Below are 54865 nucleotides of genomic sequence, written 5' to 3' on the forward strand. Positions count from 1 at the left end.
GGTTCCGTGCGGAAACCGCGGCCGCTGCCTACCTGGACTTTTTCGGACTTCAGCGCCTTCAAACGGGGCAGGCCGCATGAGGATGTCCTGGCGAGGCTGGAAAGAGTGGCGTCGGGTAGTCGGACTATTGCGGGCGCTGGAGCACTGTCTTGTGCCCGGCGAGTGGTGGCTGCAGGGATCGCTGGCGTGGCTGCCTGCAGGGGCGGAGGGGGAACCGGATGCCTGTCAGCAGCATCTGCGGGATACCCTGCTGCCCGGGCAGGATGGCCCGGTTCGTCCGCTGGCCCATGTCACGATCCGCGCGGACGGGGGGGAGCAGAGTTTCGACACCCTGATCGCTCGGGGCGACTGGACCCTGCTGGTGGAGCGCTCGCGCAACCGGGTCTTGCGGGTCACGCGGGATGTCGAACGCGTGCAGCGCCTGCTGGAAAACGCGCGCTGGCTGTCCTCGGCGTATCGGTGCCCGCAGCTGGAACCGGCGCTGGGTTTGCCGGCGGGGTTCGCCGGCGTAAGCGAATCCTTTGTGGAGGGCACGCCGATTCGCGAGGCTCCCGAGACGGTTTGGGAATCGGCCTATCGCGACCTGCTGCGGATGTGCGGCGTGCATGCCCGCCGATGGGAGGGCCGGCTTGATCCGGATCCGGTCCGGCAGGAGCTCGATCGCTGGACCTTGCCGCACTGGCTTTCCCGGGCAGTTGAAGGTCACCGGTCTCGCTGGGAACCCCTGTTGCAGGGATGCCCGCTGCTCGCGAGTCATGCGGATTGCCACAACGGCAACGTGTTCGTACTGCCCGATGGTTCGGTAACGCTGATCGATCTGGAACGGGTGCAGTCGGTGCCTTTCTTTTTTGATGCCCTGTCCCTGTTGCGTGGTTCGGCTGCGGTCAATCAGTCTCTGCGGCGTGACTTTCTGGCGGGGCGTTTTGATACCGCACTGGCCGAGGTCTGGGCCGCCGCGGGGCAGACCTGGGACCCCGAGGGGCGTGAAGGTGCCTTGCTGGCGATGGCGCTGGCCCATGCGTTCCGACCGCAGTTCGCCGGCGCGTCCTCGCGCAAGCGTCGGGAGAAATTCATCGGGGCCTGCGAAAAGCTGCGCGCCGACTGCGGCTGGGAGTGATCCGTGCTGAGAATCGAATTCATGGGCCCGCCGGGCGTGGGCAAGACGACGGTGGTGCGCCGTCTGCAGGAGGATCGAGCTCCCGGCCTGCCCGCGCTGCACGCGCCCCAGTGGCTGCCGCTGTGGGCCGAACACCAGCGCAAGCGACCGAACGCCGTGACCCGGAATCTGGAATCGATCCTGTATGCCCGCAAGGGCCTGCGGCGCTGGATGCGTCCCAGGCTGGAAAAGGAGATGATCCGTCATGCCCTGCGCGCCTTGCGAGACGCACCCGGGCCCTGGCCGGAATTTCTGCGTGGTGCGCTCGGGACCCCGGACCCGGAAATCCCGGAGGCCCTCGCTCTGGAACGCCTCCGGAGTTTTGCGTTCAGCGCGGCTCAGGCGTGGGTGGCGGACAGCCTGCATGGTCAGGAAGCGGTGGTTTTCGACGAGGGCCTGGCACAGCGGGGAATCAGCCTGGGGCAGGGCATGGATGTGGCTCGAACACGTGAATACTATCGGCGGATGCCGGCGCCGGCAGCTGTCGTGCGTGTCCGGGCCTCGAGCGCGGAGATTCAGGCCCGGCTTCGGACCCGGAACCCCGATGTGACGCGTTTCAACGCCATGGTGGAACGGGCGTTCGAGATCGGAGAGCTGGCCGGCGAGGCGCTGGGGACGCGTGGCATACCGGTGGTCGATATCGACGCCTCCGGTGATGTCGAGTCCGCGGTGCAGGAAACTGCTCGGGCGCTGAAGGGCTTGTCCGTGATGTCAGGCCGGTGAGGAACGATCCGGATCGAAGCTGTAACCAAAGGCATCGAAATCCTCGCGATACAGACGGCGGATACGGTCGATGGACCTTCCGTCATAATATTCCGCGAGCCTTTGAGTCGAATCGGTGCGATGCGGATCCCAGTTGGCGATCTCGGGGTTGTCCCGGACGTCGAAAAGACGGTGCAGCAGTTCCGGAAGGTCTTCATCGATCCGTTCCAGGTGCCCGACATGGTCGAGACGCCGGCGGTCTCGCGGCAGGAGCGCCACCTGCGGGGCCCAGTGCGGGCCGCGATAGAGATCGCCCTGCTCCAGGCGTGCAAGGAAACCCGCAAAACCGGGCGGCTCCTCGTCCGGAGCTGACGAATATTGCCCGGCGCCGAGGTGTTTTCTGGCTGGCGGGCGGCCGCGGACGACCTTGTCGAGGTAGGCTGACAGGGTGCGGTGAAACGGGTTGCGAACAAACGTGAACAGGAAGTAGTGGCGCCAGGCCTCGCGGCTGACGCGGATGCCGACCTCCCTTGGATGGCGGTAGCCGCCGATCTTGTCACCCCGCCCCCGGATCGCGTCGCGCTGATCCTGCGAAATCCCCGGGTCGTGGTTCAGCAGGGTGTTGCCGACAGTCGAATGACCGGCCTTGGGGATGCGATAGAAGACGAACCGGCTTGATGTCGATATCAGGATGCGCGGATTGACGCGGTGGCGCGCAACCCGGCCGTCGAGACCGGACAGCAGGGGGTTGAACCTTTCGTCGAGAGCGCGGCGCAGGTGCATGGCGGGCAAAATATAGCACAGCAGGCCCGGCCTCCACGTGGCCTGGTTTCCTTAACGGGGGCGACAGCATTGAACTCGCAATTGGTGATTTTTGCACCCTTCAAGGCCTGGGGCGGGATCGAGCGCAAGATGCTGATCCTGAGTCGGGAGTTCCTGCAACTGGGCATCCGGCCCCGGCTTGTGCTGACCCGCGGCGGACAGGTGCCCTACCCGGAGGAACTCCCGGCGGCCGTGGAGGTAGTGGATCTTCAGAGCAGGGGTAAATTCGACAGCCTGTTCAAGCTGCGGCGTCTGCTGCGGCAGGATCCGCCCGGGGCCGTGCTGACCGCCAAGGACCATTCGGCCAAGGTGGCCGTACTGGGGCGCATGCTGGGGTGGGTGCCGTCGCCGGTGTTCGTGAAGGTGACCAATACTCCGAGCCAGACGTTGCGCCGCTCATTCAAGCGCCATTCGGCGCGCTGGCTGTACCGGCATGCCGACCGGGTCATCGCGATCTCCGAAGGCGTCCGGGATGACCTGGTCGAGCATTTTGACGTGGATCCCGAACGGATCGAGGTGATCTACAACCCGACCGTAACCCCGGATATCCCCGAGCGCGTGAAGGCGCCGGTGGATCATCCCTGGTTTGCTGGTGACGGACCGCCGGTTATTGTCGGGGCCGGTCGTCTGACACCGCAGAAGGACTTTGCCACGCTGCTGGAGGCCTTCGCCCGGGTGCACGAACGGCGTCCGGTGCGACTGGTCATCCTGGGCGAGGGGCCTCTGCGTGAAGCCCTGCTGGAGCAGGCACGGCGGCTGGGGGTGGCGGAGGCCGTTGACCTTCCCGGCTATGTCCCGGACCCGCTACCCTATTTCGCCCGGGCCGGGGTCTTCTGCCTTTCTTCGCGTTACGAAGGGCTGGGTAACGTGCTCATCGAGGCCCTGGCGGCCGGGGCGCCGGCGGTGGCCACCGACTGTCCGTCCGGCCCGGCCGAGATCCTCCAGCATGGGCGGATCGGCCCGCTCGTGCCGGTGGGCGACGCGGATGCCCTGGCCACAGCCCTGCAGGCGACGCTGGAAAACCCGCCCGGCGAGGAGCGGATCCGCGAAGGCCTGGACCGCTTCCGCAGCGACTGCGTCGCCCTTCGGTATGCGCAGGTCATGGGGCTGGTGCCGCGAGAAGGAGAAACTCCGTGATTGTCAGCCATCGCCATCGATTCATTTTTATCCATTGCCGCAAGGTAGCGGGAAGCTCCATGAAGGTGGCCCTCGCGCCCCATCTGGGCGGACGCGACCTGATGCTCGGGAGCCTGCACGAGGCCCTGCGGGATGTGGACCCCCGCCAGGGGTGGATTCTTCGCCAGCTGATGACGCCCGGCGGGCTGCGGGAGCTGGTCGACGCGCGGCGCAAGAATCGTGACTGGCGTTCCGCGCTGAACAAGGTGGTCAAAAAGCGCGCGAAACGCCGGCTCGGACTCTCGTCATCGTCGCACCCCACGGCGGCCGAGGTTCGGTCGGCCTTCCCGAGAGAATGGGATCGGTATTTCAAGTTCTGTTTTGTGCGCAATCCCTACGAACGTGCGGTTTCCGATTACCTTTATCGCACCCGTAACGAGTCGAACCCTCCTGCCTTCAGGGAACATCTTGCGGAACTCCATCGGGAGGCCGAGGCAGGCAAGACCAAGCATGACAACTGGCCGATGTACACCATTGATGACCATGTGGCGGTAGATTTTGTCGGCCGTTTTGAGAACCTCGATTCCGACTTTCGCGAGGCGATGGCCCGGGTTGGGCTCAAGGACGTTGCCCTGGCGTCCGAAAAGCGTCGCGATTATCCGCGGCCATGGCAGGACTATTACGGTGCGGACGAGAAGGCGCTGGTGGAGCGGCTTTACCGCCGCGAGATCGAATATTTTGGTTATGGATTCGACGATTCGTCGGCAGGCGGGACATAACCGAGCCGGGCGAGCCGGTCGGATACGCTGGCAGCAAAGGTGCGCAGCTCTTCATCATGCTGCCAGGCGTGGGCCCGGTCGGGACGAAAAGCCGCGGCCGCTGCGGCCACCCGTTCGGCATCGGGGGGGCAGCCGCAGAACTCCAGGGCCTGCGGCAGCAGTCGCGCCGGATCCGTCAGCAGGTCCTCGTAGGCGATCTCCATGGCATTGGGGCCCAGGGCCCGGACATGCTCCCGGGCTCGCTGCAGGTAGCTTTCCCACAGGGAGAAGCCGCCTTCCAGCGTACGGCACCGTGCCTGTGGAGCGAAGCCGCGACGTGCCGGGGCGCCGGGATGGTTGCGATACCAGCTCCGCAGGGATCGATAGCGGTGCGCGCGCTTGTCGAAGACCCCGCGGCGGCGGGCGCGCAGGCTTGCTGCCACATCCACGCCGTGCCGCGTGATGTGCAGCACGCGGGCTTGTGGAAAGAGCTCCAGCCACAGCGGCAGGGTGTAGGTGTTGCGCGGGTCCTTCCAGCCCCAGGGCCGGTTCTGTCCGGGCATGCCGCCGCCGCGCAGCCCGCGGCGGAACCCGAGGAAGCGCAGACTGGCGGGGCCGCGCACGACCCCTTCCATATAGTCCAGCAGCCACGGCCTGAGTGTGTCGTCTTCCAGCAGCCAGTCGAATGACTCCGGGCGGTCCCAGGTCGCGGAGGCTTCGCGGAAGAGCCAGGCGTTGATCGCGTTGGTGAAGGCCGCCTCTTCGTTGCGGCTGGCGCCGAGCCCCATGAAGAATCCGGCCTGCTGCAGTACCCGTGTCAGCAGGCTGGTGCCCGAGCGGTGCATGCCGATGATGATGACCGGGGGCGTCGCGTGAGTGGTCATGATGCCGTGCTGAAATAGCGGTAGCCCGCGTACCAGGGGTCCAGGCGTTCGTTGATGATGGTCTCGACGTATTCGAGACTCTCGCCGTCGAGGTATTCGCGGTAGCCGCCGACCTCGCCCTTGCGGGTCTTGTAGCTTTCGGCGTCGTCGGCGTCGCGGGCGGCCAGCGAACTGCTCCCCATCGCGTTGCGGGATTCCAGCTGGCGCATGTTGTCGAAGCGGCCGAAGTCTACCGCGGCCCGGAGGGTTTCCGTGGATACGTCCTGCATGCCGATGAATTCGAGCACCCGCCGGAGCTGGCCAGCGGTGTCGGCGTGCAGGTCTTCATAGCGCAGCAGCAGGAAATCGCCCGGCACGTCACGGTTGCGCGCCCAGATGTTGTAGAAATCGACCAATGTCTCGATCCCGCCGCGCCGCTCCCTGACATAGTCTTCCATTCGGCCCTGGTAGTTCGCGTTGCGGCGGGTCTTCTGGAAATAGGACGAAACAAGGACATCCCGGGGGTCGCGGACCATGAAGACGACCTTGCGCCCCGCATAGTCACTCTTGTCCTGCTCCAGCTCCTCCGGCAGCAGAAACTCCGGACCGCCGTCGTGGTGCTGCAGGATGTAGGGGATGTCGCGCCAGGGGCGGGCATAGCCCCGCAGGCGCAGCGGCTTGCGCAGACGGATGCCGTAATGCAGTTCGAGGGCCTTGCTGAGGAGCACGACCAGCCAGGTCCTCCCGCATTTGGGGTACGAGATCAGGTGGACGTCCGCACGCCGGCGCCGCCAGCGGCGCCGGATGCGCTGGACACCGCGGCGCAGCGGGCCGCGATTGCGGGAAATGGCAGCCATGTTCAGCCGTCCTCGAAGCGGTATCCGAAGGTGTCGATCTCGCGCCGGCAGACGCGGTCGATGATCGCCCGGTCGGTATCGGTCAGGATCTCGCGGTAGTCCTGCCGCCCCTGGCGAAAGCCGCCCTTGGCCCGCTGCTCGGGCAGCCGGATGTCGGCGTCCAGGCCCAGTTTCTGCTGCAGTTCCGACAGTTCGTCGTTCAGGTTTTCGTAGCGCAGGACCCGGTCCACGGCGATCTCGTCATCGATGGTGTAGTGATCCCAGTTGCTGAGCCAGTGCGGCTTGTGTTCCTCCAGCCAGGCGAGGTATTCGCTCAGGCTCGGGAAGTTATCGCGCCCCTTCTCTTCCCAGCGGTGTTTCTGCCACCAGTAGCGCGACAGGGCCCGGTCCCAGGGGTTGCGCTCGATGGTGAAGCGGAGACAGGTCCGCCAGGTCTCGGGCCCGACGAGTGCGCGGATCTCCCGGGCGGTTGAGTGCTCGCCGTATTCGGCACGCTGTCTGCGCAGCAGCAACCGTCGCCATTCCTTCCAGCCACGGTGTTCCAGCAGCCGTTTATGGTGGTTGGAGGGCCCCCGGCCGCCCTCGGCCCGGCGGAGCTCTTCCTCGCCGCGATTGGCGCTCAACGGGGTGATGATGTCCTCGGGCCCGCAGGCGCGCGAAAGCCCGACTTCCAGGCTGGAGCCGGCGGTCTTGCGCGTCTTGATGAAGATGAAGCGATTGCGGTGCGAGATGATCACGATGACGGGCCTTGTCGGGCGACTGGCTGGGTGGATTAGATCACAGGCGCGGGAACGCGACCAATCAGTGGTCGGAGGATGCCGGCGGGTGAGCGAGTTCGAGTGCGGCCAGATACGCGCGGGCGGAGCGCGCCGCATCGAACGGGGTGATGGCCTGTCGCAGGGTGTCCGCCGAGGGGGGGCTGTCCAGGAGCTGCTGCAGTGCATCGGCGAGGGCCGCGTCGTCGCCCATGGGCACGACCGGGCCGTAGTTGCCGTGGCCAAGGATGTCGGCGGGGCCGGTGGGGCAGTCCGTGGTAACGGCCGGGGTGCCGCAGGCGAGGGCCTCCACCAGTACTGCGCCGGAGCCTTCGCGTCGCGAAGTCAGGGCAAAGGCATCGGCGCGGGCCATCCAGGCGTAGGGGTTGCCCTGAAAGCCGGGCAGGCACAGGTCGTCCATGATGCCGAGTTCGCGTGCCAGCCCCTCGAGGGCCGGGCGTTCGCGGCCTTCGCCGAGGATGACCAGACGGGCCGGGCGTTGTCGGCGAAGGCGCGCGAAGGCGCGCAGCAGGGTGGCGAAATCCTTGCGCGGCTCCAGGGAGCCGACGCCCAGAATGACGGGGACGGCCGGGTCGCGGTTTTCCGCCAGCCACGGGTGATCGGGCTCCTCGGTGGCCTGCTGCAGGAGGGCCGGGGTCACGATCGGGTTGGGGATGACGTGCAGACGCGATTGAGCCACGTCGGCGAGTCGCCGCAGGTCCTCACCGACACCGGCCGACGGAGCGATCACGACATCCGCGCGCGGATACCAGCGTTGCATGGAGCGCTGCAGGCGCCGGGCCCTGTGCCCGGGCAGGGCCTCCAGCGTGGCGGCGACTGACATGCCCATGCGGATTGCGACCGGCATGCGCGGTCGGGCCAGTGCGCGCGCGAGCAGCGCCGCGCGATTGAGCCGGTGGCTGGCGGTGTACAGGGCGCGGGGGCGGTGGCGCAGGAGATAAGCGATCAGCGCGGGCAGGACTGTGTTGCGGTGGGCGGCCCGCAGCGGGACATGGCGGACGTTGTCCGGCAGCTCGTCGATATACGGTCCGTGACCGCGGATCGTCACCAGGTCGAATGGCTGGTCCACTTCTGCGAATTCCCGGACCAGGTTGGCCACCACGCGATCCACTCCGCTGTGTCCGGAGGTCGCGAAGAACAGGGCGACAGGGTCTTTGGCGCGATTACGCATCGAAAGATGTCGCCTGCCTCAGGGCATCCAGGCGCTCGGTGACCTCGGCCACCGTGATGCGCTCCATCACGTCGGGTTCACGCACGCGCCGGCCCCAGCGCAGGTCTTCGGGCGGCTTGCCGAACGCGGCCCGGCAGGCCTCGGGGTACTGGTTGACCACCCATTGCCGGCTGCAATAGGGGCCGGTGCGGTCGGGGTTCGAGCCGGCGTACAGGCCGATCACCGGGGTGCCGGTTGCGTTGGCCATGTGGGCGGGGCCGGAGTCGGGCGAGACCAGCACCTGCGCGCGTTCGAGCACGGCCAGCAGCTGCTTGAGGTCGGTCCGGCCGACCAGGTTGGTGACGGGGTGGCGGCATTGCGCGGCGATGGCCTCGCCGTATTCGCCCTCGAGCTGCGTGGGGCCGCCGGTCAGCACGATGCCCATGGCGTGGCGTTCGGCGGCGTGGTCGGCCACCGCCGCGTAGCGTTCGGGTGCCCAGTTGCGGAAATTGCGAAAGCGGGCGCTGGAGCACGGGTTGATGGCGAGCCAGGGTCGGTTGGCGGGCAGGTGCTGTTCGGCCCAGGCCCGGGCCTCCCGCGGCACCGGGATGTCCCAGCGCAGGATGCGTTCGCGCACGCCCAGTGCCTCGGCGAAGCCGAAGAAGCCGTCGAGCACGTGTTCGCGCGGGCGGTGGGCGATGCGGTGGCGGGTGAACAGCCACTGGAAGTCGCGCGCGCGCCGGCGGTCGAAGCCCAGGCGCAGGCGTGCGGGGACCTGCAGGCCCAGCAGGCTGGCGCGCAGCGAGACCTGCATCTGCAGCAGCACGTCGAAGCGGCGGCCGCGCAGGGCGCGGCGCAGGTCGCCGTAGGCGCGGCGGCCGCGGTTCTTGTCCACGACCACGAATTCGACCCCGGGCAGTCCTTCCAGCAGCCGGTGTTCCAGCCGCCCGATGATCCAGGTGATGCGGGTCTGCGGCCAGGCGGCCTGCAGGCTGCGCACCACCGGGACGACGTGGGTGCAGTCACCCAGGGCCGACAGTCGCAGCAGGCACAGCTCGTCCGGCGGGGCCTCGATCAGCGGGCGGTCGGCCGAGTACTCAGGAGGCATCGTCCGGGCCCTGTTCGCGGGCGGCCTTCTTGCGCTTTTTCTTCAGCGCCTTCTTTTTCTTGTTCTTCTGCCAGGGCATGCGCCCGATATGCTTGGTCCGCAGGCCCGGGTACGGGTCGGGTGCATCCTCGGGCTGGGTCTTGAACCGTCGATGGGCCCAGAAGTACTGCTGCGGTGCGTGCCGGACGGCGTCTTCCAGCACCGCGTTCATGCGTGCGGCGTCGCGGGCGCGATCCTCGCTCGGGTAGTCCTCCAGCGGTGGCCCCACCACGAACTCGTAGCCGTCACCGGCGTCGTTCACGTAATAGAACATCGGCAGTACGCGCGCCCGACCCATGCGCGCCAGGCGCGACAGGCCGGTGGTGGTGGAGGCCTGCATGCCGAAGAACGGGGCGAACACCTGCTCGGTGCGCCGCATGTTCTGGTCGCCGGCGTACCAGATGGTCCCGCCCTTTTTCAGCTTGCGCAGGATCCCGCGGATGTCGTCCTTGGAGATCACGCGTTCCAGCTTGCGCTCGCGGCCGGAGCGCAGGGCGCGTTCCAGCACCGGCTTCTTGTCCATGGGCTTGTAGATCGCGGCCATGGGCACCTGTGCGCCGAACAGCCGACCGGCCATCTCGATGCAGGAGAAATGCCCGGACAGCAGGATCACCGGGTCACCGGCGTCGTGCGCCGCCTCCAGGTGCTCCATCCCGTGGAAGCGGCACGGCACGCGGTCCACCGCCGGTCCGCCGAACCAGCCCAGTGCCACCTCGGCCACCCCGCGACCGGTGTAGCCGAAGTTGGCGCGCACCCAGCGTTCGCGTTCTTGCGGGGCGAGGTCCGGGAAACACAGCTCGAGGTTGCGGCGCACCACGTAGCGCCGGTCCCGCGCCAGGTAGTAGAGCAGGTGGCCCAGCCCGGTGCCCAGACGGATCGCCAGGCGCCAGGGCAGGCGGGCGAGCAGCCACAGCAGGGCGACGGCCAGGGCCTGTCCCCAGTTGGCCGGATGCCAGGCTTGTTCGCGGCGTTGCGATGTCATCGTTGGTCGAAGTCGGGTGTCGGGTAGATAATGTTGCGCATTGTACATTCGGGACCGCCGGGACGGGGCGTCGCCGGTGGCCGTCTCCGGGGTCGCCCCCCGAAAGTGAGGAACGCGTGCAGGAAGGGATCGCAGCAGAGTTGCAGGCCGCCAGCCGGCTTTTCGGACAACTGGCCGAGGATGCGGAATTCCTCGGGGAGGTGGAGGCCGTCGCGCGGCGCTGGCTGGCCAGCCTGGATGCCGGCGGCCAGATCCTGCTTGCGGGTAACGGCGGCAGTGCGGCGGATGCCCAGCACATCGCGGCCGAGATCGTGTGCCGTTACCGCGTGGTGCGGCCGGGCGCGGCGGCGGTTGCGCTGACCACCGACACCTCGGTGCTGACGGCCATCGCCAACGACTTCGGTTACGAGCAAGTATTCGCGCGCCAGGTCGAGGCGCTGGGGCGCCCCGGCGACGTACTGGTCGGCTTCACCACCTCGGGCGAGTCCCCCAATGTGCTGCGCGCGCTGGAAACCGCCGGGCGCCAGGGCCTGACCACGGTCGCGCTGACCGGTGCGCGGGGGCTGCCCGCCGGTCCCACGGTGGACCATCTGCTGGCGGTGCCGGACGCCGCGACCGCACGGGTGCAGGAGGTGCACGGGCTGATCGGGCATCTGTTGTGCGCCGTGGTGGAAGATGCCCTGGTCGCCCGCGCGCAGGGCGACGCGGCGCCGTGAGCCGGCCGGCGCTGTTCCTCGACCGTGATGGCGTGATCAACGTGGATCACGCCTATGTGTACCGGCCCGAGGACTTCGATTTCATGCCCGGGATCTTCGAGCTGGTGGCCCGGGCCGGTGCCGCCGGCTACCCCGTGGTGGTGGTCACCAACCAGTCCGGCATCGGTCGCGGGTACTACGGCGAGGACGACTTCGAGCGGCTGACGCAGTGGATGCGGGCGCGGTTTGCCGAACGTGGCGGACGTCTGGATGCGGTCTATCACTGCCCGCACCATCCGCGCGATGCGCTGGAGCCCTGGCGGCGCGACTGCCCGGACCGCAAGCCGGCCCCGGGCATGCTGTTGCGGGCGCGGGACGCGCTGGACGTGGATCTGGCGCATTCGGTACTGGTCGGTGACCGCCCCTCCGATCTGGAGGCCGCGCGCCGTGCCGGGGTGGGCACGCGGCTGCTGTTCGCTCCGGAGACCCCGGATGCGGAACAGGCGGCTGCGCTGCAGGCGGATCCGCAGGCACGCCGGATCCGTTCCCTGCAGGAGGCGGCGGCGCTTCTGGAGACGGAACGCTCCTGATGCGGCGCGCCGGTTACGCGGTCCTGTCACGCCTGCTGGCGCCGGTCATGGGCGCGGTCCTGTGGCGGCGTGCCGCGCGCAACCACGTCCCGGCGGCGCGCCGCCTGGAATGGTTGGGCCGGGGTGCCGCGCCGCCGTCGGGGGCATGGTGGGTGCATGCCGCCTCGGTGGGCGAGGTGGAGGCCGCCCTGCCGCTGATACGGGGCCTGCGCGAGCGATTCCCCCGGGTGTCCGTGCTGGTGACCACCACCACGCCCGAAGGCGCGGCGCGGATCACGGCGGCGGGCATCGACGACGTCCACCACCGTTTTCTGCCGCTGGACCTCCCCGGTGCCGTGCGGCGCTTCGTGGTCGCGGCCCGACCGCGTGCCGGGGTGATCGTGGAGACCGAGCTGTGGCCGCATCTGTTCGCGGCCTGCGAGCGCGCCGGGGTGCCCCTGGTGCTGGCCAGCGGCCGGCTCTCGGATCGTGCGTTTCGGCGCTATCAGCGCCAGCAGCCGCTGATCGGCGAGGTGCTGGGCGTGCCGCGGCGGATCCTCGCGCAGGACTCCACGGCCGCCGGGCGGTTCCGGGCACTGGGTGCGCCGCCCGGGCGGGTGGAGGTCGGCGGCAACCTGAAGTTCGATCGCGATCCGCCTGCGGGCGCCGAGGGGGGCGCGGCACTGCGCGCCGCCCTGTGGTCCGCGGAGGTGCCGGTGTGGGCGGCGGTCAGTACCCGCGAGGGTGAGGACGAGGCCGTGCTGGCGGCCCATGTCGCCTTGCGCAGGCGCCATCCGGATGCGCGGCTGATCTGGGTGCCGCGTCACCCGCAGCGTTTCGATACGGTGGCGCGGGCGGCTGCGGACGCGGGCCTGTCGGTGGCGCGACGCTCGCTGCAGGCGGACGCACCCGGCCGCGCGGAGGGCGAGGCCGACGTGCTGCTGGGGGATACCCTCGGCGAGATGGGGCTCTATCTCGCCGCGGCCGACGTGGCCTTCGTCGGTGGCAGTCTGGTGCCACTGGGCGGACAGAACCTGCTGGAGCCGGCGGCCCTGGGGCGACCGGTGCTCACCGGTCCGGACGTGTCGAATTTCGCCGCCGTCGCTCGCGCCCTGGATGCCGTGGATGCCCGCATCGAGGTCGCCGATGGCGACGCGCTGGGCGCGGCTCTGGCCGAACTGTTCGACGACCTGGAACGAGGGCGGCGCATGGCCGTAGCCGGCCAGGATGTGGTGGCCTCCGGGCGCGGTGCCGTGGCGCGGGTCCTGGGTGTGCTGGAGGAGACGGTGGCGACTGTCTGATTCCGCGCGGGCGCCGCCTGGCTTCCTGGCACAGAACCAGCCGATCGGTTATGGCCGGATCGAGGGCGTCGACCGGCCATGCTCGCACGCGAACCGGCAGGGTTCGGGTCACTCCCCGGACTCGCCGCCAGCCCGGTCAGCGCCGGAAGATCACTCTTCGGGGCCGGCCTGTTCCTCCTCGCCGAACTGGCCCTTCTGCAGCGCGGCGTAATGCCCGCCGGCCTCCATCAGCTCGTTGTGCGTGCCGGATTCCACCACCCGGCCGTCGTCCAGCACCAGGATGCGGTCGGCGTCTTCCACCGTGGACAGGCGGTGCGCGATCACCAGGGTCGTGCGCCCGCGCATCAGCTGTTCCAGGGCGTCCTGGATCTTCTGCTCGGACTCCGAGTCCAGCGCCGAGGTGGCCTCGTCGAGGATCAGGATGGGTGCGTCCTTGAGCAGGGCGCGGGCGATTGCCAGCCGTTGCCGCTGCCCGCCGGAGAGCATCACGCCGTTCTCGCCCACCACGGTGTCGAAGCCGTCGGGCAGGTCGTCGATGAACTCCAGGGCGTTGGCCGCGCGCGCAGCCTCGTGCAGCTCCTCGGCGGAGGGTTCGCGCGCCAGGCCGTAGCCGATGTTGTTGGCCACGGTGTCATTGAACAGCACCACCTGCTGGCTGACCAGCGCCATCTGCCCGCGCAGGTCGCGCAGTGGATATTCCCGCACCGGATGGCCGTCCAGGCGCACCTCCCCATGTTCGGGCTCGTAGAAGCGCGGGACCAGGCTTGCCAGGGTGCTCTTGCCGCTGCCGGAACGTCCGACCAGGGCCACGGTCTGCCCGGGCCGGATCTCCAGCGAGATGTCGCGCAGCACCCAGTCCTCGGTCTGGGGATAGCGGAACCAGACATGGTCGACCTCGATATGTCCCTCGGCCCGTTCCAGGCGGCGTTCGCCGTGATCCGGCTCCGGGGCGGTATCCAGTACCTCGAACACGCTCTCGCCCGCGGCCAGCGCCTTCTGGATCTCCGAGTTGACCTTGACCACCCGCTTGAGCGGCGGAAGCAGCAGGAGCATGGCCGCGATGAACGAAATCATGCCCCCGGGGGTGATGGTTTCCATCACCATGTCCATGGTGGCGAGATAAACGATGATCGCGAGCGCGATGACCGCACCGAACTGTGACAGGGGCTGGCTGGCGGCCTCCACCGTCTTGTAACGCATGAACTGGCGGTGGTGTCGGTCATTGATCTTGCGAAAGCGGTCGGATTCATAGTCCTCGGCGCCAAAGATCTTGACTTCCGAATGTCCGCGGATGCTGTCCTCCGCAACCTGGGCATAGTCCCCCACCGAACGCTGCATGCGCCGGCTGAACTTGCGAAAACGCTTGTTGGCCCCGCTGATGACCAGGGCCACCGCCGGCGCCAGCCCGAACACGATCAGCATCAGCCAGCCACTGAGCCAGGTCATGTACATCAGCAGGAACAGGATGGTGAAACTGTCCTTGACCAGGATCAGGATCGCCTTGGAGGCCGCGGCACTGATCTGATTGACGTTATAGGTCAGCTTGGCCAGCAGGGTGCCGGAGGAATGGCGGTCAAAGAACCCTGCGGGCAGTCGCAGATACTGATCGAATACCGCCTGCCGGATGTCCTTGACCACTTTGCGCCCGACCCAGGCCACGGTGTACTGCGCGGCAAAGGTGGTGAACGCATAGAAGAAAAAGATCCCGACCAGCCCCAGCGGGACCCAGATGCGGGCATCGGGGTCCTGTTCGATGAACGTGCCATCCACCAGCGGCTGGATGATCCAGGCGAAGGCGGCCTGTCCGGCGGCGGCCAGGATCATCGAGATGATCGCCACGATCCCCATGCGCCAGTAGGGCTTGATGAACTCGAAGATGCGGAGGAACAGGCGCCAGGATTCGCCGGCGCTGGGGTGGGTGGCGTCGAGGGCTTTTCTCTTCATGCGATTGCGGGGTCCTGGTCGGAACGCCGGCTGCGGGATTGGCTGCGAAACCGGGCAGGCATGATAACAGACTGCCGCGGCACGGCTGCGGAGTCCGTGGGCTCGTTATTCGGCCGGGCGCAGCCAGCCCCCGCAATGCCGGCACTGGTAGCGATACCCCTTTTTCTGGATCAGGGCATGTCGTTGCGGACTGAGCGCGTGGTGGGTGCAGTCGCAGATATAAGCATAGGTTCGTTGCCGGCGTGCGGGTGTGAGCGGGGTGGCATGCCGCACCCGCGGTGCCACCCCCAGGTGATGCATGATGGCCTGCCATTCCGCGCCGTGCGGACGGACCCGGCGTCCGCGATAAAGGACATGCACCGCGGCGTGGGCGACTTCGTGTGCAATGGTTTCCGGGAAATGTGTATTCCAGTCACGGACAAAAGCCTCGGGATTGAAACGGATGGCTGGATGGCCGCGGTGGACCCGGAACTGACCGGCGGCGCGGCCGCGCAGATCAAAAAGAACCGCCGGGGTGGAAGACGCCGGGTGGCCGGTGGCCTCGATATAAAAGGAACGCGTGCGTCGGCAAATGCGGTCGCGGGTTTCAGGGTCGAGATTCATGCGATGTTTTGGTTTCGCGCCGGGTTTCGTGGCATATTTGTCAAAAGATGGATCGAACGCAACATTTTGTGCCTGTGGCCCGCTCCGGTATGTAAGTCCTCCGGAGCGGGCAGATAACGAAACGAACAATGGAGAAAAGCATGACCGTGGATGACAAGAAGGCCTCCGAACTTTCGGCCGAGGAACTTTATGCCCTGGCGCGCGAACGCGAGCGCGAGGAAGAGGAACGCAAGGAAGCCGAGCGCAAGGAAAAACGCGAGGCGCTGAAAGAAAAGCGCCGCGAAATGCTCGCCCGGCACAAGGCCGAACTGCGCGAAATCGACCGCCAGATCGAGGAACTGGGCGGGCGCGTCGGGGGCCGGCGGAAGGCCTCGTCCGCACGCGGCGGGCGTCGCGGCGGCGGTGGTTCCATCAGCCAGAAACTGTGCGACATCGTGGCCTCTCAGCCCGAAATGAACGTGAAGGACATCAAGGCCGAGGCCGAGAAGGCCGGGCTGGATACCCGCAACATCAGCCAGACGCTGGCCTACCTCAAGCGTCAGGGGCGTCTGACGTCGCCGCGTCGCGGCGTTTACAAGGCCGCCTGAGAAAGGGGCGCGGGGGAGCGGGCGGTCCGCCCCTCCCGTCCCGCGGGGGGAAAGCCGACGGTCTCATCCGGCCGTGGATTTCAGCTCGAGTCCGTTTGCGGGGTCGCGTGACAACGCGGTTTCGCCGTTCAGCCAGCGCTGAATCTCGGCGCCTGCCACGTGATGGCGCCAGCCGCTGCCGAGGCGGCTGTCCTGCGCGCGTCCGCGCACCAGTTCCACAACATCCTTGCGCTGGGCGATGGCCGCGGGCGTGATCTCCTGCCGGCGGGCGAGTTCGCGCAGCAGGGCCATGGCCATGTCGGCGAGCACCTCGTCGGCTTCGGACAGCGGCTTCTGCTTCGGCAATGCCGGCCATTCCGACTGCGGACGTTCGCGTCCTGCCCGAATCGCCTCCAGCAGGCCCTGTACCCGGTCGTCGTTCATGCCCGAGGGGAAACCGCGCAGTCCGCGCAGTTGCGCGCTCCCTGCGGGTGCCCGGCGGGCGATCTCCAGCAGCAGGTCATCGCTCAGGACCCACTTGCGCGGCCGGTCGCTGCTCTGCGCCGTGCGTTCGCGCCACGCGGCCACGCCCTGGAGTACGGAGAGTTCGCGCGGTTTCAGGCGTTTGTGTCCGGAGACCCGGCGCCAGGCTGCTTCCGGATCGGCGCGGTAGGCCTCGGGGTCGGCGAGGGCGTCCATCTCCGGCTGCAGCCATTCCAGGCGCCCGCTGCTTTCCAGGTCCGCGTGCATCTGCTGGTACAGGGCCGCGAGATAGCGCACATCGTCGGCGGCATATGCCAGCTGCTCCGAATCCAGCGGACGGCGCGACCAGTCGGTGCGGGTCTGGCTCTTGTCCAGTTCGTGGTCCAGCACCGCGCGGACCAGATTGGCATAGCCGACCTGATCGCCGTGACCGAGCATCGCCGCGGCAATCTGGGTGTCGAAGGCCGGTGCGGGTACGTCGCCGGTCTCGCGCAGCAGGATTTCCATGTCCTGCCAGGCGGAGTGAAACACCTTGGTGACGGAACGGTCGTGCAGCAGCGGGGCCAGCCGTTTTACGTCCAGCGCCAGCGGGTCGATGCTGGCGATGTGCTCCGGGGTGGCCGCCTGGATCAGGCAGAGCTTCGGGTAGTAGGTCTTTTCGCGCAGGAACTCGGTGTCCAGCGCGATCCACGGGGCACCCCGGACGGCCTGCAGGAATGCCTGCAGTGCCTCCGGGGTATCGATCAGGCCATGATCATGCATGGTCGTCGTCGGGGCGGTTCTGTGCGAATGCCTCCAGCTGCTCGTTGCTGGCCGGTTTCTGATACCGCTCCTTCCACTCGGCGTAGGGCATGCCGTAGACGATCTCGCGGGCGGCCTCGTAGTCAATGGACTCGCCGCGTTCCTCGGCGGCCGCGACATACCATTTGGACAGGCAGTTGCGGCAGAAACCGGCGAGGTTCATCAGATCGATGTTCTGCACGTCCTTGCGCTCGTCCAGATGCTGCAGCAGCCGCCGGAAAACCGCGGCCTCGATCTCGGTCTGCTTGTTCGGGTCCATGGGGCCTCCGAAGGGGTCACGACTGAATGGCCGGGAGAGTATGCCGCAGCCGGCCTTCCGGGTGCGATGGCCACGGGTGGATCAGGTCAGGTGCAGCAGCCAGCGCTTGCGCACGTCGCGCAGCAGCACGAAGATCAGCGGCCATATCAGAGCGCTGCTGAGCACGGGCGCCCAGTACCACGGGGTGCCCGGCGGCAGGCCGGCCAGGCCCTGCGGCCACAGGGCGGTGAGCTTGTACAGGGCGATCAGGCCGGTGACCACGATCATCTGCTGCCACAGCGGATAGACCCGCAGGCGTGAATGCAGCTGGATGGTGAGGTAGGCCACCAGGGCCATCGCAACGGCATTCTGGCCCAGCAGCTGGCCCTGCAGGACATCGAGCAGCAGACCGGCGCCGAAAGCCGTGAACACCCCGACCCGCTGGGGGAAGGCCATGGCCCAGTAGATCAGGACCAGCGCCACCCATTCGGGCCGCAGCAGCGCGAGGCCCGCGGGCAGGGGCACGATCGCCAGCGCGAGGGCCGCCAGCAGGCTCAGCGGGATCGGCCAGGGAACGCCCGCGCCGCCGCTCATGGCGCCGGCGCGGATTCGGTTGCGCTTTCGGCGGGCAGCGGCGTGGGGATCGCGTTGCGTTCGCGGTCCTGCATCCACAGCAGCAGCACCTCGCGCGAGCGGTCCAGCGCGGCCAGCGGTTCCGCCTCGATGGCGAGAAAGGGCTCGCCCGGCGGGCGTTCCACCGAGGTGACGCGCGCGACCGGGTAATCTGCAGGAAAACGACCGCCCAGCCCCGAGGTCAGCAGCAGGTCACCCTCCTCGATGTCTTCCTGTGGCGGGACGTGGCGCATGTGCAGGCGCTGGGGGTTGCCGGTGCCGACGACGATGCCGCGCAGGCCGGTGCGGGCGCTGACTACCGGCAGGGCATGTCCGGGGTCGGAGATCAGCAGGGCCGTGGCGCTGGAGTATTCGGCGGAGAGGATCTGACCGACAACGCCGTCGGCGTCGATCACCGGTTGTCCGGCATACACCGCATCGCGCTGTCCCTTGTTGAGCACGATCTGCTGGCGGAAGGGGTCCAGGTCCACCGCAAGGATCTGCGCGACCTGGACCTCCTCGTCCGCCTGACGGGCGGTGTTGAGCAGGGCGCGCAGGCGGTCGTTCTCCGCTTGCAACGCCTCGAAACGCAGCTGGCGGGCGCGCAACTCGCTGTTCTCGCGCCGCAGGATGCGGTTCTCCACCACCAGATCCTCGCGGCTGGAGAACGATTCCAGCACCCGTGAGCCCGCGCGGATGGGCGCATCCACCGCGACCTGGATCGGGTAGGCCACGGTCGCGAGCACGCTGCGCACCGTCTGCAGTTCGTTCAGGCGGTGGTCGAGCACCATCAGCGCGATCCCCAGCAGGACCACGAACAGCAGACGCAGCGTGGGCGAGATGCCCAGTCTGAACAGCGGCTTGCTTATAACCGAACCTCCGGAACGCGGGGCGACTCCCGGGGACGAGCCCGGGACCGGAGTTTACTCCATGGAGAGGAAGTCGACCCGCTTCTCGTCGAGCATTTCCAGGACCCGGCCGCCTCCGCGGGCGACGCAGGTGAGGGGGTCGTCGGCCACGACTACCGGAATGCCGGTCTCCTCCATCAGGAGACGGTCGATCTGCTGCAGCATCGCCCCGCCGCCGGTCAGCACGATGCCGCGTTCCGCGACATCGGAACCCAGCTCCGGCGGGGTCTGTTCCAGCGCCGTGCGCACGGCCGAGACGATCCCGTACAGCGGATCCTGCAGGGCCTCGAGGATCTCGTTGGAATTCAGGGTGAACGAGCGCGGCACGCCCTCGGACAGGTTGCGGCCCTTGACCTCGATCTCCAGCAGCTCCTTGCCCGGATAGGCCGAACCCACCGCATGCTTGATGCGTTCAGCCGTGGCCTCGCCGATCAGGACGCCGTAGTTGCGGCGCACGTAGGCCATGATGGCCTCGTCGAAGGTGTCGCCGCCGATGCGCACCGACTCGGAGTAGACGATGCCGTTCATCGACAGCACGGCCACCTCGGAGGTGCCGCCGCCGATGTCCAGCACCATGGAGCCGACCGCCTCGTCCAGCGGGATGCCGGCGCCGATCGCCGCGGCCACCGGTTCCTGCAGCAGGTAGACCTTGCGCGCCCCGGCGCCGAAGGCGGATTCGCGGATCGCGCGGCGCTCCACCTGAGTGGCGCCGCAGGGCACGCAGACCAGCACCCGCGGGCTGGGGCGGAAGATCCGCCGTTCGTGCACCTTCTTGATGAAGTACTGCAGCATCTTCTCGGTGGTGGTGAAGTCGGCGATCACGCCGTCCTTCATCGGCCGGATGGTCACCACGTGCTCCGGTGTGCGCCCGAGCATCTTCTTGGCCTCGATGCCGACGGCCTCGATCGAACGCGGTCCCCCGGGGCCCCGGTCCTGACGAATGGCCACGACGGAGGGTTCGTTGAGCACGATGCCCTGGCCGCGCATGTAGATCAGCGTATTGGCCGTGCCGAGGTCGATGGAGATGTCGTTGGAGAACAGCCCCAGGAGGCGTTTGAGCATGGGGTACGAACCTGCTTGCATGGTCGGCGGGAAAGCCACGGACTCTAGCAACCGCCCCGGGTTTGGGCAAGGTCGGGGTTGTGGTAAGTTTGCGCTCCGTCTCAGCGTATCCCTGAGTGTTTCGTTATCGCCCGCAGCGAGGGTCCGCAAGCCATGTCCGTAGACACCGAACACGTCCAGCGCATCGCCGAGCTTTCGCGTCTGGCGATGGATGACGACCAGGCCCGCGAGTTTGCCGGCGGGCTGAGTGACATCTTCGACTTCGTCGAGCAGCTCGACGGCGCCGATATCGAGGGGGTGGAGCCGATGGCCCATCCGATGGACGCGGCCCAGCGCATGCGCCCGGACGCGGTCACCGAGCCCGACCGGCGCGACGACTACCAGGCCATTGCCCCGGCGGTGGAAGGGGGGCTCTACCTGGTGCCGCGCGTCATTGAATGACGCGCCATCCGCCGAATCGCCCGCGGCGCGCCCTGTGCGCCGCTTTCAGCCACGCTTGAAGGAAAGAGTCCCGAGTCCATGACCCAGGAAACCCTCTCCGACTGGGTACGCAAGCTGCGCGCCCGAGAGATCAGCTCGCGCGAGCTCACCCGCCTGTACCTGGACCGCATCGAGCGTCTGGATGCGGATCTCAACAGCTTCGTCACCGTGACCGCCGATTCCGCGCTGGAGCAGGCGGACGCCGCCGATGCGCGTCTGGCGAAAGGCGAGGAGGCCCCGCTGCTGGGCGTGCCGGTGGCGCAGAAGGACATCTTCTGCACCCGCGGCGTGCGCACCGCCTGTGGCTCGCGCATGCTGGACCCGTTCGTCTCGCCCTACGACGCCACGGTGGTCGAGCGCATGCACGCCGCCGGCGCGGTGATGCTGGGCAAGACCAACATGGACGAGTTCGCCATGGGTTCGTCCAACGAAACCAGTTTCTACGGTCCGGTGCACAACCCCTGGGACACCGCGCGGGTCCCGGGCGGCTCCTCGGGCGGTTCCGCGGCCGCGGTGGGCGCGCGTCTGGTGCCCGGCGCGACCGGTACCGACACCGGCGGTTCCATCCGCCAGCCGGCCGCGTTCTGCGGCATCACCGGGCTCAAGCCGACCTACGGCCGGGTCTCGCGCTACGGCATGATTGCCTTCGCCTCCAGCCTGGATCAGGGCGGGCCGATGGCGGCCTCGGCCGAGGACTGCGGGCACATGCTCAATGCCATGGCCGGGTTCGACGAGCGCGACTCGACCAGCCTCGAACGCCCGGCCGAGGACTTCACCGCAGCGCTGGACGCCGACCTCACCGGGCTGCGCATCGGTCTGCCGCAGGAGTTCTTCGGCGAAGGCCTGGATGACGGCATCCGCGCCGTACTGGACGAGGCGATCCGGGTGCTGCGCGAACGCGGCGCCGAGATCCGCGAGGTCAGCCTGCCCAACAGCCACCTGTCGGTGCCGGCCTACTACGTGGTGGCCCCGGCCGAGGCCTCGTCCAACCTGTCGCGCTTCGATGGCGTGCGCTACGGCTATCGCTGCGAGGATCCGCAGGACCTGCTGGACCTGTACACGCGTTCGCGCGGCGAGGGCTTCGGCGCGGAGGTGAAGCGGCGCATCATGGTGGGTACCCATGTGCTGTCCGCCGGCTACTACGACGCCTACTATCTCAAGGCGCAGAAGGTCCGCCGGGTGATCGCCGACGACTTCCGCCGGGTGTTCGCCGACGTCGATCTGCTGCTGGGCCCGACCACGCCGGAACTGCCGTTCGAGCTGGGAGCCAAGAGCGCCGACCCGGTCAAGATGTACCTCTCGGATATCTACACCATCGCCGCCAATCTGGCGGGGCTGCCGGCGATGTCGCTGCCGGCGGGCGAGGTGCAGGGGCTGCCGGTCGGGCTGCAGCTGATCGGCAACTATTTCGACGAGGCGCGCATGATCGGCGTCGCACACCAGTTTCAGCAGGAGACCGACTGGCACGCCCGCGTGCCGTCGGCCTTTGCCTGAGGGGTCGCAGCATGGAATGGGAAACCGTCATCGGGCTGGAGATTCACGCCCAGCTCAATACCGTCTCCAAGATCTTTTCCGGGGCGCCCACCGCCTACGGCGCCGAGCCCAACCGTCAGGCCTGCCCGGTGGACCTGGGCATGCCCGGCGTGCTGCCGGTGCTCAACCGCGGGGTGGTCGAGCGCGCGGTGATGCTGGGCCTGGCGCTGGACGCCGAGGTGGCCGGCCGCTCGGTCTTCGCGCGCAAGAACTACTTCTACCCGGACCTGCCCAAGGGCTACCAGATCTCGCAGTTCGAGCTGCCGATCGTAGCCAGCGGGCATCTGGACATCGAGCTGGAGGACGGCTCGACCAAGCGCATCGGCGTGACCCGTGCGCACCTCGAGGAAGACGCCGGCAAGAGCCTGCACGAAGGCTTCGAGGCGATGACCGGCATCGATCTCAACCGCGCCGGCACCCCGCTGGTGGAGATCGTCTCCGAGCCGGACCTGCGTTCGGCGAAGGAGGCGGTCGCCTACATGAAGAAGCTGCACTCGCTGGTGCGCTACCTCGACATCTGTGACGGCAACATGCAGGAGGGCAGTTTCCGCTGCGACGCCAACGTCTCCGTTCGGCCGAAGGGGCAGGCGGAGTTCGGTACCCGCGCGGAGCTGAAGAACCTCAACTCCTTCCGCTTCGTCGAGCGTGCGATCAACTTCGAGATCGAACGCCAGATCGACGTGATCGAGGGTGGCGGCCGCGTGGTGCAGGAGACCCGGCTGTACGATCCGGACCGCGACGAGACGCGTTCGATGCGGACCAAGGAAGAGGCCAACGACTACCGCTACTTCCCCGATCCGGACCTGCTGCCGGTGGAGGTCGATCAGGGCTTCATCGAGGAGATCCGCGGTCGCCTGCCGGAGCTGCCCGACGCCAAGCGCGAGCGTTTCGTGCGCGAGTACGAACTGCCGGAATACGATGCCGGCGTGCTCACCGCGACCCGTGAGATGGGGGATTTCTACGAAGCGGTGGTGCGGGGCTGCAATGCGCCCAAGCTGGCCGCCAACTGGGTGATGGGCGAGTTCTCCGCCGCGCTCAACCGCTCCGAGGTGGAGCTCGCCGAGGCCCCGGTGGATGCCGGGGCGCTGGCCGGGCTGCTGGCGCGCATCCAGGACGAGACCATCTCCGGCAAGATCGCCAAGGAGGTGTTCGAGGCGATGTGGAACGGCGAGGGCGATGCCGACAGCGTGATCGAGGCCAAGGGGCTCAAGCAGATCACCGACACCGGCGCGATCGACGCCATCATCGACGAGGTGATCGCGAACAATCCCAAGCAGCTCGAGCAGTACAAGGGCGGCAAGGACAAGCTGTTCGGCTTCTTCGTCGGCCAGGTGATGAAGGCCACCCAGGGCAAGGCCAACCCCGCCCAGGTCAACGAGCGGCTGAAGGAACGCCTGGATCAGGCATGAGTGAGGCGGGCATGGGCGCGGCATCCGCGCGCGAAGCCGATACCCTGCACCGCTTCATGCTGGAAAACACCGGGGTGCGCGGCGAATGGGTGCACCTCGACCGGGCATGGCAGGCGGTGCTGGAGCGCCACCCCTACCCGCCGGTGGTGCGCGACCTGCTGGGACAGGCCTGTGCCGCGGTCACCCTGGTCGCCGCCACGCTCAAGTTCAAGGGCTCCCTGATCCTGCAAGTCACGGGTTCCGGGCCGCTGCACATGCTGGTGGCACAGGCCGACGGGCAGGGCCATCTGCGCGGCGTGGCCCGTTATCACGAGACCCCGCCGGAGGACGGCACGCTGGACGCGATCCTGGGCGAGGACGCGCGGGTGATGATGACCCTGGACCCCGGGGACGGCGGCGAGCGCTATCAGGGCGTGGTGGAGCTGCGCGGGCAGACCCTGGCCGACGCCCTGGACGGGTATTTCGAACAGTCCGAGCAGCTTCCCACGCGGGTCTGGCTGGCCGCCGATGGCCAGCGCGCCGCGGGCATGTTGCTGCAGGGGCTGCCGGATGACAGCGGGCAGCCGCTGTCGCGCGACAGCGAGGACTGGAACCGCGCGACCACCCTGGCCGAAACCACCACGGCGGCCGAACTGCTGCAACTGGACGCCGGCTCGCTCCTGGGCCGGCTGTTCGCCGAGGAACGCGTGCGCCTGTTCGACGGCTCCCCGGTGGAATTCCACTGCCACTGTTCGCGCGAGCGCGTGGCCACCACCCTGCAGAGCCTCGGGGTGGACGAGATCCGCTCGATCCTGGCCGAGCAGGGCCGCATCGAGGTCACCTGCGAGTTCTGCAACGCGCAGTACGTCTTCGATGCGGTGGATGCCGAGGCCCTGTGCCGTCCGGACAGCGCGCAGCCGCCGGGGCCCGACACCTCGCAATAGGGCCGCATCGGCCAGGGGCTGGCCTCCTACGGGGAATCTCCGCAGACCGGGTAAATCCCTGTGGGAGGCCGGCCCTCCGGCCGATCGGGCGTCCGGGCTGCCTCCGGCGCCGAATCGGCCAGGGGCTGGCCTCCTACGGGGGATCTCCGCAGACCGGGCAGGCCGGGTCGCGCTGCAGGCCGATCTCGCGGAACTGCATGTGCAGGCCGTCGATCAGCAGCAGGCGCCCCGCCAGGGTCGGCAGGCCGGCCAGCAGCTTGAGCGCTTCGGTCGCCTGCAGGCTCCCGACCACCCCCGGCAGGCTCGCCAGCACCCCGCTGGTCGCGCAGGTGTCCTCGTCCGCCCCTTCGTCGCCGTACAGGCAGTGGTAGCAGGCCGCCTGCGGGTCGCGGAAATCGAAGGTGGTGAGCTGGCCCTCGAAGCGGATCACCGCGCCGGAGACCAGCGGCGTGCCGGTGGCGACCGCCGCGCGGTTGATCGCGCCACGCGCGGCAAAATGGTCGGTGCCGTCCAGCACCACGTCGGCCCCGGCGAACAGCGCGCGCATCGCGTCGGCGTTCAGCCGTTCGGCCCGGGTCTCCACCTGGCAGGCGCTGTTCAACGCCGCGAGGCGCCGCGCACCGGAGGCGACCTTGTCCGCGCCCACGTCGGCCTCGCCGTGCAGGATCTGGCGCTGCAGGTTGCTGGTCTCGACGTGATCCGGGTCCACCAGGGTCAGCCGGCCGACCCCGGCCGCCGCCAGGTAGGCCGCTACCGGCGAACCCAGCCCGCCCACGCCCATCACCACCGCATGCGCCCGGCGCAGGCTTTCCTGGCCCTCGACCCCGATACCGGGCAGCATGATCTGGCGTGCGTAGCGCAGGAGCTCGTCGTCATTCATGGGTGGATTGTAACTCCGTCACATGGCCGCGCGGACCGCGTGCCGGAACTGCGGCGGACTTCACGCAACGCGGCAGGCGGTTCAAGGGGGGTTCAGTCGGGAGAGCTAGTCTGGTTCCCGGCAATCCGGCCAGAAGAGAAATGGAAGGAGGCGTCCCATGAACCCCGAACAAAAATCCATCCTGCAGCGTCTGACCGCCGTGGTCGTGCCCGCCGCACTGCTCGCCTTTGTGGTCGTGGCACCGGCCCAGGCCGCGACACCGGTCAAGGGGGCATCCGGCGGGGCCACGCTGCAGTTCTCGGTCGAGGGCCTGCAGGAGGTCCGCCATGATCGGCGCTCGGGCAAACGCGGTTACAAGCACAAGCGCGGGCATCCCGGGAGTCGTGGCCACAAGCACAAGCGCGGGCATCCGGGCGCGCGCGGTCACAAGCATTCCCGGCGCGGTCATTCGCGCGGGCGTGGACCCGGCCACCGCGGCGCGGAACGGCACTACCACCATCACTACTACGGTCGTTCGCACCGTTCGGGGCCGCGGGATCGTGGTGACCGGCGTCCCTCCGGCAGCATCCACCTCAAGCTGCCACTGCCGCTGCCGCGTCCGTGATGTGGCGTCGGGCCGCTCGCCGGTCCGGAGCATGGCACGCAGGGCCCCCGGTGCATGCGCCGGGGGCCTCGGCATGTCTGTCAGTCAGCGCCGGGCCCGCAGGCGGGCTCCGGTCACGCGGGGATGACCGGCGGTGTCCGGCCAGGTCGTGATGTCCGTCCACGGCCCGATCTCCAGTCGTGCCCGTACCGCCCGCTCCTGGTCGAATCCGTGTTCCAGCAGCAGCCAGCCGTCGTCCGTCAGGTGATCGGGTGCGGTGGCGATCAGTTCATGCAGGTCCGCCAGACCTGCTTGTGCGGCGACCAGCGCACCGCGTGGTTCGAAACGCAGGTCGCCGCGTTGCAGATGCGGGTCGTCGGGGGCGATGTACGGCGGATTGGAGACGATCAGGTCGAAGCGCGCGGAGGCTGCCAGCGGTTGCAGCCAGGCCCCGGCGAAGAAGCGGATGTCCAGATCCAGTTCGCGGGCGTTGGCGCGGGCGCGGGTCAGGGCGTCGAGGCTCGTGTCGCTGGCGAAGCCGTCGACCCCGGGCCGTTCGGCCTTGAGCGCAAGGATGATGGCCCCGGAGCCGGTGCCCGCGTCCAGCACCCGGGGGTGTTTTTCCGAAGCCGCGTCGATGGCCCCCAGCGCGGCCTCGACCAGCACCTCGGTCTCGGGGCGCGGGATCAGGCAGGCCGGGGAGACCCCCAGATCCAGGGTCCAGAAGCCGCGCCGGCCGAGGATGTGGGCGATCGGTTCACCCTGCAGGCGGCGCCGGCACAACGCCTCGGCCGCGGCTGCCTGCGTGGGGCCGGGGGCATCGCCGCCGCGCGCGATGAGTTGCGCGGTGCTCAGGCCGGTGGCCATGCCGAGCAGCAGGCGTGCCTCCAGGCCGGCGGCCTCCACGCCGGCCTCCTGCAGCCGGTTGCGCAGGCTGGCCAGCAGGGCGTCCAGCGTGGCCGGGTGGTCCATCAGGCGTCGGCGAGGGAGGCGAGCTGTTCCGCCTGGTGCTCGTGGATCAGCGGGTCGATCACCGGGTCGAGGTCGCCGGCCATCACCTGCTCCAGCTTGTACAGCGTCAGATTAATGCGGTGGTCGGTGACCCGCCCCTGGGGGAAGTTGTAGGTGCGGATCCGTTCCGAGCGGTCGCCGCTGCCCACCAGACCCTTGCGCTCGGCGCTCTGGGCCTCGGCCTGCGCGGCGCGTTCGTCCTCGTACAGCCGCGCGGCGAGGAAGTTCATCGCGCGGGCGCGGTTCTTGTGCTGGGAGCGCTCTTCCTGGCATTCGACCACGATGCCGGTGGGCAGGTGGGTCAGGCGCACGGCGGAATCCGTCTTGTTCACGTGCTGGCCGCCGGCACCGGAGGAGCGGAAGGTGTCCACGCGCAGGTCGGCCGGGTTGATCTCCGGCATCTCGACCTCCTCCAGTTCCGGGAGGATCGCGACCGTGGCCGCCGAGGTGTGGATGCGGCCCTGGGATTCGGTCTCGGGTACGCGCTGCACGCGGTGGGCGCCGGATTCGAACTTCAGCCGCGAATAGGCCCCCTGGCCGGCGAGGCGGGCGATCACCTCGCGGTAGCCGCCGTGTTCGCCCTCGCTGGCCGACAGGATCTCCAGCTGCCATTGGCGCTGTTCCGCGTAGCGGCTGTACATGCGCAGCAGATCGCCGGCGAACAGTGCGGCCTCGTCACCGCCGGTGCCGGCGCGGATCTCGAGGAACACGTTGGCGTCGTCGTGCGGATCCTTCGGGATCAGGTGGCGGTAGAGTTCGGCCTCCAGTTCCTCGTTGCGTGCACTGAGGGTCTCGATCTCGCCCTCGGCCATCGTGCGCAGTTCGGGGTCGTCGTCCTCGAGCATCGCGCGCGCTTCCTCCAGCGCGGCGCGGTTTTCGTTCCATGCCTTCCACGCCTCGGCCACCGGTTCCAGCTGGCTGTATTCCTGCGACAGCCGGCGCAGCTGCTCGGGGTCCTCGGCGGCATCGGGCGTGGCGAGCAGGCCGGCGATCTCGGCGTGGCGTTCGGCCAGGCCCTCCAGTTTGGCGCGAAAGGAATCCTTCACGCGTCGTCCCTGGTGTCGTCGGGTTCCGCGCCGTGGTCAGGTTCCGGTTCATGTCCGTGATCACGCCCGCGATCATGTCCGGGGTCGTCCTCGCGTTCGGGCAGCTGAAACAGCTGATGCGCGGCTTCCAGCAGGCGGGCGTCGCCCTCGTGGGCCGCGGTGTTGAGGCTCTTGCAAGGATGGTGCATCAGCTTGTTGGTCAGGGTGTGGGCCAGCCAGGGCAGGACCTCGTCGGGCGACCGACCGGCGCGGATCATTGCCAGGGCACGCTCCACGGTCTCGTCCTTGACCGTCTCCGCGCGCTCGCGCAGCTGGCGGATGCTGTCGATGGAGTCGCGCGCCCGCAGCCAGCGCATGAACTCCCCGGCGCGCTGGTTGATGATCTCCTCGGCCTGTTCCGCGGCGGCCTGACGCGAGGCCATGTTGTCGTCGATCACCTCCTGGAGGTCGTCGACCGTGTATAAATAGATGTCCTCAAGTTGCCCGACCTCGGGTTCGATGTCGCGCGGGACCGCGATGTCGACCATGAACATCGGCTTGCGGCGGCGCTTGCGCAGCGCGCGTTCCACCGCCCCCTTGCCGAGGATGGGTACCGGCGCGGCGGTGGAGGAGATCACGATGTCGGCCTCCGGCAGGCGTTCGCCCAGATGGTCCAGGCCGATGGGCTCGCCGTCGAAGCGTTCGGCCACGCTGCGCGCGCGTTCCTCGGTCCGGTTGGCCACGATCACCCGGCCGATGCCGAGGCCCCGCAGGTGCTGCAGGGCCAGTTCGATGGTCTCGCCGGCGCCCACTACCATGGCGGTCAGCGGCTTGAGGTCGCCGAAAATCTGCCGGCCCAGCGATACCGCGGCGAAGGCCACCGAGACCGCGCTCTGGCCGATCGCGGTCTCGGTGCGCACGTCCTTGGCGGTGGCGAAGGCGTGCTGGAACAGCCGCTCCAGCGACAGTCCGAGGGTGCCGGCGTCGTGCGCGTACTGGTAGGCGGTCTTCATCTGGCCGAGGATCTGCGGCTCGCCCAGCACCATCGAATCCAGACCGCTGGCGACCCGCAGGGTGTGGCGCACCGCCGAGCCGTCGTGGTGCAGGTAGAGATAGGGTCGCAGTTCGGCGCGGTCGATCCCGTGGTAGCCGCCCAGCCAGTCCACCACTCGGTGTTCGCTGTCCTCCCCGCTCTCGCGGAAATAGACCTCGGTGCGGTTGCAGGTGGAGAGGATCGCACTCTCCGGCAGCCGCACGCCGGAGCGCAGCGAATGCAGCGCATCGTCCAGTTCGTGCTGGCTGACCGACAGCCGCTCGCGGATCTCGACCGGCGCCGTCTTGTGATTGATTCCGAGTGCGAAGAGCATAACCTGCGTATTGTGCCGCAAAACGTCCCCTGCGGGTCAGTAGTGTACGCGGTGAAAGGGTTCGGTACAGTGCGCAGGAATCCGGATGCCGGGCCCGAAGGAACCTGGCGCGGCCCGGTGCCGTCTCACTGAAAGCTGACATGCATGGAATGCCTTTATGACCCGAACCCTGCTGGCCGCGGCCGTTGTCCTCCTTGTCAGCGGCTGTGCGCACCATTCGCTCGATGCCGGCGAGCCGCTGGAAACCGACGCCCCGGAGATCGTGACCCTGCCCGAGAGCGGATTGCAGGAGGATCCGGAGGCGGCGCTGATGTTCAGCGTGCTTGCCGGCGAGATCGCCGTGCGTTCCGGGCAGACCGCCGATGCGGCGGCCTTCTACGGTGCGGCGGCGGCGCTGAGCCACGACCCGGAGATCGCCGAGCGGGCCACCCGCATTGCCCTTTTCGCGCGGGATCGTGAGCAGGCCCTGCGTTCCGGGGAGCGCTGGCTGGCCCTGTCGCCCGAACACATGGAGGCGGTACAGATCGTTGCGCTGCTGCGCATCGACGCCGGGCAGGTCGAGGCCGCCGCGCAGCTGCTGGATGAATTGATGCAGCGGCGCGCGCGGGAAGGTGCCAGCCCCTATTCATCGCTGGCCTCGCTGATGGTGCAGGCCGACAACCGGGACCACGCGCTGGAGACCCTGGACCACCTCGCCACGCGGCGGGCAGAGGATCGCGACACCTGGCGAGTGTATGCCGAACTTGCGCTGCGGTTCGACGCGACCGGGGCGGCCCTGCAGGCCACCGAGCGGGGTCTCGAGCAGCATCCCGACGCCATCAGCCTGTACCTGTTGCGGGCACAGGCCCTGGAGCGAGACGAACGCGGGGACGAGGCCCTGGCCCTGATGCGCGAGGCCGTCGCCGCCCACCCGGACAGTCGCGACGCCCGCATCGGTTACGCCCATGCGCTGACCGACCATGCCGACGACGACCGGGGCCCGGAGGAGATCGCGCGGCTGGCAGAGCTGGCCCCCGACGACCACGAGGCCCGCCTGACGCTGGCCCTGCTGAGCCTCGAGAGCGGCTGGAACGAGGCCGCGCGCGAGCAGCTGGAGGCCCTGGATGCCCGCGGCGTGCGCGAGAACGAGGTGGCCTATTATCTGGGCCGTCTGCACGAACTGGAGGGGGATGCGGACCGGGCCAGGACATTCTTCGAGCGGGTCGGCGAGGGCGAGTTTCGCGCGGATGCGCGGCTGCGCCTGGCGGCCCTGACTCTGCGCGAAAACGGTGCCGGGGCGGCGCGCGCTGCGTTCGACGAACTGCAGACGCACGACGACGCCGACGTGGCGCGCGAGGCCTGGGTCGTGGAGGTCAACACCCTGCGCGAGGAAGAGGCCTACGAACGTGCGCTGGAACGCGCCGATGCGGCCCTGGATGCCTTCCCCGAGGAGGGTGACCTGCTGTATCTGCGCGGGCTGATCCACGAGCGCCTGGACCGGGTGGACGCGGCGCTGCAGGACTTTCGCACGATCCTTGACAACGAACCGGACAATGCCACGGCGATGAACGCGCTGGGGTACACCCTGGCCGACCGGACCGACCGCTACGAGGAGGCCTACGAGCTGATCACGCAGGCCCTCGAGCAGCGTCCCGATGACGCAGCCGTGGTCGACAGCTACGGCTGGGTGCTCTACAGGCTCGGGCGGCTGGACGAGGCCGAGGAACAGTTGCGGCGGGCCTGGAGCATGATGGAGGACGGCGAGATCGCCAGTAATCTGGCCGTCGTGTTGTGGGAGCAGGGCGAGCGCGACGAGGCGCGCGATCTGCTCGAGAAGGCGCTGGAGCGCGAACCCGGACACGAGCGGCTGCAGCGGGTCCGGCGCGAGCTGCTCGAATGAGTCGAATGAGGGGGTCGGGTGTGCGCGCGGCACTCGCGCTGATGACCGTAATGCTGCTCGCCGGGTGTGCCGCCCTGCCCGAGGTGGACCGGGGCGACGCCGCGCAAAGGGCCTTCGAGGAGCGCAGTGAGCGGCTCGCCGCCATCGAAACCTGGCGCCTGGTGGCCCGCCTGGGGCTGGATACCGAGCGTGAATACTGGTCCGCACAGCTCAACTGGCGGGTGCAGGAGGGTACGCACATCCTCGATCTGTCCGGTCCGATGGGAAGGGGTGGCGGTCGATTGACCCTCGCCGAGGGGCAGCCGGCGCGGCTGGTGACGCGCGACGGCCAGCATCACAGCGCGCGCGATCCGGATGTCCTGGCACAGCGTCTCACCGGCGATGCGATTCCGGTGTCGGGGATGGTCTACTGGGTACGCGGGCTCCCGGACCCGGCGCATGCCTACGAGCGCGAAGTGGATGCCGAAGGGCGTCCGATTCGCATCCGTCAGGCCGGCTGGGAGATCGAATACGGCGAGTACGAGGAATTCGACGGCGAGTCCCTGCCGGTGCGCATGGAGCTGCAGCGCGATGCGCTCACGCTGCGCGCCGTGATCCGCCAGTGGCAGATGGGAGACGGATCCGCCTGATGGACAAGCCCTTTGCGCAGATCTTCCCCGCGCCCGCGAAGATCAACCGCTTCCTGCACATCACCGGTCGGCGCGCGGACGGCTACCACGAGCTGCAGACCGTGTTCCAGTTCCTCGATCTGGAGGATCGGCTGCGCTTCGAGCGGCGCCCCGGCGGGGAGGTGGCGATGGCCTCCGCGGATGCGGTGGACGGGTCGGAAAACCTCTGCGTGCGCGCCGCCCGCCTGGTGTTCGAGGCCGCCGGCCGGCACGAGGGGGTGACGATCCACCTCGACAAGCGCCTTCCGGTCGGTGGCGGGGTGGGCGGAGGCAGCTCCGACGCCGCCACTACCCTGGTTGCGCTGAATTATCTGTTCGAGCTGGGCCTGGACGAATCGACCCTGGCCGATCTCGGCCTGCGTCTCGGCGCGGACGTGCCGGTCTTCGTGCGCGGCCTTGCCGCTTGGGCCGAAGGCGTGGGCGAAACCCTGGTCCCGGTGCGGCCCGACTGCCCCTGGGCGCTGCTGATCGACCCCGGTGTCCCGGTCGCCACCGGAACCATGTTCGGGTCAGGAGAATTGACACGCGACTGTCCCACCGAGAAAATCTCGCACGCGGTTGACGGCGCGCCATTTGGAAACGTCTTCGAACCGGTGGTCCGGACGCGCCATCCGGACATCGCCCGGGCGCTGGACTGGCTGGGCTCGCAGACCGACCGGGCCCGCCTGAGCGGAACCGGCGGTTGCGTGTTCGGGCTGTTTCGCGAGCGCGCCGACGCCGAAAGGGCACGCGAGGAGCAGCCGCTGCCCTGGAGCAGCCGGGTCACCCGGCTGCGCAACGAGTCGCCCCTGCGGGCGTGGTTGCCCGAGTCGGGCCGCCATTCTACTGGGCCGTAGCCAAGCGGTAAGGCAACGGGTTTTGATCCCGTCATGCGCAGGTTCGAATCCTGCCGGCCCAGCCATACAATCGCCCCGCGCCGAAGGCGAGGGGCCATATTCCCGAACCCCGGCCCCGGCCGGGGTTCCTTACTGGAGACCGCGCCATCCGGGCGCGGTTCCGCACCACCCAGACCGGGACAAGTCGTGGTCGACAAGAGTCGCATGATGATCTTCGCGGGGAATGCCAACCCGCGACTGGCACAGGGCGTTGCCGAGCACCTCGGCCTGCCGATGGGGAAGGTAACCGTCGGCCGGTTCAGTGACGGCGAGGTCCAGGTCGAGATCCTGGAAAACGTGCGCGGACGCGACGTCTTCCTGATCCAGCCCACCGGGCAGCCCACCAACGAGAACCTGATGGAGCTCGTGATCATGGTGGATGCCCTGCGCCGCGCCTCGGCCGGGCGTATCACCACGGTGATTCCGTATTTCGGTTATGCCCGCCAGGATCGCCGCGTGCGCTCGGCAAGGGTGCCGATCTCGGCCAAGGTCGTGGCCAACATGATCGAGGCGGTGGGCGCCGATCGCGTGCTGACGATCGACGTTCATGCCGATCAGGTTCAGGGGTTTTTCAACGTTCCGGTGGACAACATCTATGCCTCGCCGGTGCTGCTGGGCGATGTCTGGCGGCACGTCTCCGGCGACCTGACGGTGGTCTCGCCGGACGTCGGCGGGGTGGTGCGCGCCCGCGCCATCGCCAAGCGGCTGGACGATGCCGACCTGGCCATCATCGACAAGCGCCGTCCGCGCGCCAACGAATCCGAAGTGATGCACATCATCGGGGACGTGCGCGGCAAGTCCTGCATCATCATCGACGACCTGGTGGATACGGCCGGCACCCTGTGTCAGGCGGCGAAGGCGCTGAAGCAGCATGGCGCCTCCTCGGTCAGCGCCTATGCCACTCACCCCGTGCTTTCCGGCGCGGCGATTGATAACATAAACGGTTCGGCGCTGGACGAGCTGGTGGTGACCGACACCCTGGCCCTCCAGCCCAACGCGCAGGCCTGTCCGAAGATCCGGCAGCTTTCGGTCGCGGAGATGCTCGCGGAGACCATCCGCCGCATCAACCGCGAGGAGTCCGTGAGCTCGCTGTTCGTGGACTGAGCCCGGGCCGGCGGAACCCGGCCTGCGTCGCCGGCGGTCGCCGGCTGCCCCGAATCCGGGAGGATGGGCCTCCCGCTTTACGCCTCACCTGGTCGCGGGTGGGGCGCGTTCATTCTGGAGAACGTCATCATGAGCATGAGTTTTACCCTTGAAGCCGAAAAGCGTGACGAACAGGGTTCGAGTGCGAGCCGCCGCCTGCGTCGCGCCGGCAAGCTGCCTGCCATTCTGTATGGCGGCGAAGATCCCGCAGTGCCGATCACGCTGGATCACAACGCGATGGTCCACAACCTGAAGGAAGATGCGTTCTACTCGCACATCCTGACGGTCAAGCTGGACGGCCAGTCGCAGAAGGCGATCCTGCGCGATGTGCAGCGCCATCCGTTCAAGCCCACCATCTATCACGTGGATCTGCTGCGCGTGAGCGCCAACCAGCCGATCCGCGTGAACGTGCCCATCCATTTCCTCAATGAGGAGACCTGCAAGGGCGTGAAGCCCGGCGGCGGCATGATCAACCGTCAGGTCAACGAGATCGAGGTCGAGTGCCTGCCGGACGACCTGCCGGAATCGATCGACATCGACATGACCGACGTCGACGTGGGCGAGACGCTGCACCTGTCCGACCTGAAGGGCAATCTGCCCAAGGGTGTCGAGATGGTCGCGCTGATGCAGGGCGACGAATACGACTACGCGGTCGTGACCGTGCAGCTGCCGCGTTCCGCCAAGGGTGGCGGCGGTGGTGGTGCGGCCGCCGCCGAGGGCGCCGAAGGCGAGGAAGGTGGTGACGAGGCCGCGGGCGAGGAAGCCGGCGGCGAGGAAGACAACGGCTGAACGCCGCGGTCACGACCTCCCGCATGACCAGCCGACCTGCGCCGATTCGCCTGGTGGTCGGGCTGGGCAACCCGGGCCCGCGTTACGCCGAAACCCGGCATAACGCGGGCTTCTGGTTTGTGGATGCCCTGGCCCGTGATCACGGCGTCCGCTTTCGCCCGGAGAACCGCTTCGATGGCGAGGCTGCCCGGCTGACCCTCCCCGAAGGTGATGCCTGGCTGCTCAAGCCGATGTCCTTCATGAACAGGAGCGGCCTGCCGGTGCGCAAATGCGCCGATTTCTATCGCATCGCCCCGGAGGAGATCCTGGTCGTCCACGACGAGCTGGATCTCGAGCCCGGGGTGGTCCGCCTGAAGCATGGCGGAGGGCATGGCGGGCACAACGGTCTGCGCGACCTGCACCGGCACCTGGGCGGCCCCGCCTACTGCCGTCTGCGCGTCGGTATCGGTCATCCCGGCGAACGCGACCAGGTGGTCCCGTTCGTGCTGGATCGTCCCGATCGCGATGCGGCTCGGGCGATCGGCGAGGCACTGGACGACGCGGCGCGCGAGATCCCGGCCCTGCTGGCCGGCCGCTGGGACGAGGCCGTGCGCCATCTGCACGGTCGCGGCTCCGGCTGAGCCCGCACCGAGTTACATCCGAGGAAATCCCATGAGTCTGAAATGCGGCATCGTCGGCCTGCCCAACGTCGGCAAGTCGACCCTGTTCAACGCCCTGACGCGCGCGGAGATCGCCGCGGAGAACTACCCCTTCTGCACCATCGACCCCAACGTTGGCGTGGTGGAGGTGCCGGATCCGCGGCTGGAGAAACTGGCAGCGCTGGTGTCGCCGGAGCGGGTCCTCCCGACGACCGTGGAGTTCGTCGACATTGCGGGGCTGGTGTCCGGGGCGGCTCAGGGCGAGGGGCTGGGCAATCAGTTCCTCGCGCATATTCGCGAGACCGATGCCATCGCCCAGGTGGTGCGCTGCTTCGAGGACGATGACATCGTTCACGTATCCGGGCGCGTGGATCCGCTGGCGGACATCGAGACCATCAGCACCGAGTTGATGCTGGCGGACCTGGAGACCGTCAACAAGGCCCTCACGCGCCTGACTCGGGCCGCCAAGTCCCAGGACAAGGAAGCCATCGCCCGGCTGCAGGCCGCGGAGAAGGTCGCCGAGGGGCTGGGCGAGGGCATCCCGGTGCGTGCCCAGGCGCTGGAGCCGGAGGAGCTCGAGCTGCTGCGCGATCTGCACCTGCTGACCATCAAGCCGCTGATGTATATCGCCAACGTGAATGAAGCGGGGCTGGCCGAGGACAACGAGCAGGTGCGCGCGGTGCGCGAGAAGGCCGCCGAGGAGGGCGCGCAGGTGGTCAGCGTGTGCGCTGCCATCGAGGCCGAGATCGCGGTGCTGGAACCTGACGAGCGTGCCGAGTTCCTGGCCGATCTGGGTCTCGAGGAACCCGGTCTCGACCGGGTGATCCGCACCGCCTACGAGCTGCTGGACCTGCAGACCTTCTTCACCGCCGGAGAGAAGGAGGTGCGCGCCTGGACCGTGCGTCGGGGCTCCACCGCGCCGCAGGCCGCGGGCGTGATCCACACCGACTTCGAGAAGGGCTTCATTCGTGCCGAGGTGGTCGCCTACGACGACTACGTGGAGCATGGCGGCGAACAGGGGGCCAAGGATGTCGGCAAGTGGCGGCTCGAAGGCAAGGAATACGTCATGCGTGAAGGGGACGTTGTACATTTTCGCTTCAATGTCTGAGTATAATACTCGGACTTTGTCGCGGGGGCGGCACCGCTGCGCCCGGCACGTTTCCTTATCGCAATCACCCATCAGGCCCGTATCAGGAGTACAGCAATGGATGTAATGGACCGTATCCGCCAGCAGGTGGAAGAAAACCCGGTCGTGATCTTCATGAAGGGGAGCCCGCAGTTCCCGATGTGCGGCTTCTCCAGCCGCGCGGTGGAGGCGCTGAAGCGCTGCGAGCGCGAGTTCGGCTACGTGAACGTGATCGCCGACCAGGAGGTCATGCAGAATCTGCCGCGCTTCGCCGACTGGCCGACCTTCCCGCAGGTCTATATCGACGGCGAGCTCATCGGCGGCTGCGACATCACCCTGGAGATGTTCGAAAGCGGCGAGCTGAAGAAGATGGTCGACGAGGCCCACGACAAGCACGCCCAGCGCAACGCCGGCTGAGGCGCCCGGCCCGCGGCGTGCCCGGCCCGTCATCGCGATCGCGGTGGCGGGCCTTTTTTGTGGTCAGCTGCCGGGCGGCAGCTCCTCGGGGTCGGGCAGCTGCAGCGCGGCCTGCGGCACGCCGATGTGGTCCTGCCAGTGGTTGGCGACCGCGCAGAACAGGTCGGCGGTCTTTTCGGCATCGAAGGCCGCGCTGTGAGCGGAATCGTTGTCCCACTCCAGCCCGGCGGCGCGCGCCGCGCGCGCGAGTACGGTCTGGCCGTAGGCCAGTGCGGCCAGCGAAACGGTGTCCAGGCTGCTGAACGGGTGGAAGGGGTTGCGCTTGATCCCGCAGCGGTCCGCCGCCTTGTGTACGAAGCCCAGGTCGAAATGGGCATTGTGTCCCACCAGGATCGCGCGCTTGCACAGGTTCAGCTTGACCTCGCGGCGCACCTCGCTGAACAGTCGGCCCATCGCCTGATCTTCCGGCCACGCCGCGCGCAGCGGATGGTAGGGGTCGATCCCGTTGACCTCCAGCGACTTCGGATCCATCTCCGAGCCTTCGAACGGACGCACGTGCAGACTGACGGTATGGGCGCGCTCCAGGCGATCCTGCTCGTTGCGGCGCAGGAAGACCGCGGCCACCTGCAGCAGTGCGTGGCGTTCGCAGTCGAAACCCCCGGTTTCCACATCGACGACCACGGGCAGGAAGCCGCGGAAGCGGTGGGCCATGGGGCGGTGCGACGGATCGAGCTGGGCGGGTGCGGCCATGCGGTTACCTTGGTTCGAATCGATTTCGGGAAGATCTTTGCATATCCTTCCCGTTTTGCGGGAGATCGGCGCCATAGAACGCTTTCGCTTGACCTGTTGGCAACACAGTCGGGATACTTGCGCCTTTCTGTCCGCCCGGGCCGCGGCATGGTAGCAGAACCGCCCCGCGCCCGGTGGCACGGCCCCGCGCCCGCGAACCGTTTCCCAACCCGTTTTCAGGGGTAGACGCATGGACCTGAACGCCATCCCGAATGACATCGATCCGCAGGAAACCCAGGAGTGGATCGACGCCCTTGCCTCCGTGATGGAGGCCGACGGGCCCGAACGGGCGCACGCCCTGCTGGAGGCCCTGGTGGACAAGGCCCGGCGCAGTGGAGCCTATCTCCCGTACTCGGCCAACACCGCCTACGTGAATACCATCCCGCCGCACCTCGAGCCGGTGTACCCCGGCGACGGCGCGCTGGAACATCGTATCCGTTCCTACATCCGCTGGAACGCGATGGCGATGGTGGTCAAGGCCAACCGGGTGTCGCCGGAACTGGGTGGTCACATCGCGTCCTTCGCCTCCGGGGCCACGCTCTACGACGTCGGCTTCAACCATTTCTGGCGCGCCCCGTCGCACGAGCACGGCGGTGATCTGGTGTTCGCTCAGGGGCATTCCTCGCCGGGGATCTACGCCCGTGCCTTCCTCGAAGGGCGCCTGACCGAGGAGCAGCTGGATCACTTCCGCCGCGAGGTGGACGGCAAGGGGCTGTCCTCCTACCCGCACCCCTGGCTGATGCCGGACTTCTGGCAGTTCCCGACGGTGTCCATGGGGCTGGGCCCGATCATGAGCATCTATCAGGCGCGCTTCATGCGCTACCTGCAGGATCGCGGGCTGGCGCAGACCGAGAATCGTCATGTGTGGAGCTTCGTCGGCGACGGCGAGGTCGACGAGCCCGAGACCATGGGGGCGATCACCCTGGCCTCGCGCGAGAAGCTGGACAACCTGACCTGGGTGGTGAACTGCAACCTGCAGCGCCTCGACGGGCCGGTGCGCGGCAACGGCAAGATCGTGCAGGAGCTGGAAGCGATCTTCCGTGGCGCCGGCTGGAACGTCATCAAGGTCCTGTGGGGGCGCTACTGGGAGCCGCTGCTGGCCAAGGACACCGACGGCCTGCTGCAGAAACGCATGATGGAGGCGGTCGACGGCGACTACCAGAACTACAAGGCCAACGACGGGGCCTACGTGCGCGAGCACTTCTTCGGCAAGTATCCCGAGCTCAAGGCGATGGTCGCCAACATGTCCGACGAGGAGATCTGGCGCCTGAATCGCGGCGGGCACGACCCGGTCAAGGTCTACGCGGCCTACAAGGAGGCCATGGAGCATACCGGGCAACCGACCGTGATCCTGGCGCACACCGTCAAGGGCTACGGCATGGGGTCGGCGGGCGAGGCCCAGAACCGCACCCACAGCCAGAAGAAGATGGACACGGAGGACATGAAACACTTCCGTGACCGCTTCAACATCCCGCTGTCCGACGAGCAGGTGGAACGGGCCGAGTATCTCAAGCCGGATCCCGACTCCGACGAGATGCAGTACATGCACGAGCGGCGCAAGGCGCTCGGCGGTTACCTGCCGCAGCGGCGGCACATGACCACGCCGCTGGAGGTCCCCGGACTGGACGCCTTTTCCGGGCTGCTGGAGGACTCCGGCGATCGCGAAATGTCCACCACCATGGCCTTCGTGCGCATGCTGCAGATCCTCGCGCGCGACAAGAAGATCGGGCGGCACGTGGTCCCAATCGTCCCGGACGAGGCGCGTACCTTCGGCATGGAAGGCCTGTTCCGCCAGCTGGGTATCTATTCCTCGGTCGGTCAGCTCTATGAGCCGCAGGACAAGGACCAGGTGATGTATTACAAGGAGGACAAGGGCGGCCAGATCCTGGAGGAAGGGATCAACGAGGCCGGCTCGATCTCCTCCTGGATCGCCGCCGCGACGTCCTACTCCACCCACGGCGTCGCGACCATCCCGTTCTACATCTTCTATTCGATGTTCGGGTTCCAGCGCATCGGCGATCTGATCTGGGCCGCCGGCGACCAGCGGGCGCGCGGTTTCCTGATCGGCGGCACCGCCGGCCGCACCACCCTGGCCGGCGAAGGGCTGCAGCACAACGACGGCCACAGCCACATGATGGCGGCCAACGTGCCCAACTGCATCGCCTACGATCCGACGTTCGCCTACGAGCTGGCGGTGATCGTGCAGGACGGCATGCGGCGCATGTTCCGCGAGCAGGAGAGCGTCTTCTACTACATCACGGCGATGAACGAGAACTACCATCAGCCGGCGATGCCGGAGGGCGCCGAAGAGGGCATCCGCCGTGGCCTGTATCGTTTCCAGGCCGGCGGACGCAAGAAAAAGAAGGTCCGCCTGCTGGGTTCCGGTACCATCCTGCGCGAGGCGATCGAGGCCGCGGCGCTGCTGGAGCAGGACTTCGGTGTGTCGGCCGAGGTCTGGAGCGCGACCAGTTTCACCGAGCTGGCGCGTGACGGTCGCGACTGCGAGCGCCACGCCCGGCTGCATCCGGACGCGAAGCCGCGTCGCAGTTGGGTCGAGCAGTGCCTGGGCGGTTCCGAGGCGCCGGTGGTCGCGGCCACCGACTACGTGTCGAACTTCGCCGATCAGATCCGCGCTTATGTGCCCGCCGACTATCGCGTGCTGGGCACCGACGGTTTCGGCCGTTCGGACCTGCGCTCCGCGCTGCGGCGCCACTTCGAAGTCGACCGCTACCACATCGCGGTGACCGCGCTGAAGGCCCTGGCCGATGCCGGGACCGTCGAGGCGAAGACCGTCCGCGAGGCGATCGACAAATACGAGATCGACACCGATCGTCCCAACCCCCTGCAGGCCTGAGGCCGGCGTCCCGAGGCAGGAGCAGACATGAGCGACACGATTACGGTTGAAGTCCCCGATATCGGTGACTTCAAGGACGTCGAGATCATCGAGGTACTGGTCAAGCCGGGTGACACCGTGGCGCCCGAGGACCCGCTGATCACCCTGGAGTCGGACAAGGCCTCCATCGAGATCCCGGCACCGCAGGGCGGTACCGTGCAGGGCATGAAGGTCAAGGCCGGGGACCGCGTCTCGCAGGGGGATGCGATCCTCGAACTGGCCCCCGCGGACGAGGCTGCCGCCAGTGGTGCCGCGGAAGCTCCGGCGGAGGCCGCCGCCGAGCCGGCCGCCTCCGCCGGAGGCGAAGAATCGGCACCCGCGGCAGCGGCCAGCGCGCCGGATACCGGGTCCGCGCCGGCCAGGGCATCGGCCGGCGACTCGGGTGGTACCGGCGGGCAGGGCGGCCAGGGTGGCCCGCGGGCATCGCCCACCGCCCATATCGAGAACGAGTCTGCGTTCCGTCGCGCCCATGCCTCGCCCGTGGTGCGCAAGTTCGCGCGCGAGCTGGGTGTGGACCTGTCCAAGGTCGAGGGGAGCGGTCGCAAGGGGCGCATCCTGCGCGAGGACGTGCAGGCCTTCGTCAAGCGCGCGCTCAGCCAGCCCGCCGGTTCCGGACTGGGGGTCGAACCCATGCCGGAGATCGACTTCTCCGAGTTCGGTCCGATCGAGACCCAGCCGCTGTCGAAGATCAACCGGCTCACCGGCCAGAACCTGCATCGCAACTGGGTTACCGTTCCGCACGTGACGCAGTTCGACGAGGCCGACATCACCGAGCTGGAGGACTTCCGCAAGTCGCTGAAGGCCGAATACGAGAAGCAGGGGGTCAAGATCACCTTCCTGCCGTTCCTGATGAAAGCGGTGGTCTCCGCGCTCAAGGAATACCCGCGCTTCAATGCCTCGCTGGACGCGACCGGCGAGAATCTGGTGATCAAGCAGTACTATCACCTGGGCGTGGCCGTGGATACGCCGGATGGTCTGGTGGTTCCGGTCGTGCGTGACGTGGACCGCAAGAGTCTGGTGGACATCGCCTCCGAACTGATGGACCTGTCGAAGCGGGCGCGCGAGAAGAAACTCAAGCCCGCCGACATGCAGGGCGGCTGCCTGACCATCTCCAGCCTCGGCGGCATCGGCGGTACCCAGTTCACGCCCATCGTCAATGCCCCGGAGGTCGCCATCCTCGGGGTGTCGAAGGCCTCGATGCAGCCGGTCTGGAACGGCGAGGAATTCGAGCCGCGTCTGGTGCTGCCGATGGCCCTGTCCTACGACCACCGGGTGATCGACGGGGCCCTGGGTGCCCGCTTCACCACCACGCTGAGCGCGCTGCTGTCCGACATGCGGCGCATGCTGCTGTAATCACCGGAGCTTTGTCATGAGTCAGACCACCACCGTCGAAGTCCCGGATATCGGCGATTTCAAGGATGTCGAGATCATCGAGGTCCTGGTCCAGCCGGGCAGTACCATCGCCCCGGAAGATCCGCTGATCACGCTCGAATCGGACAAGGCGACCATCGATGTCCCGGCACCGCAGGCGGGTACGGTCAAATCCGTGCACGTGAAGACCGGCCAGCGGGTGTCTCAGGGGGATCCGATCCTGGAACTGGAGGCCGGTGCGGAGGCCGCGGACAGCGAGGCTTCGCCCGCCCCGGCGGAGGATACCGAGGCGGCGTCCGCGGAACCCGCCGGCGCGGCCGGGGCATCCTCCACCCCGGCACCGCAGGCCGCGGCCGACCCGAATACCGACAGCCAGTGCCAGGTGCTGGTGCTGGGCTCCGGCCCCGGCGGCTACACCGCTGCGTTCCGCGCCGCGGACCTGGGCCTGGACGTGGTGATGGTCGAACGCTATCCCCAGATCGGCGGGGTCTGCCTGAACGTCGGCTGCATCCCGTCCAAGGCACTGCTGCACGCCGGCGAGGTGCTGCACGAGGCCGAGCGCTTCGCCGCGCTGGGCATCAAGTTCGGCGAGCCCGAGATCGACCTCGACGGCCTGCGCGGCTACAAGGACAAGACGGTCAAGAAGCTGACCGGCGGCCTCAAGCAGCTGGCCAAGCAGCGCAAGGTGCGCGTGGTGCAGGGCGTCGGCGAATTCACCGGGGCCCACAGCATCGCGGTCGAGGGGGATGATGGCCGCGAGGTGATCGGCTTCGAGCACGCGATCATCTCCGTCGGCTCGCAGGCGGTGAAACTGCCCGGCTTCCCCTGGGACGACGACCGGGTGATGGACTCCACCGATGCGCTGGATCTGGCCGACATCCCCGAGCGCATGCTGGTGATCGGCGGCGGCATCATCGGCCTGGAGATGGCCTGCGTGTACGAGTCGCTGGGCACGAAGGTCACGGTGGTCGAGCTGTCCGACACCCTGATGCCGGGGGCGGACCGCGACATCGTGCGCCCGTTCGAGAAGCGCGCGAAGAAGCGCTTCGAGAACATCTTCCTCAAGAGCAAGGTGACCGGGGCCGAGGCCACCGAGCAGGGCATCTTCTGCCGTTTCGAGGGCGAGGCCAAGGGTCTGCCGGAAGAGGACACCTTCGACCGCGTGCTGGTCGCCGTGGGGCGCAGCCCGAACGGTGCGAAGATCAACGCCGAGGCCGCCGGGGTGCAGGTCAGCGAGCGCGGCTTCATCGAGGTCGACAGCCAGCAGCGCACCAATGTCGAGCACATCTTCGCCATCGGCGACGTGGTCGGCCAGCCGATGCTGGCGCACAAGGCGACCCACGAGGGCAAGGTCGCGGCCGAGGTGATCGCCGGGCACAAGGTGCACTTCGACGCCCGCGCGATCCCGTCGGTGGCCTACACCCACCCGGAGGTCGCGTGGATGGGGGTGACCGAGGAGCAGGCGCAGGCCGACGGCATCGAATATACCAGGGGTGTGTTCCCCTGGGCCGCCTCCGGCCGGGCAATCGCGCTGGGCGCCGAGGACGGCATGACCAAGCTGCTGTTCGATGCCGAGGGCCGGGTGATCGGCGCCGGCCTGGTCGGCCCCTCCGCCGGCGACCTGATCGGCGAGGCGATGCTGGCGCTGGAGATGGGCGCGGAGATGGAGGACATCGGCCTGACCGTGCATCCGCATCCGACGTTGAGCGAGACGGTGGCCTTTGCCGCCGAGGCCGCGCACGGCTCGATCACCGACATCCTGCCGCCGAAGAAGGGTTAGGGGCGGGTGCGCCGCGAGTCACGTCCGGGGTTGCCGCGGGTCGCCGGGCGGCTGGCGGCCTGGCTGACCGGCGCCGCGCTGGTCCTGCTGGCCGCTCCGGCGCCGGGCGGCACGCTGTATCAGGAGACGCTCGAGCGCTCGGACTGGACCCGGGTCGAGATCGACGACCTGTGCCGCCTGGAACAGCGGGTGCGCCACGGTGGTTCGCTGCAGTTCGAGACCCGTCCCGGTCTGGCGGTCCGTGCGTTCTGGGATCCGCCCTATCCCGTGCCCGGGCGCTCGCAGGCGCCGCTGGAAACCGGGGCACCGGAATGGCTTCCCGGCGACGGCCCGGCGCCATTGTCGCTGATGCTGCGGGCGGGCCCGGACGACCGCTTCCGTGTGCCGGACGATCGCGTGCAGGCCCTCAAGGCCCGTCTGCTCGCCGGCCATGATGTGCGCATCGGGTTCCCCGACGGCGAGGACATCGTGCATTTCCGTGGCATCCGTTTTGGGCGCCGGGTCGAGGGCTTCCGCATCTGTCAGGCGGAGCAGGGGATGGCCGAAGGGGCCCCGGAGGCCGGTGACGGAACGGCACGCGAGCGCTGGGTGGTCTATTTTGATTCCGGGCGCACGGCTCTGGATGGTGAGGCCCGGGCGACGCTGGACCGGGTGGTGGCGGCCCTGGACGGGGTCGAAGGACCGCGTTTGCGGGTGATCGGCTTGACCGATGCCGAAGGCCCGGACAGAGTGAACCGGCGAATCAGCCAGCAGAGGGCCGAAACCGTGCGTGACGCGCTTGGCGAGGCCGGCCTGGGCGAAGCCGACATCGAAATCGAGGCCGGGGGCGTCGCTCCCGGGGTCGAGGACGAGTCACGCGATGCCCGTCGCGCCGAGATCTGGTGGGTGGGCGAGCGCGACAGCAGCGGCTCCGGGGCTCCGGGTGAGGATCCGGCACCGGAGGCTGCCGGTGACGCCGACCCCGCACTGGATGACCCGGCCGCTCCGCAGCCGGTGGAACCCGGGGACGGTACGGCCTGGTAGCCGTACCCGCCGCCATGGCTTGATAGGCCCGGCCGACTGGCCGGCGTAAACATTGATTCAGTGTCTTTCCCAAGGATTGCATGCCCATGAGTTCGAACATCAAGCGCGTCGTCCTCGCCTATTCCGGCGGTCTGGATACCTCGGTCATCCTCAAGTGGCTGGAGGAGCAGTACGGCTGCGAGGTCATCACCTTCACTGCCGATCTGGGCCAGGGCGAGGAGGTCGAACCGGCCCGCGCCAAGGCCGAGGCCCTGGGGGTGAAGCAGATCTACATCGAGGACCTGCGCGAGACCTTCGTGCGCGACTACGTCTTCCCGATGTTCCGCGCCAACACGGTCTACGAGGGCGAATACCTGCTGGGGACCTCCATCGCCCGACCGCTGATCGCGCGGCGGCTGGTGGAGATCGCCGAGGAGACCGGCGCCGACGCGATCGCCCATGGCGCGACCGGCAAGGGCAACGATCAGGTGCGCTTCGAGCTCGGGGCCTACGCGCTCAAGCCGGGGATCGAGGTGATCGCTCCGTGGCGCGAATGGGACCTCAATTCGCGCGAGCGCCTGATGGCATACGCCGAACAGCACGGCATTCCGGTGGACTATGCCCAGGCGGGCAAGAAGTCTCCGTACTCGATGGACGCCAACCTGCTGCACATCTCCTACGAGGGCGGTCCGCTGGAGGATCCGTGGACCGACTCCGAGGAGGACATGTGGCGCTGGTCGGTGTCGCCCGAGGCCGCGCCGAACGAGCCCGAGGTCCTCACCATCGGTTTCGAGAACGGTGATCCGGTCTCCATCAACGGCAAGCAACTCTCGCCGGCCGCGCTGCTGTCGAAGCTGAACGAGCGCGGCGGGGCCCATGGCATCGGTCGGCTGGACATCGTCGAGAACCGTTATGTCGGCATGAAGTCGCGCGGCTGCTACGAGACCCCGGGCGGTACCATCCTGCTGCGCGCGCGCCGGGCGCTGGAGTCGATCACCCTGGATCGCGAGGCCGCCCACCTGAAGGACGAGCTGATGCCGCGCTACGCCAGCATCATCTACAACGGCTACTGGTGGAGCCCCGAACGGCGCATGCTGCAGGCGGCGATCGACGAGTCCCAGGGCGTGGTCAACGGCGAGGTGCGCCTGCGCCTGTACAAGGGCAACGTGATGGTGGCCGGTCGCCAGTCGCCGGACAGCCTGTTCGACGAGTCCATCGCGACCTTCGAGGACGACGCCGGCGCGTACGACCAGAAGGACGCCGAAGGCTTTATCCGGCTCAACGCGCTGCGCCTGCGGATCGCGGCCAGCCGCAACCGCAGCGGGACCTGAGGTCATGGGCTTCCCGGGGCGTCCGCGAGGGTCGGCGCGGGGCATGCTGCGGTGGCTGGTCGTGCCCGGGCTGGCGCTCGGTCTGCTGCTCGGCCTGGCCGGCTGCGCCAGCGTACCGTCCGAGGACCGCCATCCGGATGATCCCTGGGAGTCCTACAACCGCGCGATGTTCGCCTTCAACCAGGAGGTGGACCAGGCGATCCTCAGGCCCACGGCCGTGCAGTACCGCCGCCTGCCCGACCCGGTGCAGACGGGCGTCGGTAATTTCTTCTCCAACCTCAACGACGTGACGGTCCTGTTCAACAACCTGTTGCAGGGCAATCTGCACGCCGCGGCCTCGGATACCAGCCGGCTGATGTTCAACACCACGTTCGGTCTGGCCGGCCTGATCGACGTCGCCTCGCCGATGGGACTGGACAAGAACAACGAGGATTTCGGCCAGACCCTCGGTGCCTGGGGCGTGCCGTCCGGGCCCTATCTGCAGCTGCCGCTGCTGGGGCCCAGCACCGCGCGGGATGCGCCCGCCCGCCTGGTCGACAGCCAGACCGATCCGCGCAACGTCCGCAGCATCCGGCGCGATCGCACGCCGCTGTGGGTCGGCCTGGTGGTGGTGGACGTGGTCGACATGCGTGCGGGGCTGATCGACACCGAGGCCATGATCGACCAGCTTTCCGATGACCCCTACATCGCCATGCGCAGGGCTTATCTGCAGCGGCGCGATTTCCTTACCGGGGGCCGGCGAGCCGACGAGCGGGCCGAAGAAATGCTGGACGAACTCGAGGAACTGGAGGCGCTGGAAGCCATGGAGGCCGGGGAGTGAACGGCCTGCTGGTCATGCTGGACATCCTGCGCGCCCGCCGCGGACCGCAGGACCTGCCGGCGGATCCCGCGCTCGCGGTGTTCTGGACCGGGGTCGCGGTGGCCGTGGGGCTGGCCATCGGCGTGCCGATGTATGGCGCGACTGCGGCCCTGGTCATGAATCTGGTGGACGTGGCGGTGCTGTTCGGCTTCGTGGCCCTGGCACTGCGGTTTCAGGGCTTTGTCGGGCGCCAGGTGCAGACCTTTACCGCGATGGTGGGTACCGGGGCGATCCTCGGGCTGCTGATGGCGTTGCTGACGCTGGTCGCTCCGATTGATCCGGAGGCCGGGGAGGCCCCGCCGCTGGCGGTACTGGGCATGTTGCTCCTGCTGGGCTGGTTGCTGTTCGTGTATGGCCATATCCTGCACCAGGCCCTCGAACTGTCGAACCGCATGGCGGGGGTCGTGATCGCGCTGGGGTTCGTCCTGATCTCGTCGGTGATCACCCAGGGCGTGGCCGGGGCGGTGACGGCATGAACCGCTCCGCCGATCTGCACATCCTCGGGATCGGCGGGACCTTTATGGGCGGGCTGGCGCAGCTGGCGCGCGCCCGCGGCTATCGCGTGAGCGGGGCCGACGCGCAGACGCTTTATCCCCCCATGAGCGAGCAGCTGGCGGCCGCGGGCATCCCTTACCACGCGGGTTACGAGGCCGAAGCCCTGCCCGAGGACGTCCCGGTGGTGGTGGGCAACGTGATGACCCGTGGCACGCCCGCGGTGGAAGCGATGCTGGACCGCGGGCAGGCGTACACCTCCGGTCCCCAGTGGCTGGCGGAGCACGTGCTGCACGACCGCTGGGTGCTGGCGGTCGCGGGGACCCACGGGAAGACCACCACCAGCTCGCTGCTGGCCTGGATCCTGGAATACGCCGGCATGGCGCCAGGATTCCTGATCGGCGGGGTCCCCGGCAACTTCGGCGTGAGCGCGCGTCTCGGCGAGTCGCCGTTCTTCGTGATCGAGGCGGACGAATACGACAGTGCGTTCTTCGACAAGCGCGCCAAGTTCGTCCATTACCGACCACGGACCCTGGTGCTGAACAACCTGGAGTACGATCACGCCGACATCTACCCGGATCTGCAGGCGATCGAGCGTCAGTTTCATCATCTGGTGCGCACCGTGCCGGGCCAGGGCAAGATCCTGATGCCCGCCGGGGACGCCGCGCTGGAACGCGTGCTGGAGTCCGGCTGCTGGACACCGGTGGAGCGGCTCGCGACCGGCGAGGATGGCCCCGCAGACTCGCCGGTCGCGCTGAGCGCTCGCTCGCTGTCAGCCGACGGGCGCTGCTTCGAGGTCCTGGAAAACGAACAGCCGTGTGGTCGCGTTGAATGGTCGATGTGCGGTCGGCACAACCAGGCCAATGCCCTGGCGGCGCTGGCCGCGGCCCGCCACGCCGGCGTGCCGCTGACCACCGGGCTCGCGGCGCTGCCGGAGTTTCGCGGGGTCCGTCGACGCCAGGAACTGCGCGCGGAGATCGCCGGGGTCCGGGTCCTGGATGACTTCGCCCATCACCCCACCGCCATCCGCATGACCCTCGAGGGTCTGCGCGGCGGACTGGACGAGGGCGGGCGCCTGCTGGTGGCGCTGGAGCCCCGGTCCAACACCATGCGCATGGGGGTGCACGCGGGTGCGCTGGGCGATGCCCTGGATCGCGCCGACGGCGTGCACCTGTACCGGCCACCCGACCTGGACTGGGCCATCGGTCCGCTGCGCACCCGCCTGGAAGAACGCCTGACGGTGGCGGCGTCGGTGGATGAGCTGCTGCAGGGGCTGCTGGACGGCCTGCGACCCGGCGACACCCTGGTGATCATGAGCAACGGCGGTTTTGGCGGGCTGCATCAGCGCCTGATCGACCGCCTGCGGGAGGAGCGGTCATGAGTCGGCGCATCGCCCTGGCCCTGACCGGCGCGTCGGGGGCTCCCTATGGCCTGCGCCTGCTGGAGTGTCTGGTGCAGGCCGGGGTCGAAGTGCATCTGATGGTGTCGAAGCCGGGGCAGGTGGTGCTCGGGATGGAGACCGACCTCGGCGTGCCCGGGCGGCCGGCGGAGATCGCCCGGTTCTTCAGTGAACGCTACGCTGCCGCGCCGGGTCAGATCCAGTGTTACGGCCCGGATCAGTGGACCGCCCCGGTGGCCAGCGGCTCGGCGGCCCCCGAGTCCATGGTCGTGTGCCCCTGTACCACGGCCACGGTCTCGGCGGTAGCGACCGGGGCCTCGCGCGGGTTGATCGAACGCGCCGCCGACGTGGTCCTGAAGGAGCGCCGCCGCCTGATCCTGGTGGTGCGCGAGACCCCGTTCTCCGAGATCCATCTGGAGAACATGCTGCGCCTGACCCGCATGGGCGCCGTGGTGATGCCGGCCAATCCGGCGTTCTACCATCGCCCCGAAGGTCTGCAGGACCTGATCGATTTCATGGTGGCGCGGGTCCTGGATCACCTGCAGATCGAACACGCACTGGGTCCCCGCTGGGGGGCCGGGCATGGCCAAGCCGGAGAGGACGGCCCCGAATGAAGACGCTTCCGCTGTTTCCGCTGAACACCGTACTGTTCCCGGGTGGTCTGCTGCCGTTGCGGATCTTCGAAACGCGCTATCTCGACATGGTGCGTGGCTGCCTGCGCGACGACAGCGGCTTCGTGGTGGTGGCGATCGAGCCGCCCGCCGAGGGCGAAGAGCCGCCGGACGAATCGGATCCGACGGTGGGGTTCCATGCAGTGGGCACCGAGGCGCGCATCATCGACTGGGACCAGCGCTCCGACGGTCTGCTGGGGATCCTCGCCAAGGGGGCGCAGCGCCAGCAGATCCACAACCCGCGGCGCGGAGATGACGGACTGTGGCTGGGCGAGGTGGAGCCGCTGGACGAATGGCCGGCGGTCAGCCTGCCGGTGGACTATGCATCGCTGGCCGATCTGCTGGAGCGTCTGCTGGATCAGCTGGGCACGCCCTGGTCGCACCTCGAACGGCACCTGGATGATTCGGCCTGGGTGGCCGGGCGGCTTGCCGAGCTGCTGCCGGTGGATCTCGGGATCAAACAGTCGCTGCTCGAATCCGATGATCCGATCGATCGTCTCGAGCGTCTGCGGGCGGCCATGCTCGCGCAGTCGTCTCCCTGACAGCATCCGGGCGGCCTGTTAAGGTAAAGGGCCGTAATTTCAAGCCGGAGCCGATCATGGCCGTTCAGGAACTCACGCAGGACAACTTCGAATCCACCATCACCGGGAATGACATCGTCATCCTGGATTTCTGGGCGCCGTGGTGCGGCCCGTGCCAGCAGTTCGCGCCGACCTTCGAGGAAGCCTCGAACAAGCACGACGACGTCGTCTTCGCCAAGGTCAACACCGACGAGGAGCAGGGCATCGCCGGGGCCTTCCAGATCCGGTCCATCCCGACCCTGATGATCTTCCGCGAGCAGGTCATCGTGTTCTCGCAGCCCGGCGTGCTGTCCGCGGCGCAGCTGGACGAGGTGCTGGGCAAGGTGCGCGAGCTGGACATGGAGGCCGTGCGCGCCGACATCGAAAAGCAGCAGCAGGAACAGGAGCAGCAGGCCGGCGGCAACGCCTGAGTCCGGCACCTGCCGCAATAACCTGAGCTCCCGCGGCCCGTTCCCGGGCCGCTCCGTCCGCCACTCGAACCGACCCTGACAAGCCGACGAGGTCCCTCCCCCCGTGTTCAGCGTGATGACCCAGATGGGGGCCCTGATCGTTGCCGGGGTCGGCTGGCGGATCCTGCAGCCCGGCGGTCTGGATGCCGAAACCACCCGCCGGGTCCTCACCACGCTCGTCTATTACCTGCTGCTGCCCGCGCTGGTGCTGCAGGTCCTGTGGACCGCACCGCTGGGTCTGGACTCGGTCCGCATCGCCCTGGTCGCCGGGGCGACGGTCCTGATCACCCTGGCCGTTACCGCCGGTGCGTGCCGAGCATGCACTGCCGACCGCGCCGCGGTGGGCGCGATGCTGCTGGCCGCTGCCTGGCCCAACGCGACCTATCTGGGCCTGCCGATCCTCGACAGTCTGTTCGGCGAGGCGGGGCGCGCGGTGGCCATCCAGTACGACCTGTTCGCCTGCCTGCCGCTGGTGCTGACCCTGGGCGTGGTTCTCGCGCGCCGTTACGGCGACGGTCGCATGCCGGCGGTGCATCCGTTGCGTGGCCTGTTGTCGGTGCCGTCGATCTGGGCCGCCCTCGCCGGTGTCACCCTGAACCTGGGCGGGGTGCCGCAGACGGTCTGGCTGGAGGAGTGGCTGGGACTGCTGGCGGATTCGGTGTCGCCGCTGATGCTGTTCGCGCTGGGCCTGGCACTGGTGTTCCACCGCTTTCACGGGCGCGACGCGCGGCCGCTGGCGGTCGTTGTGGGGATCCAGCTGCTGCTGGCACCGGCGGTGGCGCTGGGGCTGGTGTGGCTGCTGGGGATGGAGGGGATCCCCGCGACCGGAACGGTGCTGGAGGCGGCCATGCCGGCGATGGTGCTGGGGCTGGTGTTCTGTGACCGCTTCGGGCTGGATACGGGGCTGTACGCGGCCGCGGTAACCCTGACCACGGCCCTTTCGCTGGTTACCCTGCCGCTGTGGTTCGCCCTGGCCGGCGGTCTTCTGGGGGTATGAGCCTCAGGATTCCTCGCCGAAGCGGTCGGCGACCAGTTCGGTCAGGGCATCCAGCGCCGCCTCGGCATCCTCCGCGCCGTCGGTCCGGATGGTGATCTCCGAGCCCTGGGCGGCGGCCAGCATCATCACCCCCATGATGCTCTTGCCGTTCACTTCCTGATCGTTGCGGGCGACGGTGACATCGGCGGTGTACTGACTGGCGAGGCTGACGAACTTCGCGGCGGCCCGGGCATGCATGCCCAGCCGGTTAACGATGGGAACTGCGCGCTGCGGCATCGCTGGATTCCTGGTCGCAGAGAAGGATTCCGTCATGGCCCCCGGACAGCGCCTTGTTGACCAGTTCGCTCAGGGGCAGATGGCGGTAGTTGAGTACGCGGACGAGCATCGGCAGGTTGACGCCCGCGATCACGCGCGCGTTGTGTCCGCGCGCCACGCGGCTGGCCACGTTGGCCGGCGTGGAGCCGAACATGTCGGTCAGGACCAGCACACCGGCACCGCTGTCGAGGGTCTCCATGCGGGCGCGCGCCTGCGCCTGGATATCGTCCGGATCGTCGCTTTGCGACATCGCCATGGACTCGCAGTCCTCGGGCAGGTCTCCCAGCATGCTCTGCGCGGTCTGCAGGAGTGTATCGCCCAGGTTTTGATGCGTGATCAGGATCAGACCGACGCCCATGGAACTACTCCGTTTCAGGGGAGAGAGAATCGAGCTCGCGATGACGGGTGCTAACAGTAACATGTTCCCGTTCGCGCCACGCAGCCGCCAGCCGTTCCACAAGGTAGACCGAGCGGTGGCGCCCGCCGGTACAGCCGATGGAGACCGTGGCATAGCTGCGATGGTCCGCCACCAGCCGCGGGATCCAGGTGTCGAGAAAACCGTGGATGGAGTCGAACATCGCCCCGACCTCGCCATGGCTGTCGAGGAAATGCGCTACCGCCGGATCCAGCCCGGTCAGTGGCGCCAGTTCGCGCTCGTAGTAGGGGTTGGGCAGACAGCGCACGTCGAACACGAAATCGGAATCCAGCGGCGAGCCGTGCTTGAAGCCGAAGGACTGGAACAGCAGCGACAGGCCGGCGGTCTCGCGGCTGCCGACCCGGGCCCGGAGCGTGCGCGCGAGGTCGTGCATCGACAGCCGGCTGGTGTCCACGGTCAGGTCGGCTTCTACCGCCACGTGCCCCAGCCAGGTCCGTTCCATTCCGATCGCTTCCACCAGCGGGATGCCATCGCGTGCCAGCGGATGGCGTCTGCGGGTCAGGTGGTAGCGACGCAGCAGGACCTCGTCGGAGGCATTGAGGAACAGCACCTCGACCTCCAGGCCCGATCCACGCAGCTCGCCCAGCAGTTGACCGAATCCGCTGAGGGCGTCGAGGCCCGAACGGACGTCCACGCCCACGGCCAGATGGCGGTCACCGCCGGTGTCGTAATGGCCGCTGCGGACCTTCTCCACCAGTTCCGGCAGCATCGGCAGCGGCAGGTTGTCGACACAGAAGTAGCCGGCGTCCTCCAGGGTATGCAGGGCGACGGTCTTGCCGGAACCCGACAGACCACTGACCAGCAGCAGACGCATGTCGGTCAGCCCTCGGGATCGGGGTTGGGGACCGTGGTGCTGGGCCCGCCGATGTGGAAGATGGATTCCTCCTGCTGATCCTCGCCCATCTGGCGCCGCTGGCGGGCGCGCAGGTCGTCCCCGGCGATGTAGCCCTGCATGTGCAGCAGGTGATTGCGGACCGCGGCCTCGATCATGACCGCGATGTTGCGCCCCGGCGCCACCGGCAGGCTGATCAGCGGGATGCGCAGGCCGAGGATCTCGCTCTCGCCGCGGCGCCCGTTCAGGCGATCGTCCGGCACCGGCGAGGGCTCGTTGTGATCGCGCAGATCGATGATCAGGCGCAGATACTTGCCGCCCTTGATCGCCGAGTCGCCGTACATCGCGCGGATGTTGAGCACGCCCAGGCCGCGCACCTCGAGCCGGTCCTGGAGCAGGGCGGGGCAGTGTCCGCGCACGATATCCGGGGCAATGCGCGCGAACTCGGGGGCATCATCGGCGATCAGCCGGTGGCCACGCGAGATCAGCTCGAGTGCGACCTCGCTCTTGCCAACGCTGGAGGCCCCCGAGATCAGTACACCGATCCCGAGGATCTCCATGAACACCCCGTGGCGCACCTCGAAATGGGCGAGGCGCTGCTGCAGGAAATAGCGCAGCAGCGCGATGACTTCGTGCGAGGATGTGCGTGTGCACAGGATCACCGGCAGGGGGTCGTCACCTGTCTGCGGCATGCGCGGGAACGGGCAGGTGTCCTCGGCGAAGATCACCATGGTAGTACCGGTGCGGGCCATTTCCAGCACCAGGTGGTCACGCTGCTCGTCGGACAGGCCGGCGATGTAGCGGGCCTCGTAGTCGCCGATGACCTGGATGCGGTTGGGGCGGATCAGGTTCAGGTGGCCGGCCAGCGGCAGGTCGCCATCCCCGAATCCCAGGAGTTCGCGGTCGCCCGCGGCCTCCTCTCCGTGGACGTAGCGCAGGTCCAGACGGCTCCCCATCGCCCGCGTGAGCGCGGCGATGGTGATGTTGCTCGCGGTGCCGTCGGCTGCCGCTTCCGCCCGGTCGGCCATGGTCAGGTATCTCCCAGGGCCCGGGTGAGGGCCTGCTGGACCCCCGCGCTGTCCGCGGCGCGCCGGATGCCGGCGAGGGTGTCCGGCTGCGACAGCCCGCGCGCGAGCTGGGCCAGCAGGTCCAGGTGTTCGCTGGTGGCCTCTTCCGGCACCAGCAGGGCGATCAGGATGTCCACCGGTTCGTGGTCCATGGCTTCGAAATCCACGCCCTGATCCAGACGCAGGACCGCGATGCGGGGCGTATCCAGCTCGGCGAGACGGCCGTGCGGGATCGCCACGCCATGGCCGAGCCCGGTGGAGCCCAGTTTTTCGCGGGCCGACATGGCTTCGAACGCGGCACTGGCCGCCAGTCCGTCCGCGGCCCCGTCCACCAGCAGATCGGCGAGGGTTTCCAGCGCTCGTTTCTTGCTGGAGCAGTCGGTTTCCAGTCCGATGCGCTCCGGGGTGATGAGCTCGGCCGGATTCATCGGCTTACTCGGGTTGTTCGCGGTTGCGCTGGGCGCCCTCGGCGCGATGATGATCCTTGACCTTCTCCTTGTGCTTGATCAGCTGGCGGTCGACCTTGTCGATCAGGCCGTCGATGGCGGCGTACATGTCATCGTGGCTGGCCTCGGCGTGGATGTGGTTGCCGCTGACCTGCAGATTCGCTTCCGCCTTGTTGTGCAGCTTCTGCGTCTTCTCGTGGTTCAGCACCACGTGCACGTCGATCACCTTGTCGAAGTGGCGTTCCAGCTTCTGGAATTTCTCGTTGACGTAGTCGCGCAGGGCGTCGGTGATGTCGAC

Annotated in this window: 59 protein-coding genes and 1 tRNA gene (2 of these 60 cut by a window edge); 35 read left to right on the top strand and 25 right to left on the bottom strand. The window is 68.2% G+C overall.

Translation table 11 applies throughout. The features are described from left to right. The 3 genes in view from F790_RS0104970 to F790_RS0104980 are tightly spaced (at most 3 nt apart) and all read left to right on the top strand, a layout consistent with a single transcriptional unit that may run on beyond the window. Positions 1-80 carry the 3' portion of a glycosyltransferase gene (locus F790_RS0104970; RefSeq protein ID WP_026332854.1) on the top strand. It extends 1051 nt beyond the left edge of the window, so 80 of the gene's 1131 nt are visible here — the last part of the coding sequence; its start codon lies beyond the left edge, outside the window; it ends in the stop codon at positions 78-80. After that, positions 77-1117 (top strand): phosphotransferase, encoded by a 1041-nt coding sequence (locus F790_RS14785; RefSeq protein ID WP_026332855.1) that lies wholly within the window; start codon positions 77-79, stop codon positions 1115-1117. The genes F790_RS0104970 and F790_RS14785 overlap by 4 nt, the downstream gene beginning before the upstream one ends. Positions 1118-1120: 3 nt before the next feature. After that, positions 1121-1879 (top strand): AAA family ATPase, encoded by a 759-nt coding sequence (locus tag F790_RS0104980; RefSeq protein WP_026332856.1) that lies wholly within the window; start codon positions 1121-1123, stop codon positions 1877-1879. Here F790_RS0104980 and F790_RS0104985 read toward each other — a convergent pair. Then, a complete protein-coding gene (locus F790_RS0104985) occupies positions 1868-2641 on the bottom strand; it encodes a sulfotransferase family protein (protein WP_019591008.1) in 774 nt (257 codons plus the stop codon). The two genes, F790_RS0104980 and F790_RS0104985, sit on opposite strands and share 12 nt — an antisense overlap. Positions 2642-2722: 81 nt before the next feature. Between F790_RS0104985 and F790_RS0104990 the strand changes: the two genes are divergently transcribed. Further along, complete coding sequence (locus F790_RS0104990) at positions 2723-3817, top strand: glycosyltransferase (RefSeq protein WP_019591009.1); 1095 nt, start codon at positions 2723-2725, stop codon at positions 3815-3817. Next, positions 3814-4575 carry a sulfotransferase family 2 domain-containing protein gene (locus tag F790_RS0104995; protein WP_026332857.1) on the top strand — a complete coding sequence of 254 codons (762 nt, stop codon included), beginning with the start codon at positions 3814-3816 and terminating at the stop codon, positions 4573-4575. The genes F790_RS0104990 and F790_RS0104995 overlap by 4 nt, the downstream gene beginning before the upstream one ends. Here the strand turns inward: F790_RS0104995 and F790_RS0105000 are convergent. From F790_RS0105000 to F790_RS0105025, 6 genes are all read right to left on the bottom strand, one after another. Then, positions 4539-5438, bottom strand: coding sequence for a sulfotransferase (locus F790_RS0105000; RefSeq protein WP_019591011.1), 900 nt, complete (start codon positions 5436-5438; stop codon positions 4539-4541). The two genes, F790_RS0104995 and F790_RS0105000, sit on opposite strands and share 37 nt — an antisense overlap. Next, positions 5435-6274, bottom strand: coding sequence for a sulfotransferase domain-containing protein (locus F790_RS0105005; protein ID WP_019591012.1), 840 nt, complete (start codon positions 6272-6274; stop codon positions 5435-5437). Before F790_RS0105005 ends, F790_RS0105000 begins: the two co-directional genes overlap by 4 nt. Before the next feature lie 2 nt (positions 6275-6276). Beyond that, positions 6277-7011, bottom strand: a complete 735-nt coding sequence (locus tag F790_RS0105010; RefSeq protein WP_019591013.1) for a sulfotransferase family 2 domain-containing protein — start codon at positions 7009-7011, stop codon at positions 6277-6279. A 64-nt stretch (positions 7012-7075) separates the two neighbouring features. After that, the gene (locus F790_RS0105015) at positions 7076-8221 is read right to left on the bottom strand and encodes a glycosyltransferase (RefSeq protein WP_026332858.1); all 1146 of its coding nucleotides are present in this window, start codon (positions 8219-8221) and stop codon (positions 7076-7078) included. Continuing rightward, positions 8214-9308: a glycosyltransferase family 9 protein gene (locus F790_RS0105020; RefSeq protein ID WP_019591015.1), complete on the bottom strand. Its 1095-nt coding sequence runs from the start codon at positions 9306-9308 to the stop codon at positions 8214-8216. Before F790_RS0105020 ends, F790_RS0105015 begins: the two co-directional genes overlap by 8 nt. Then, the gene (locus F790_RS0105025) at positions 9298-10329 is read right to left on the bottom strand and encodes a lysophospholipid acyltransferase family protein (protein ID WP_019591016.1); all 1032 of its coding nucleotides are present in this window, start codon (positions 10327-10329) and stop codon (positions 9298-9300) included. The genes F790_RS0105020 and F790_RS0105025 overlap by 11 nt, the downstream gene beginning before the upstream one ends. A 140-nt stretch (positions 10330-10469) precedes the next feature. Here F790_RS0105025 and F790_RS0105030 point away from each other — a divergent pair, with 140 nt between their 5' ends. Genes F790_RS0105030 through F790_RS0105040 form a run of 3 tightly spaced genes read left to right on the top strand, consistent with a single transcriptional unit; the run spans position 10470 to position 12894 of the window. After that, a complete protein-coding gene (locus F790_RS0105030) occupies positions 10470-11045 on the top strand; it encodes an SIS domain-containing protein (RefSeq protein WP_019021490.1) in 576 nt (191 codons plus the stop codon). After that, positions 11042-11614, top strand: coding sequence for a D-glycero-beta-D-manno-heptose 1,7-bisphosphate 7-phosphatase (gmhB, locus tag F790_RS0105035; protein WP_018947452.1), 573 nt, complete (start codon positions 11042-11044; stop codon positions 11612-11614). Before F790_RS0105030 ends, gmhB begins: the two co-directional genes overlap by 4 nt. Continuing rightward, entirely contained in the window at positions 11614-12894 is a 1281-nt protein-coding gene (locus tag F790_RS0105040) for a 3-deoxy-D-manno-octulosonic acid transferase (protein WP_019591017.1), read from the top strand. Before gmhB ends, F790_RS0105040 begins: the two co-directional genes overlap by 1 nt. 150 nt (positions 12895-13044) lie before the next feature. On the opposite strand, the gene msbA is transcribed toward F790_RS0105040, so the two are convergent. Beyond that, positions 13045-14838, bottom strand: a complete 1794-nt coding sequence (msbA, locus tag F790_RS0105045) for a lipid A export permease/ATP-binding protein MsbA (protein WP_019021487.1) — start codon at positions 14836-14838, stop codon at positions 13045-13047. A 105-nt stretch (positions 14839-14943) separates the two neighbouring features. Further along, entirely contained in the window at positions 14944-15441 is a 498-nt protein-coding gene (locus tag F790_RS0105050) for a SprT-like domain-containing protein (RefSeq protein WP_018869792.1), read from the bottom strand. A 140-nt stretch (positions 15442-15581) separates the two neighbouring features. Between F790_RS0105050 and F790_RS0105055 the strand changes: the two genes are divergently transcribed. Further along, positions 15582-16028 carry a hypothetical protein gene (locus tag F790_RS0105055; protein ID WP_026332859.1) on the top strand — a complete coding sequence of 149 codons (447 nt, stop codon included), beginning with the start codon at positions 15582-15584 and terminating at the stop codon, positions 16026-16028. A gap of 63 nt (positions 16029-16091) precedes the next feature. Here F790_RS0105055 and rnd read toward each other — a convergent pair whose 3' ends face one another. The 5 genes from rnd to F790_RS0105080 all read right to left on the bottom strand — a co-directional run bounded on the left by rnd (position 16092) and on the right by F790_RS0105080 (position 20111). After that, positions 16092-17252 (bottom strand): ribonuclease D, encoded by a 1161-nt coding sequence (rnd, locus tag F790_RS0105060; protein WP_019591019.1) that lies wholly within the window; start codon positions 17250-17252, stop codon positions 16092-16094. Continuing rightward, positions 17245-17550 carry a DUF1244 domain-containing protein gene (locus F790_RS0105065; RefSeq protein WP_018869795.1) on the bottom strand — a complete coding sequence of 102 codons (306 nt, stop codon included), beginning with the start codon at positions 17548-17550 and terminating at the stop codon, positions 17245-17247. The genes rnd and F790_RS0105065 overlap by 8 nt, the downstream gene beginning before the upstream one ends. 81 nt (positions 17551-17631) lie before the next feature. Next, the gene (gene mreD / locus F790_RS0105070; protein WP_019569544.1) at positions 17632-18123 is read right to left on the bottom strand and encodes a rod shape-determining protein MreD; all 492 of its coding nucleotides are present in this window, start codon (positions 18121-18123) and stop codon (positions 17632-17634) included. Next, positions 18120-18983 (bottom strand): rod shape-determining protein MreC, encoded by an 864-nt coding sequence (gene mreC, locus F790_RS0105075; protein WP_369773034.1) that lies wholly within the window; start codon positions 18981-18983, stop codon positions 18120-18122. The genes mreD and mreC overlap by 4 nt, the downstream gene beginning before the upstream one ends. Positions 18984-19064: 81 nt before the next feature. Continuing rightward, positions 19065-20111 (bottom strand): rod shape-determining protein, encoded by a 1047-nt coding sequence (locus F790_RS0105080; RefSeq protein ID WP_018869798.1) that lies wholly within the window; start codon positions 20109-20111, stop codon positions 19065-19067. 153 nt (positions 20112-20264) lie between these two features. Between F790_RS0105080 and gatC the strand changes: the two genes are divergently transcribed. From gatC to hslO, 4 genes are all read left to right on the top strand, one after another. Further along, entirely contained in the window at positions 20265-20552 is a 288-nt protein-coding gene (gatC, locus tag F790_RS0105085; protein ID WP_018869799.1) for an Asp-tRNA(Asn)/Glu-tRNA(Gln) amidotransferase subunit GatC, read from the top strand. Positions 20553-20630: 78 nt separating this feature from the next. Further along, positions 20631-22085: an Asp-tRNA(Asn)/Glu-tRNA(Gln) amidotransferase subunit GatA gene (gene gatA, locus F790_RS0105090; RefSeq protein WP_018869800.1), complete on the top strand. Its 1455-nt coding sequence runs from the start codon at positions 20631-20633 to the stop codon at positions 22083-22085. A gap of 11 nt (positions 22086-22096) precedes the next feature. Further along, positions 22097-23533: an Asp-tRNA(Asn)/Glu-tRNA(Gln) amidotransferase subunit GatB gene (gatB, locus tag F790_RS0105095; protein WP_019591021.1), complete on the top strand. Its 1437-nt coding sequence runs from the start codon at positions 22097-22099 to the stop codon at positions 23531-23533. Next, a complete protein-coding gene (gene hslO / locus F790_RS0105100) occupies positions 23530-24456 on the top strand; it encodes an Hsp33 family molecular chaperone HslO (protein ID WP_019591022.1) in 927 nt (308 codons plus the stop codon). Before gatB ends, hslO begins: the two co-directional genes overlap by 4 nt. A 133-nt stretch (positions 24457-24589) precedes the next feature. On the opposite strand, the gene F790_RS0105105 is transcribed toward hslO, so the two are convergent. After that, positions 24590-25336 (bottom strand): molybdopterin-synthase adenylyltransferase MoeB, encoded by a 747-nt coding sequence (locus F790_RS0105105; protein ID WP_019591023.1) that lies wholly within the window; start codon positions 25334-25336, stop codon positions 24590-24592. 157 nt (positions 25337-25493) lie between these two features. On the opposite strand from F790_RS0105105, the gene F790_RS0105110 reads away from it, so the two are divergent. Continuing rightward, on the top strand, positions 25494-25940 hold the full coding sequence (locus F790_RS0105110; protein WP_019021483.1) for a hypothetical protein: 447 nt from the start codon (positions 25494-25496) through the stop codon (positions 25938-25940). 84 nt (positions 25941-26024) lie between these two features. On the opposite strand, the gene prmC is transcribed toward F790_RS0105110, so the two are convergent. The 3 genes from prmC to hemA are packed head-to-tail and all read right to left on the bottom strand — an operon-like array spanning position 26025 to position 29322. Then, positions 26025-26891 (bottom strand): peptide chain release factor N(5)-glutamine methyltransferase, encoded by an 867-nt coding sequence (gene prmC / locus F790_RS0105115; protein ID WP_019021482.1) that lies wholly within the window; start codon positions 26889-26891, stop codon positions 26025-26027. Further along, the gene (gene prfA, locus F790_RS0105120; protein WP_019591024.1) at positions 26891-27976 is read right to left on the bottom strand and encodes a peptide chain release factor 1; all 1086 of its coding nucleotides are present in this window, start codon (positions 27974-27976) and stop codon (positions 26891-26893) included. Before prfA ends, prmC begins: the two co-directional genes overlap by 1 nt. Next, the gene (gene hemA / locus F790_RS0105125) at positions 27973-29322 is read right to left on the bottom strand and encodes a glutamyl-tRNA reductase (protein ID WP_019591025.1); all 1350 of its coding nucleotides are present in this window, start codon (positions 29320-29322) and stop codon (positions 27973-27975) included. The genes prfA and hemA overlap by 4 nt, the downstream gene beginning before the upstream one ends. A 157-nt stretch (positions 29323-29479) precedes the next feature. Between hemA and F790_RS0105130 the strand changes: the two genes are divergently transcribed. From F790_RS0105130 to grxD, 9 genes are all read left to right on the top strand, one after another. Then, the gene (locus F790_RS0105130; protein WP_019591026.1) at positions 29480-31201 is read left to right on the top strand and encodes a tetratricopeptide repeat protein; all 1722 of its coding nucleotides are present in this window, start codon (positions 29480-29482) and stop codon (positions 31199-31201) included. A 5-nt stretch (positions 31202-31206) separates the two neighbouring features. Beyond that, positions 31207-31830, top strand: a complete 624-nt coding sequence (gene lolB / locus F790_RS0105135; protein ID WP_196799377.1) for a lipoprotein insertase outer membrane protein LolB — start codon at positions 31207-31209, stop codon at positions 31828-31830. Further along, positions 31830-32705, top strand: a complete 876-nt coding sequence (gene ispE / locus F790_RS14005) for a 4-(cytidine 5'-diphospho)-2-C-methyl-D-erythritol kinase (protein WP_026332860.1) — start codon at positions 31830-31832, stop codon at positions 32703-32705. Before lolB ends, ispE begins: the two co-directional genes overlap by 1 nt. Continuing rightward, a tRNA-Gln gene (locus F790_RS0105145) sits at positions 32696-32770 on the top strand. Before ispE ends, F790_RS0105145 begins: the two co-directional genes overlap by 10 nt. Positions 32771-32891: 121 nt before the next feature. After that, positions 32892-33848 (top strand): ribose-phosphate diphosphokinase, encoded by a 957-nt coding sequence (locus F790_RS0105150; protein WP_018869810.1) that lies wholly within the window; start codon positions 32892-32894, stop codon positions 33846-33848. Between the two features lie 129 nt (positions 33849-33977). After that, positions 33978-34676 (top strand): 50S ribosomal protein L25/general stress protein Ctc, encoded by a 699-nt coding sequence (locus F790_RS0105155; RefSeq protein WP_018869811.1) that lies wholly within the window; start codon positions 33978-33980, stop codon positions 34674-34676. Between the two features lie 23 nt (positions 34677-34699). Continuing rightward, complete coding sequence (gene pth, locus F790_RS0105160) at positions 34700-35296, top strand: aminoacyl-tRNA hydrolase (protein WP_018869812.1); 597 nt, start codon at positions 34700-34702, stop codon at positions 35294-35296. 31 nt (positions 35297-35327) lie between these two features. After that, positions 35328-36422, top strand: coding sequence for a redox-regulated ATPase YchF (ychF, locus tag F790_RS0105165; protein WP_019570452.1), 1095 nt, complete (start codon positions 35328-35330; stop codon positions 36420-36422). Between the two features lie 96 nt (positions 36423-36518). After that, positions 36519-36857 (top strand): Grx4 family monothiol glutaredoxin, encoded by a 339-nt coding sequence (grxD, locus tag F790_RS0105170; protein ID WP_018935295.1) that lies wholly within the window; start codon positions 36519-36521, stop codon positions 36855-36857. Between the two features lie 63 nt (positions 36858-36920). On the opposite strand, the gene rnt is transcribed toward grxD, so the two are convergent. Continuing rightward, positions 36921-37607, bottom strand: coding sequence for a ribonuclease T (gene rnt, locus F790_RS0105175; RefSeq protein ID WP_018869815.1), 687 nt, complete (start codon positions 37605-37607; stop codon positions 36921-36923). A 229-nt stretch (positions 37608-37836) separates the two neighbouring features. Here rnt and aceE point away from each other — a divergent pair, with 229 nt between their 5' ends. The 12 genes from aceE (at position 37837) to F790_RS0105235 (ending at position 51471) form a co-directional block, all read left to right on the top strand. After that, entirely contained in the window at positions 37837-40500 is a 2664-nt protein-coding gene (aceE, locus tag F790_RS0105180) for a pyruvate dehydrogenase (acetyl-transferring), homodimeric type (RefSeq protein WP_019591027.1), read from the top strand. A gap of 27 nt (positions 40501-40527) precedes the next feature. Further along, a complete protein-coding gene (aceF, locus tag F790_RS0105185) occupies positions 40528-41892 on the top strand; it encodes a dihydrolipoyllysine-residue acetyltransferase (RefSeq protein WP_019591028.1) in 1365 nt (454 codons plus the stop codon). 16 nt (positions 41893-41908) lie between these two features. Further along, the gene (gene lpdA / locus F790_RS0105190) at positions 41909-43690 is read left to right on the top strand and encodes a dihydrolipoyl dehydrogenase (protein ID WP_018869818.1); all 1782 of its coding nucleotides are present in this window, start codon (positions 41909-41911) and stop codon (positions 43688-43690) included. Positions 43691-43720: 30 nt separating this feature from the next. Then, positions 43721-44713 carry an OmpA family protein gene (locus F790_RS0105195; RefSeq protein ID WP_018869819.1) on the top strand — a complete coding sequence of 331 codons (993 nt, stop codon included), beginning with the start codon at positions 43721-43723 and terminating at the stop codon, positions 44711-44713. Between the two features lie 86 nt (positions 44714-44799). After that, the gene (locus tag F790_RS0105200) at positions 44800-46023 is read left to right on the top strand and encodes an argininosuccinate synthase (RefSeq protein ID WP_018869820.1); all 1224 of its coding nucleotides are present in this window, start codon (positions 44800-44802) and stop codon (positions 46021-46023) included. A gap of 43 nt (positions 46024-46066) precedes the next feature. Beyond that, a complete protein-coding gene (locus F790_RS0105205; RefSeq protein ID WP_018869821.1) occupies positions 46067-46843 on the top strand; it encodes a VacJ family lipoprotein in 777 nt (258 codons plus the stop codon). Then, a complete protein-coding gene (locus F790_RS0105210) occupies positions 46840-47358 on the top strand; it encodes a hypothetical protein (protein WP_018869822.1) in 519 nt (172 codons plus the stop codon). The genes F790_RS0105205 and F790_RS0105210 overlap by 4 nt, the downstream gene beginning before the upstream one ends. Continuing rightward, positions 47355-48755 (top strand): UDP-N-acetylmuramate:L-alanyl-gamma-D-glutamyl-meso-diaminopimelate ligase, encoded by a 1401-nt coding sequence (gene mpl / locus F790_RS0105215; protein ID WP_019591029.1) that lies wholly within the window; start codon positions 47355-47357, stop codon positions 48753-48755. Before F790_RS0105210 ends, mpl begins: the two co-directional genes overlap by 4 nt. Next, on the top strand, positions 48752-49387 hold the full coding sequence (locus tag F790_RS0105220; RefSeq protein WP_018869824.1) for a flavin prenyltransferase UbiX: 636 nt from the start codon (positions 48752-48754) through the stop codon (positions 49385-49387). Before mpl ends, F790_RS0105220 begins: the two co-directional genes overlap by 4 nt. Continuing rightward, positions 49384-49986: an LON peptidase substrate-binding domain-containing protein gene (locus F790_RS0105225; RefSeq protein WP_019021466.1), complete on the top strand. Its 603-nt coding sequence runs from the start codon at positions 49384-49386 to the stop codon at positions 49984-49986. Before F790_RS0105220 ends, F790_RS0105225 begins: the two co-directional genes overlap by 4 nt. 56 nt (positions 49987-50042) lie before the next feature. Beyond that, entirely contained in the window at positions 50043-50435 is a 393-nt protein-coding gene (trxA, locus tag F790_RS0105230; protein WP_018869826.1) for a thioredoxin, read from the top strand. Between the two features lie 103 nt (positions 50436-50538). Further along, positions 50539-51471 (top strand): AEC family transporter, encoded by a 933-nt coding sequence (locus tag F790_RS0105235; protein ID WP_019591030.1) that lies wholly within the window; start codon positions 50539-50541, stop codon positions 51469-51471. Positions 51472-51474: 3 nt separating this feature from the next. Here F790_RS0105235 and F790_RS0105240 read toward each other — a convergent pair whose 3' ends face one another. The 6 genes in view from F790_RS0105240 to hpf are tightly spaced (at most 5 nt apart) and all read right to left on the bottom strand, a layout consistent with a single transcriptional unit that may run on beyond the window. Next, the gene (locus F790_RS0105240; RefSeq protein WP_019021464.1) at positions 51475-51747 is read right to left on the bottom strand and encodes an HPr family phosphocarrier protein; all 273 of its coding nucleotides are present in this window, start codon (positions 51745-51747) and stop codon (positions 51475-51477) included. Beyond that, positions 51719-52144 (bottom strand): PTS sugar transporter subunit IIA, encoded by a 426-nt coding sequence (locus F790_RS0105245; RefSeq protein WP_018869829.1) that lies wholly within the window; start codon positions 52142-52144, stop codon positions 51719-51721. The genes F790_RS0105240 and F790_RS0105245 overlap by 29 nt, the downstream gene beginning before the upstream one ends. A 4-nt stretch (positions 52145-52148) precedes the next feature. Continuing rightward, positions 52149-53036: an RNase adapter RapZ gene (gene rapZ, locus F790_RS0105250; RefSeq protein ID WP_019021463.1), complete on the bottom strand. Its 888-nt coding sequence runs from the start codon at positions 53034-53036 to the stop codon at positions 52149-52151. A gap of 5 nt (positions 53037-53041) precedes the next feature. Then, positions 53042-54082, bottom strand: coding sequence for an HPr(Ser) kinase/phosphatase (hprK, locus tag F790_RS0105255; protein ID WP_019591031.1), 1041 nt, complete (start codon positions 54080-54082; stop codon positions 53042-53044). Positions 54083-54084: 2 nt separating this feature from the next. Further along, positions 54085-54549 (bottom strand): PTS sugar transporter subunit IIA, encoded by a 465-nt coding sequence (locus tag F790_RS0105260; protein ID WP_019570440.1) that lies wholly within the window; start codon positions 54547-54549, stop codon positions 54085-54087. Positions 54550-54553: 4 nt separating this feature from the next. Further along, positions 54554-54865, bottom strand: partial view of a ribosome hibernation-promoting factor, HPF/YfiA family gene (hpf, locus tag F790_RS0105265; RefSeq protein ID WP_018869833.1) — the 3' portion only. 27 nt of this gene lie beyond the right edge of the window; the window shows 312 of its 339 coding nt (coding positions 28-339); the start codon falls outside the window, past its right edge; its stop codon occupies positions 54554-54556.

It is taken from the genome of Thioalkalivibrio sp. ALE20, assembly GCF_000381405.1.
Taxonomy (GTDB): Bacteria; Pseudomonadota; Gammaproteobacteria; order Ectothiorhodospirales; family Ectothiorhodospiraceae; genus Thioalkalivibrio.

Excerpts from the sequence above, each read along its gene's own strand:
- F790_RS14785 (WP_026332855.1), top strand. The coding sequence starts at position 77 with ATGAGGATGTCCTGGCGAGGCTGGAAAGAGTGGCGTCGGGTAGTCGGA.
- F790_RS0104985 (WP_019591008.1), bottom strand. The coding sequence starts at position 2,641 with ATGCACCTGCGCCGCGCTCTCGACGAAAGGTTCAACCCCCTGCTGTCC.
- F790_RS0105000 (WP_019591011.1), bottom strand. The coding sequence starts at position 5,438 with ATGACCACTCACGCGACGCCCCCGGTCATCATCATCGGCATGCACCGC.
- F790_RS0105005 (WP_019591012.1), bottom strand. The coding sequence starts at position 6,274 with ATGGCTGCCATTTCCCGCAATCGCGGCCCGCTGCGCCGCGGTGTCCAG.
- F790_RS0105015 (WP_026332858.1), bottom strand. The coding sequence starts at position 8,221 with ATGCGTAATCGCGCCAAAGACCCTGTCGCCCTGTTCTTCGCGACCTCC.
- F790_RS0105020 (WP_019591015.1), bottom strand. The coding sequence starts at position 9,308 with ATGCCTCCTGAGTACTCGGCCGACCGCCCGCTGATCGAGGCCCCGCCG.
- F790_RS0105025 (WP_019591016.1), bottom strand. The coding sequence starts at position 10,329 with ATGACATCGCAACGCCGCGAACAAGCCTGGCATCCGGCCAACTGGGGA.
- F790_RS0105040 (WP_019591017.1), top strand. The coding sequence starts at position 11,614 with ATGCGGCGCGCCGGTTACGCGGTCCTGTCACGCCTGCTGGCGCCGGTC.
- msbA (WP_019021487.1), bottom strand. The coding sequence starts at position 14,838 with ATGAAGAGAAAAGCCCTCGACGCCACCCACCCCAGCGCCGGCGAATCC.
- F790_RS0105050 (WP_018869792.1), bottom strand. The coding sequence starts at position 15,441 with ATGAATCTCGACCCTGAAACCCGCGACCGCATTTGCCGACGCACGCGT.
- F790_RS0105055 (WP_026332859.1), top strand. The coding sequence starts at position 15,582 with ATGACCGTGGATGACAAGAAGGCCTCCGAACTTTCGGCCGAGGAACTT.
- rnd (WP_019591019.1), bottom strand. The coding sequence starts at position 17,252 with ATGCATGATCATGGCCTGATCGATACCCCGGAGGCACTGCAGGCATTC.
- F790_RS0105065 (WP_018869795.1), bottom strand. The coding sequence starts at position 17,550 with ATGGACCCGAACAAGCAGACCGAGATCGAGGCCGCGGTTTTCCGGCGG.
- mreD (WP_019569544.1), bottom strand. The coding sequence starts at position 18,123 with ATGAGCGGCGGCGCGGGCGTTCCCTGGCCGATCCCGCTGAGCCTGCTG.
- F790_RS0105080 (WP_018869798.1), bottom strand. The coding sequence starts at position 20,111 with ATGCTCAAACGCCTCCTGGGGCTGTTCTCCAACGACATCTCCATCGAC.
- gatC (WP_018869799.1), top strand. The coding sequence starts at position 20,265 with ATGTCCGTAGACACCGAACACGTCCAGCGCATCGCCGAGCTTTCGCGT.
- gatA (WP_018869800.1), top strand. The coding sequence starts at position 20,631 with ATGACCCAGGAAACCCTCTCCGACTGGGTACGCAAGCTGCGCGCCCGA.
- gatB (WP_019591021.1), top strand. The coding sequence starts at position 22,097 with ATGGAATGGGAAACCGTCATCGGGCTGGAGATTCACGCCCAGCTCAAT.
- hslO (WP_019591022.1), top strand. The coding sequence starts at position 23,530 with ATGAGTGAGGCGGGCATGGGCGCGGCATCCGCGCGCGAAGCCGATACC.
- F790_RS0105105 (WP_019591023.1), bottom strand. The coding sequence starts at position 25,336 with ATGAATGACGACGAGCTCCTGCGCTACGCACGCCAGATCATGCTGCCC.
- F790_RS0105110 (WP_019021483.1), top strand. The coding sequence starts at position 25,494 with ATGAACCCCGAACAAAAATCCATCCTGCAGCGTCTGACCGCCGTGGTC.
- prmC (WP_019021482.1), bottom strand. The coding sequence starts at position 26,891 with ATGGACCACCCGGCCACGCTGGACGCCCTGCTGGCCAGCCTGCGCAAC.
- hemA (WP_019591025.1), bottom strand. The coding sequence starts at position 29,322 with ATGCTCTTCGCACTCGGAATCAATCACAAGACGGCGCCGGTCGAGATC.
- F790_RS0105130 (WP_019591026.1), top strand. The coding sequence starts at position 29,480 with ATGACCCGAACCCTGCTGGCCGCGGCCGTTGTCCTCCTTGTCAGCGGC.
- lolB (WP_196799377.1), top strand. The coding sequence starts at position 31,207 with ATGAGGGGGTCGGGTGTGCGCGCGGCACTCGCGCTGATGACCGTAATG.
- ispE (WP_026332860.1), top strand. The coding sequence starts at position 31,830 with ATGGACAAGCCCTTTGCGCAGATCTTCCCCGCGCCCGCGAAGATCAAC.
- F790_RS0105155 (WP_018869811.1), top strand. The coding sequence starts at position 33,978 with ATGAGCATGAGTTTTACCCTTGAAGCCGAAAAGCGTGACGAACAGGGT.
- pth (WP_018869812.1), top strand. The coding sequence starts at position 34,700 with ATGACCAGCCGACCTGCGCCGATTCGCCTGGTGGTCGGGCTGGGCAAC.
- ychF (WP_019570452.1), top strand. The coding sequence starts at position 35,328 with ATGAGTCTGAAATGCGGCATCGTCGGCCTGCCCAACGTCGGCAAGTCG.
- grxD (WP_018935295.1), top strand. The coding sequence starts at position 36,519 with ATGGATGTAATGGACCGTATCCGCCAGCAGGTGGAAGAAAACCCGGTC.
- rnt (WP_018869815.1), bottom strand. The coding sequence starts at position 37,607 with ATGGCCGCACCCGCCCAGCTCGATCCGTCGCACCGCCCCATGGCCCAC.
- aceE (WP_019591027.1), top strand. The coding sequence starts at position 37,837 with ATGGACCTGAACGCCATCCCGAATGACATCGATCCGCAGGAAACCCAG.
- aceF (WP_019591028.1), top strand. The coding sequence starts at position 40,528 with ATGAGCGACACGATTACGGTTGAAGTCCCCGATATCGGTGACTTCAAG.
- lpdA (WP_018869818.1), top strand. The coding sequence starts at position 41,909 with ATGAGTCAGACCACCACCGTCGAAGTCCCGGATATCGGCGATTTCAAG.
- F790_RS0105200 (WP_018869820.1), top strand. The coding sequence starts at position 44,800 with ATGAGTTCGAACATCAAGCGCGTCGTCCTCGCCTATTCCGGCGGTCTG.
- F790_RS0105205 (WP_018869821.1), top strand. The coding sequence starts at position 46,067 with ATGCTGCGGTGGCTGGTCGTGCCCGGGCTGGCGCTCGGTCTGCTGCTC.
- mpl (WP_019591029.1), top strand. The coding sequence starts at position 47,355 with ATGAACCGCTCCGCCGATCTGCACATCCTCGGGATCGGCGGGACCTTT.
- F790_RS0105220 (WP_018869824.1), top strand. The coding sequence starts at position 48,752 with ATGAGTCGGCGCATCGCCCTGGCCCTGACCGGCGCGTCGGGGGCTCCC.
- F790_RS0105225 (WP_019021466.1), top strand. The coding sequence starts at position 49,384 with ATGAAGACGCTTCCGCTGTTTCCGCTGAACACCGTACTGTTCCCGGGT.
- trxA (WP_018869826.1), top strand. The coding sequence starts at position 50,043 with ATGGCCGTTCAGGAACTCACGCAGGACAACTTCGAATCCACCATCACC.
- F790_RS0105240 (WP_019021464.1), bottom strand. The coding sequence starts at position 51,747 with ATGCCGCAGCGCGCAGTTCCCATCGTTAACCGGCTGGGCATGCATGCC.
- F790_RS0105245 (WP_018869829.1), bottom strand. The coding sequence starts at position 52,144 with ATGGGCGTCGGTCTGATCCTGATCACGCATCAAAACCTGGGCGATACA.
- rapZ (WP_019021463.1), bottom strand. The coding sequence starts at position 53,036 with ATGCGTCTGCTGCTGGTCAGTGGTCTGTCGGGTTCCGGCAAGACCGTC.
- hprK (WP_019591031.1), bottom strand. The coding sequence starts at position 54,082 with ATGGCCGACCGGGCGGAAGCGGCAGCCGACGGCACCGCGAGCAACATC.
- F790_RS0105260 (WP_019570440.1), bottom strand. The coding sequence starts at position 54,549 with ATGAATCCGGCCGAGCTCATCACCCCGGAGCGCATCGGACTGGAAACC.